This is a genomic window from Pseudomonas sp. AFG_SD02_1510_Pfu_092, from assembly GCF_003331055.1.
GTDB lineage: Bacteria > Pseudomonadota > Gammaproteobacteria > Pseudomonadales > Pseudomonadaceae > Aquipseudomonas.
The window spans coordinates 1-44,781 of the sequence record NZ_PUQD01000045.1 but is presented as its reverse complement, the minus strand read 5'-3'; the positions used below and the strand labels follow the sequence as shown (position 1 = coordinate 44,781).

Here is a 44,781-nt window from a genome sequence, read left to right as displayed (position 1 = left end):
CCTGTGGGAGCGGCCGTGGCCGCGAACACCGGCGCAGCCGGTGCCATCCACCGCGTCGCCTGCTTCGCGGGCTTGCCCGCTCCCACAGGTACAGCGCTGACTTCGCGTTCACACGGTACCTGTGGGAGCGGCTTTAGCCGCGAACACCGGCGCAGCCGGTGCCATCCACCGCGCCGCCTGCTTCGCGGGCTTGCCCGCTCCCACAGGGCCGGCGCAGGCTTCGGGCTTACGCGGCACCTGTGGGAGCGGCCGTGGCCGCGAACACCGGCGCAGCCGGTGCCATCCAGCGCGCCGCCTGCTTCGCGGGCTTGCCCACAACGACTGCGCGCTAATGCGCCATAGTCTACTGGCTGTCATACGCGTCCTACGGCATCATTGCAGCATTTGTCCGGCAGCCCCAAAGGACCGCCCATGAATCTGCCCCCCCGCCAACAACAAATCCTCGAACTGGTGCGCGAGCGCGGTTATGTCAGTATCGAAGAAATGGCGCAGCTGTTCGTCGTCACTCCGCAGACGATCCGCCGTGATATCAACCAGCTGGCCGAGCTCAACCTGTTGCGCCGCTACCACGGTGGCGCGGCCTATGACTCAAGCGTCGAAAACACCGCCTACGCCATGCGCGCCGACCAGATGCGCGACGAAAAGCAACGCATCGCCGACGCAGTGGCACGGCAGATCCCTGACCATGCCTCGCTGTTCATCAACATCGGCACCACCACCGAATCCATCGCCCGGGCGCTGCTCAACCACAACCACTTGAAAGTCATCACCAACAACCTGCACGTCGCTGCGATCCTCGCCGCCAAGGATGATTTCGAAGTGCTGGTGGCGGGTGGCACGGTGCGCCGCGATGGCGGCGTGGTCGGCCAGGCCAGTGTCGACTTCATCAACCAGTTCAAGGTCGATTTCGCCCTGGTGGGCATCAGCGGCATCGACGAAGACGGCAGCCTGCTCGATTTCGACTACCAGGAGGTGCGGGTGTCGCAGGCGATCATCGCCAACGCCCGGCAAGTGATCCTCGCCGCCGACTCCAGCAAGTTCGGGCGCAACGCCATGGTGCGCATGGGCTCGATCAGCCTGGTCGACTGCCTGGTGACCGACCAGGCACCGACGCCCGCCCTTACCCAGCTGCTCAACCAGTACAAGATTCGCCTCGAAGTGGTCTGAACCTCAGCGGGCTGCCAGCCAGCCCGCCATTTTCGTAAATGTTCATTTCATTGTCATCTGATCAGTTTTTTCTATAAAGACGGACTGGCGACCGGCTTTCTGTTGCGCTAGTATTTTCGAAAACGAACATCAATGTTCATATTCGATGTGAACAGCCTCAGGAGGCCTTGCCCGTGTCCCAGCCCGTTTCGTCTCAGCCACCAGTCGCCGACTGCTATGACCTCGCCGTGATCGGCGGTGGCATCAATGGCGTGGGCATCGCTGCCGACGCCGCCGGGCGTGGCCTGAAGGTATTGCTCTGCGAAAAGGACGACCTGGCCCAGCACACCTCGTCGGCCAGCAGCAAGCTGATCCACGGCGGCCTGCGCTACCTGGAGCACTATGAATTCCGCCTGGTGCGCGAAGCGCTGGCCGAACGCGAGGTACTGCTGGCCAAGGCCCCGCACATCGTCAAGCCGATGCGCTTCGTGCTGCCGCACCGCCCGCACCTGCGCCCGGCGTGGATGATCCGCGCAGGCCTGTTCCTGTACGACCACCTGGGCAAGCGCAAGCGCCTGGGCGCCTCGCGCAGCCTGCGCTTCGGCCCGGGCTACCCGCTGAAACCGATGATCACGCGTGGCTTCGAATACGCCGACTGCGCCGTGGACGATGCCCGCCTGGTGGTCCTCAACGCCATGGCCGCGCGCGAGCACGGCGCGCATATCCACACCCACACCCGCTGCCTGCGCGCCGAGCGCGTCGATGGGCTGTGGCAAGTGGAACTGCAGCATGCCGACGGCACCCTGCAGAGCATTCGTGCCCGCGCCCTGGTCAACGCTGCCGGCCCTTGGGTCGCCAGTTTCATCAAGAATGACCTCAAGCTCGATGCGCCCTACGGCATCCGCCTGATCCAGGGCAGCCACCTCATCGTGCCGCGCCTGTACGAAGGCGAACACGCCTACATCCTGCAGAACGAAGACCAGCGCATCGTTTTCTGCATCCCATATCTGGAACGCTTCACCCTGATCGGCACCACCGACCGCGAGTACAGCGGTGACCCGGGCAAGGTGGCAATCACCGAACAGGAGACCGACTACCTGCTGAAAGTGGTCAACGAGCACTTCAATCATCAGCTCGGTCGGAGCGACATCGTGCACACCTACTCCGGGGTTCGCCCGCTGTGCAACGACGAGTCCGACAACCCCTCGGCGGTCACCCGTGATTACACCCTGGCGTTGTCCGCCAGCGCAGGCCAGGCACCGCTGCTGTCGGTGTTTGGCGGCAAGCTGACCACCTACCGCAAGCTGGCCGAATCGGCCATGACCGAACTCAGGCCGTACTTCTCGCAGATGCGTGGCAGCTGGACGGCCAGTGCACCGCTGCCGGGCGGAGAAAACATGACCACCGTGCAGGCGCTGGTGGATGCAGTGCTGGCGCGCTGCGGCTGGTTGCCGGTGGATATCGCCAAACGCTGGGCAATTACCTACGGTTATCGCCTGTGGCAGTTGCTCGATGGCGTGCACGGGCCAGATGACCTGGGCCAGGCATTTGGCGCCGGGTTGTTCAGCCGCGAGGTGGATTACCTGTGCAGCCAGGAATGGGCGTGCGACGCCGAGGATATTCTCTGGCGCCGCACCAAGCTGGGCTTGTTCATGCGTGCAGGTGAACAGCAATTGCTGAAGGATTACCTACAACAGCGTGCGCAAGATCAGGCCCGCGAGCGGGCAGCCTGACACGGCACGCCGGGTGGTGTTCAGCCAGGAGGCTGCTGGTCATCGGTAGCCCGACGCGCCCAGGCCTCGGTGGTCAGGTTGCGCATCAAGGCCAGCTCGTCAGCCTCGTGCTCGTGCATCAACACTTGGGCACGTCTGGCGTAGTCCCTTTCCTGGCCGGTCCTGGCCTGCTGCTCAAGCGACTCCAGGCGCTCGTGAAAAGGCGCAGCCAGCGCCTCGAAACGCTCCGGATAGGCTTCGCGCAGGTAATTTTGCCAGTACGGGCGCCCAGCCAGAGCATCGAGCATGGCCACTGGTGTGCTTGCGGCCAGCACTTCAAGTTCTGCATGGCTCAGGTCAGCGATGCGCACGTTGGCAAACGAAGCGAAATGCATCGGATCAGGGGATACAGGCAGATCAAGGGCGCCTGCCAGGCGTGAACGGTAGTACAGCCGCGTTTCGATCTCGTCAACCTCGACGACGCCCTCCGCACGCATTCGTTGCACATGGCGTGCTGCGAGCTCATCGACCAGGTCCAGGCGGTGCAACTGCCGCCCCAGACGCAGCAAGCGGGCTTCCCGCGCAGCGACAGGGACACCTTCGATACCTTGGTAGGCAAGGATGCCCACTTCCATCTGGTTGAGCATCAACAGCAAGCGGTCATCACAACTGCGCGGCGCGTCAGCCTCACGGAACAATTGCTCACGCAACGCTTGGTTTTGCTCGCAGGCGTCGAGAATGTGCCAGACACGCCGACGATAATGCCGCGGGTGCTCGGCGAAATCCTCGCTTTCGGCAAAATCAGCGAGGAAACGAAACAACCCAGCCGAACCGGGCTCCTCCTGCAAGCGGTCCCACGCTGCTTCGCGACTGGCCCGCAGCGTTGCGTCCCGGCTGGCCACCCATTCGGCGCGCGTCTCGGCATCCACCGCCGCATGGCTGTACCCGCTCCCGCTGGCCCGGGAACCACTAGCCCCTCGGGCTTCGTCGAGCAACTGTACGCTGCGTTCATTCAGCGGGTTTTCATGCAGATCGAGCCGGCGCAGACGCAGACGCAAGCCGCGCATTTCCCGCTGCAGGTCACTTATCCGGTTGTCTCGAAGGTCAATGTGCGCACGCAACGCGACATGCTGATGGATCAGGCTCATGTCAACCTGGCCGGTCGCCCGCAGGCGCACATCACGCACGTGCGGCAGGGCCGAAAGGTCAGGTACGCCGTTGAGCGGGTTATAGCTGAGAATCAACGTATCGAGTCGCTGCAGCCGCCCCAGGCGGCGGCTGCCGGCATCATCCAGGGCAATCTGGTTACTGCCCAGGTCAACCCTTCTCAGCTGGGTAAGCCCCTCGATACCTTCCGGCACACGGGTCAGCCGATTGCCGCTGAGGTCGAGATCGACAACATTCGGAAATAGCCTGAGGAACGACGCATCAATGCTCTGCAACTGCATGTTGCGCAACGTCAACCTGCGGACATGGATGAAGTCGACACCCTCGGGCAGGCTGGGCAAGGTGTCGACAGACTCACCGTCTATCGCCAGCTCATACTGGTCGTTGCCGTCCACCAGCTTGCGCCGCCAGCTTCGGCGCAACGTTTCAGCGACACGGCGGCGGCGGATGGCGTCGATCGGGTTCTGCCAGTCGGCCTGCCATTGCCGCAGTACGTCCCGTAGCGCGGTGAGCTGGCGCTGGAGCATTTGGTAATGGTCCCACAGGTTTTCGCCACGCTGGCGGACTGCGTTCATATAGGCTTCAAGCTGCATTTCGCTCAGCGTCGGAAATATCTGGTGAATACCCCGCCGTATCGCCTGCTGGCTGCTTTCACCTCCCCCGCTAAGCCGGTACGCCAGGCGGCCGTCGCCAAAGCGCCTGGGTGGCCGTACGCCCGCCCCCACCGGGGCCAGGCCGATCAGCCTGGCGGCCTGTTCGCGCTCCTGTGCAGCGGTTTCGAGCAGCTTGTCCCGCAATTGGGCCACTTGCAGGTCGGCACTGCCCAACGCCACCTTCTGTTCATCGCCCAGGCACTGCAGCACAGCATGAAGCAACGAGCCAGCACCGCCATCAGGCGTGCCGTCCAGCGCATACCCCTGCGCCCCCTTGATGAGCGTACGGACCTCAACGGCGTCGCTACCCTGGCTGGCGAACAACACGCGGCCTTCCCGGTTGCCTGCACGCAGTTCGACACGCACCGATGCCGGCCAAGGTGCTATGCGTTCAACCAAGCCCATCAGCAACTGCTCGCCATCGGCATTGAGCAGTTCCGGCAGGCGAATTCCCAGGCACGCCACATCCATGCGGCTGTCACGCACGTACCAGCGAGCGCGCTCCGCCATGCCCAGCGGCACACGATCGCCCATCGTCAGCAATTGCTGCTGGGAGGAGTGGCTCTGCTCGATGATTTCCTGCGCCCCCCTGGACGATAACCCGCCGAAAGCAGTCATCAGTCTGGCCTGCCCGTCGCTAGCAGGCGGATGTAGCGCTTGCAACGCGTGCTCCAGCGCCGGACCACGCAGGCCAGGGTGCGCGGTGCAGAACTCCAGACGCTCCTGCAGATCGATCAGCCTGGCGGGGGGCGCGCCCCGCTCGAGGTGCAAACGTCGCAACTGGTCAGGGTGCAGGCCGGTCGCCTCAAGCAGCACGTTGGCCCTGGACGAAACAACGTTGGAAAAATGACCGCCCGGCAACCCCTGCAACAATACCAGCGGGTTGCTTTCCACAGCCGGGTAATGCTGGTTTCGCAGCAGCCTCACCCCGCCTGCTGGCACGACCCTCGGCTCCAGTGCGTCCACCCACGGCACCCGCTTCAGCAAATGCAGCGCTCCTGCGGTCGCCCCGGCCAGAACCACCGCCTGGGCAACGTTGAGCACGTGCTCCAACGCCCCTTGGCGATCGCCCAGTCGCCAGCTCTCATAGCCCTCGTACACCTCGTCCAGCAGCTGCGCAGCGCTCACCACCAACAGTAACTCGCCCAGAACAGGCACGACGAACGCGGCCAGGCTCAGCAGGTCCAGTCCGGCGTAGAGCATCCCCTGCAAGCGTTGGTGCCTACTCAGACGGTCCTCGTCATCGGTGGGAACAGCAATGAAGCGAGCATCATCATGAAACCTTGCCAGCAACTGAGTACGCACGTGGACGAACACCGCAGCCTCGATCGGCAGGTTGCGCCCATCCAGTTCCAGCGGCTGGCCAGCCGCTGCGGATGCCAGCAATCGGGAAAGGGCCTGCTCGAAGCGGCTGCGCTCTTCGGCCTTGACGAAACGACGCATGAAGCTACGAAACGCCTGGCTTTTGAGGCGTGTCCCCAGGTCGCGATACAGCTGGCCCCAGGAGTCGTAAAAACGCAGGCTTTTCTCGGGGTCGCCAGGTATCCAGACGATGACTTCATCGACTGCGGCATTCGCCGCTGGCCGCCATTCCAGCGCGATGATGCCGACCATGCACTTGCCCAGCAGGTACAGCTGGCGTGGCGTCAACGTACCGCCTGCATGAGCGGGCAGCGGCGGCCACTCGAGGATTGGCAGCAGGCGTTGCAGGTCACGCTCGTCCAGCGCGCCCTCGATCCGGCCTTGATACAGGTCGGCCTTCATCTGCGCGCGCAAACTCTCTTGAAACAGTTGCTCGATGGCCTGGCGCGCCTGGCCCTCAGGCTGGCCTCGGCCCGACCTGGGCTGCAGCACCGTCTTGAGCAGCGACTGGTACCGGCCGCCGATGTCCAGCGCGCGACACAGGCCGGCGAAGCGCTCGAACGTCATGGGCAGGCGCACGCCCGTGGCGTCTATCAGGTAGGCCTTGCGCAACAGCCAGGGCTCGGTTTCCTGCGCTTCGAAATTATGCAGGGCGGCAGCGAGCAAAGATTGCCGGGTGGTGTATGTAACCATCGGCTTGTGTAGCTTTGCTGCGGCCGAAGGCAGGACGAACTCCTCGCTGACCACCGCAAACGCCTGGCGAGGGTCGATGTGACCCAGCCCCGCCTCGGCCAAGGCCCTTTCCAGCAATGGCGTAGCGAAATCATCGATGGCCGGGATGCGGCTCAGCAGTTGCCGCAGTTGGTCGGCAATCCGTTGCTGAGCGATCAACGCCTTTTGATAAGGCTCGATATGTCGCGCATCGGTATTGCTCAGCCAAGCGGGCAGTTGCCGGGCGATCAGATGATCGACCGACGCGGACAGAGGTATATCGGCAGCGGGCATGATTGTGTCTCCTGGTCTGAAACGACGCAGGACACCACAGGCAATATCGACGGCGGCGGTACTTATAGCGGGGCTGGCTGCCTCAGCCATTCATTCGGGTTTCCGAACACGGGCAATGCACTCGTTCGGAATTCCGGTAATTTTCAGTTACCTCGAAACTGTCACGAAAGATTGATGCCGCGTATTTCCAAGGGGTTATGATCAGTATCAGAGCTTGGCACGACTCATGCTCTACACTTGGTAGCCGAATGCACTCGTTTCCTGTTGTATTCGTTGAACGAAGAGTCCGCCAACGGCTCCATAAAAAAAACAAACACGTCGAGGAAAATTTGATGCGTATCGTTCGTCATCTGTTGGGCGCCACCATCGCCGCCGCGATCATCGCTTCGCCAGCCATGGCCGAAGAACTGACCGGCACCCTGAAGAAGATCAAGGACTCGGGCACCATCACCCTGGGCCACCGCGACTCCTCCATCCCGTTTTCCTACCTGGCCGGCAAACCCGAGCCCGTGGGCTACTCGCATGACATCCAGCTGGCTGTCGTCGACGCCCTGAAGAAGCAACTGGGTACGGACATCAAGGTCCGTTACAACCTGGTCACCTCGCAGACCCGTATCCCGCTGGTGCAGAACGGCACCGTCGACCTCGAATGCGGCTCCACCACCAACAACGTCGAGCGCCAGCAGCAGGTCGGCTTCTCGGTCGGCATCTTCGAAGTCGGTACCCGCCTGCTGACCAAGGTCAAGGACGGTCAGCCGGCCTACAAGGACTTCCCGGACCTGGCCGGCAAGAACGTGGTGACCACCGCCGGTACCACCTCTGAGCGCATCCTCAAGGCGATGAACGCCGACAAGCAGATGAAGATGAACGTGATTTCCGCCAAGGACCACGGTGAAGCCTTCAACATGCTCGAAAGCGGCCGCGCCGTGGCCTTCATGATGGACGACGCCCTGCTCGCCGGTGAAATGGCCAAGGCCCGCAAACCAGCGGACTGGGTCATCACCGGTACCCCACAGTCGTACGAAATCTACGGCTGCATGGTGCGCAAGGATGACGCGGCGTTCAAGAAAGCGGTCGACGACGCGATTGTCGGCTACTTCAAGTCCGGCGAAGTCAACAAGAGCTACGACAAGTGGTTCCAGCAGCCGATTCCGCCAAAGGGCCTGAACCTGCAGTTCCCGATGAGCGAAGAGCTGAAAAAACTGATCGCCGAGCCGACCGACAAAGCGGCGGACGAGAAGAAGTCCTGATCCTCAGCCTGGGGCCTGCTGCGCTGCATAGCGCGAATTAAACCTGCAGGCCACCCGTTAGTGTCTAACCTTTCATCCGAGGGCCCTGTGCCCTCGGATGTTGGAAGGTGCCCGTGAAACAACCGTCTGAGGGGAAATCCCGATGAATTACAACTGGGACTGGGGCGTGTTCTTCAAGTCCACCGGCGTGGGCAGCGAGACCTATCTGGACTGGTACGTCACCGGTCTGGGCTGGACCATCGCCATCGCCATTTCCGCCTGGATCATCGCCTTGCTGCTGGGTTCGCTGCTGGGTGTCATGCGCACCGTGCCGAACCGTGTGGTATCCGGCATTGCCACCGCCTACGTGGAGCTGTTCCGCAACGTGCCGCTGCTGGTGCAGCTGTTCATCTGGTACTTCCTGGTACCGGACCTGTTGCCCGAAGGCCTGCAGGAATGGTTCAAGCAAGACCTCAACCCGACCACCTCGGCGCTGATCAGCGTGGTCGTGTGCCTTGGCCTGTTCACCGCCGCACGCGTCTGCGAGCAGGTGCGCACCGGTATCCAGGCGCTGCCCCGCGGCCAGGAAGCCGCCGCCCGGGCCATGGGCTTCAGCCTGCCGCAGATCTACAACAACGTGCTGCTGCCGCAAGCCTACCGGATCATCATTCCGCCGCTTACCTCGGAATTCCTGAACGTGTTCAAGAACTCCTCGGTAGCCTCGCTGATCGGCCTGATGGAACTGCTGGCGCAGACCAAGCAGACCGCCGAGTTCTCGGCCAACCTGTTCGAGGCCTTCACCCTGGCCACGCTGATCTACTTCACCCTGAACATGGGCCTGATGCTGCTGATGCGCATGGTCGAGAAAAAAGTCTCGGTGCCCGGCCTGATTTCCGTAGGGGGCAAATAAATGGAAATGGATTTCAGCGAAATCATCCCGGCCCTGCCCGCCCTGTGGGAAGGCATGGCCATGACCCTGCAGCTGATGATCATGGGCGTGGTCGGCGGCATCGTGCTGGGCACCCTCCTGGCGCTGATGCGCCTGTCGTCGAGCAAGTTGATGTCGAACCTGGCCGGTGCCTACGTCAACTACTTCCGCTCGATCCCGCTGCTGCTGGTGATCACCTGGTTCTACCTGGCGGTACCGTTCGTGCTGCGCTGGATCACCGGCGAGGACACCCCGGTGGGTGCCTTCACCTCCTGCGTGGTGGCGTTCATGATGTTCGAAGCGGCGTATTTCTGCGAAATCGTCCGCGCCGGCGTGCAGTCGATCTCCAAGGGCCAGATGGGCGCCGCACAGGCCCTGGGCATGACCTACGGGCAGACCATGCGCCTGATCATCCTGCCCCAGGCCTTCCGCAAGATGACCCCGCTGCTGCTGCAACAGAGCATCATCCTGTTCCAGGACACCTCGCTGGTGTACACCGTGGGCCTGGTCGACTTCCTCAACTCGGCACGTTCCAACGGCGACATCATCGGGCGCTCCCATGAGTTCCTGATCTTCGCCGGTGTCGTGTATTTCCTCATCAGCTTCTCCGCTTCGTGGCTGGTCAAGCGCCTGCAAAAAAGGATCACCGTATGATTTCCATCAAGAACGTCAACAAGTGGTACGGGGACTTCCAGGTACTGACCGACTGCAGCACCGAGGTCAAGAAGGGTGAAGTGGTGGTGGTGTGTGGCCCGTCGGGTTCGGGCAAGTCCACCCTGATCAAATGCGTCAACGCCCTGGAGCCGTTCCAGAAAGGTGACATCGTGGTCGACGGCACCTCGATCGCCGACCCCAAGACCAACCTGCCCAAGCTGCGTTCGCGCGTTGGCATGGTGTTCCAGCACTTCGAGCTGTTCCCGCACCTGACCATCACCGAAAACCTGACCATCGCCCAGCGCAAGGTGCTTGGCCGCAGCGAAGCGGAAGCGACCAAGAAGGGCCTGGCCCTGCTCGATCGCGTCGGCCTCGGTGCCCACGCCAAGAAGCACCCCGGCCAGCTGTCCGGTGGCCAGCAGCAGCGCGTGGCCATCGCCCGCGCGCTGTCGATGGACCCGATCGTCATGCTGTTCGACGAACCGACCTCGGCGCTGGACCCGGAAATGGTCAACGAAGTACTGGACGTGATGGTCGAGCTGGCCCACGAAGGCATGACCATGATGTGCGTGACCCACGAAATGGGCTTCGCCCGCAAAGTGGCGAACCGGGTGATCTTCATGGACAAGGGCAACATCATCGAGGACTGCCAGAAGGAAGACTTCTTCGGCAACCCGAGCGCCCGCCACGAGCGTACCCAGCACTTCCTCAGCAAGATCCTGCAACACTGATTTTGCTTCACTGAACCGGTCGGCGCCGCTGCCCTTTCCGGCAGCAGGCGCTGGTCGTGACAAGGCCACTGTGATGAAATGCGACCCTTCGCTTCTTCTTCCTGCCAAGCCTGCCGTGAAATCCCGCCTGCTCCGCCAATTGCTGTTGCCACCACTGATCATCCTGCTGATGGTCGGCCTGGGGACGGTTGGCTACCTGATCAGCGAGAGCAACGGCATCCGCACCCTCAGCGAAAACGGCGAGCGCCAGCTGGAGCTGCACGCGCGCACGGTCGAAAGCGAAATCAGCAAGTACACCTACCTGCCGAGCCTGCTCGAGCTGGAAGACAGCGTCTCGCAGCTGCTCACCGACCCTGACGGTGGCTCACGGCAAACCGTCAACGAATACCTCGAAGGCCTCAACCGGCGCAGCCGCAGCCGGGCCATCTTCGTGCTCGACACCAATGGCCGGGTCCAGGCCACCAGCAACTGGCGCGACGCCGACTCGTTCCTTGGTGAGGACCTGTCGTTCCGGGCCTACTTCCAGACCGCCGTGCGCGGCGAGCCCGGGCGTTTCTACGGCATCGGCAGCACCACCGGCGAGGCCGGCTACTACCTGGCCCATGGCCTGGAGGAGCACGGCAAGATCATTGGCGTAGCGGTGATCAAGGTGCGTCTGGATACCCTCGAAGAACGTTGGCAGCGGGCCCGCCTGGAGGCATTCGTCAGCGACGAGAACGGCATCATCATCCTTTCCAGCGACCCCGCCCGGCGCCTGAAGTCGGTGCGCCCGCTGACCCCGCAAACCAAGGAACGCCTGGCGCGCAGCCTGCAGTACTATTGGTGGCCGCTGAACGAGCTGCAGCCACTGGCCCGGGAAACCCTGGCCGATGGCGTAGAAAAACTGACCTTCCCGGCCAACAGCGAAACCGCGCAGGGCAAACCGCACGAAGTGGCCTACCTGGCCCAGACCCGCCGCCTGGTCGACACCCCCTGGCATTTCACCTTGCTGACGCCGCTGCAGGACCTGCGCCGCGAGTCCATGGTGCAGGGCATCCTGGTGGGGGTGGCATTCGCCTTGCTGGCAATCCTCGGGATCGCCTGGAACGAGCGGCGCAAGGTCATCGCCACCCGCCTGGCGGCCCGCGAGGCGCTGCAGCAGGCCAACAGCCAGCTGGAGCGACGGATTGCCGAACGCACGGCCGACCTGCGCGCCAGCAACGAACGCCTGAAAGGCCAGATTCGCGAGCGCCGGCATGCCGAGCAAACCTTGCGCCACGCCCAGGATGAGCTGGTACAGGCCGGCAAACTGGCCGCCATCGGGCAGATGTCGACCAGCATTGCCCACGAACTGAACCAGCCGCTGGCCGCGCTGCGCACCTTGTCCGGCAACACCGTGCGCTTCCTCGAACGGGGCGCGCTGGAAACCGCCAGCACCAATTTGCGCACCATGAACGACCTGATCGACCGCATGGGCCGCATCACCGCCAGCCTGCGCTCGTTCGCCCGGCGCGGCGACGACAGTGGCCAGGCCTCGCTGGCCAAGGCGGTGGACGCGACCCTGCAAGTGCTGGGCAACCGCATCAGTGCCTGCCAGCTGCAGGTGCATCACCAGTTCGAGGACCAGCAACTGGCCATTGACCAGACCCGCCTCGAACAGATTCTGGTCAACCTGATCGGTAATGCCCTGGATGCCATGGCGGCGCAGTCGCTGCCGCAATTGTGGCTGGAGGGCGAGCTGCAGGGCGACAAGTACCGTCTGCAGGTGCGCGACAATGGCCACGGCATCGACGCCGAGGCGCGCAAGCACCTGTTCGAACCTTTCTTCACCACCAAACCGGGCGAACACGGCCTGGGCCTGGGCCTGACCCTGTCGGCGAGCCTTGCAGCCGCCGCCAAGGGCAGCCTCAACGTCGAGCACCCCGCCAGCGGCGGCACGGCCTTCGTCCTGGCCCTGCCGCTGGTATCACCCCCTAGCGAATCGGCAGAGCACCCATGAACCAAGCGCCTCTTACTGTCCTGATCGTCGAAGACGACCCGCATGTGCTGCTCGGCTGCCAGCAGGCGCTGGCCCTGGAGGATATCGCCTGCGAGGGTGTGGGCAGCGCCGAGCAGGCGCTGGAACGCATCGGCGACGACTTCGCCGGCATCGTCGTCAGCGACATCCGCCTGCCGGGCATTGATGGCCTGGAGCTGCTCAACCGCCTCAAGGCGCGCGACCGCAGCCTGCCGGTGGTGCTGATCACCGGCCACGGCGATATCGACATGGCGGTCGGCGCCATGCGCAATGGCGCCTACGACTTCATGGAAAAGCCGTTCTCCCCCGAGCGCCTGGTCGATGTGGTACGCCGCGCCCTCGAACAGCGCGGGCTTTCCCGCGAAGTGGTGGCCCTGCGCCGGCAGTTGGCCGGGCAAAGCAGCCTGGAGGGCCGCATCATCGGGCGCTCGCCGGCCATGGAACACCTGCGCGAACTGATCGCCAACGTCGCCGACACCTCGGCCAACGTGCTGATCGAAGGCGAGACCGGTACCGGCAAGGAGCTGGTCGCCCGTTGCCTGCACGACTTCAGCCGCCGCCAGGGCCAACCCTTCGTCGCACTGAACTGCGGTGGCCTGCCGGAAAACCTGTTCGAAAGCGAGATTTTCGGCCATGAGGCAAACGCCTTCACCGGCGCGGGCAAACGGCGTATCGGCAAGATCGAACACGCCAACGGCGGCACGCTGTTCCTCGACGAAGTGGAGAGCATGCCGCTCAACCTGCAAATCAAGCTGCTGCGCGTACTGCAGGAGCGCACCCTGGAGCGGCTGGGTTCGAACCAGAGCATCCCGGTGGACTGCCGGGTGATCGCCGCGACCAAGTCGGACCTGGATGCCCTGGGCCAGAGCGGCCAGTTCCGCAGCGACCTGTATTACCGGCTGAACGTGGTCACCCTGGAGCTGCCAGCACTGCGCGAGCGCCGGGAAGACATCCTGCAATTGTTCGAGCACTTCCTGCAGCAATCGGCCCTGCGCTTCGACCGGGAAACACCGACGCTGGACAGCCAGACCCTGTCGCGCCTCATGGCGCACGACTGGCCGGGCAATGTGCGTGAACTGCGCAACGTGGCCGAACGCTATGCCCTCGGCCTGCCGGCGTTCAAGAAGGGCCCCAGCGGTGGTGCCAGCCAGGGCCTGGGCTTTGCCGAAGCGGTGGAGGCGTTCGAGCGCAACCTGCTCAGCGACGCCCTGCAACGCACGGGCGGCAACCTGAGCCAGGCCAGCCAGGAGCTGGGCATGGCCAAGACCACGCTGTTCGACAAAGTGAAGAAATACGGCCTCGGCTGACCTCAACCGCAACCTGGAAAGACACCGTGGACCTGGTATTCAAAGCTGCCCTGGGCGCCGGCGTAGTCGTGCTGCTGGCAGTGCTGTCGAAGACGCGCAACTACTACATCGCCGGGCTGGTGCCGCTGTTCCCTACCTTCGCCCTGATTGCCCACTATATCGTCGGCAAGGGGCGCAGCATCGCCGACCTGAAGACCACCATCCTGTTCGGCATGTGGTCGATCATTCCGTACTTCGTGTACCTGGCGACGTTGTATGTGCTGGTTGAACGCATGCGCCTGGAGGCATCGCTGGCATTGGCCACGGTGGCCTGGCTGGTGGCCGCGACCGTGCTGGTGAGCGTTTGGGTGCGGATGCACTGACCCAGGTTGGCTGACGCCGGTACTTGTGGGAGCGGGTTCACCCGCGAAGAATTCAACACGGTGTATGGCACCGGCATCGCCGGTGTTCGCGGCTAAAGCCGCTCCCACAGGTACCGCACAAGCCTGAAAACTGTACTGCACCTGTGGGATCAGGCGCCCCGAATCAAAGCCCTGCGATATGCGTGACATCCTGCCGATGTGCCTGCAAGTAAGGCAACACCGCCCCCAGCAACGGCGCCTTGAATTCTTCCTGAAAGCGGTGCGCCAACCCGGGGATCAGGCGCAACTGGCTGCCCTGGATATGCGCCGCCAGGTGCACGCCGTGCATCACCGGCAACAACGGGTCGGCCGTGCCATGCACCACCAGCGTCGGCACCCGCAACTGGTTGAGCAACTCGACCCTGCTCGGCTCGGCCAGTATCGCCATGATCTGGCGCTTGGCCCCGTCTGGCTTGAACGCCCGGTCATAGGCCTCGGCGGCCTGCCGCAGCAAAGCCGCACGGTCTTCCTGCAGCGCAGGGCTGCCCAGCGCCGCCAGCAGGTCAGCCTGTTGCTCGATGGCCACTTCGCGGTTCGGCGCACTGCGCCGCGCCAGCAGCTGGACCAGCGCCGGGTCCGGTGCTGGCAGCCCCGCCGCCCCGGAACTGGACATGACCAGCGTCAGGCTGCGCACGCGCTCGGGCGCCATGGCCGCCAGGTGCTGGGCAATCATGCCGCCCATGCTCACCCCCAGCACGTGAAACTGACGCACGCCCAGCGCATCCATCAGGCGCAAGCCATCGTCCGCCATGTCTGTCAACGTATAGGGTGCCGCTACCGGCAGCCCCAGCTTGTAGCGCAGCAATTCCAGCGTCAGGTTGGCCGACGGTGGCATCTGGTTCCAACGTGACAGGCCGACGTCGCGGTTGTCATAGCGGATCACCCGAAAACCCTGACGGCACAATGCCTCGACGACATCGTCCGGCCAGTGGATCAGTTGCCCGCCCAGGCCCATGACCAGCAGCAAGGCCGGGTCGCGCGGCGCGCCGACGCTCTGGTAAACCAGGCTGACCGCACCCAGTTCGGCACGCTGCACCGGCACGCGGGCGTCACAACGCTGTTCGGCGAAACTCGCAGGTACGCTGAATATAAAGAAAAGAAATAGCCAAAAAGCCCGCATGAAAGAAACACCAGAATGCAGATCCCCAGTAGAGCGCGAGTCTGATGAATTCTGTGCGGGCGCGCTGCCACAGTTCAGTGACAGTTTGATGACGCCCGCCAGACGGTGCGGCCGAACGCCCCGTCGACAGGCGCGACAACATGAGGGAAACTCAACTCATCGCCCATTTCCTCAAATCGCCACCCCGGAGTCAGCTGTGCTGGAGATCCGTCACCTGAAAACCCTTCATGCCCTGCGCGAGGCCGACAGCCTGGTCGAGGCCGCCGAGCGCCTGCACCTGACCCAGTCGGCGCTATCACACCAGTTCAAAGAGCTGGAAGAGCGCCTGGGCCTGCCGTTGTTCGCGCGCAAGACCAAGCCGATCCGCTTCACCAGCGCCGGGCTGCGCCTGTTGCAACTGGCCGATGCCACCCTGCCGCTGCTGCGCGGCGCCGAACGCGACATCGCGCGCCTGGCCGGCGGCACCGCCGGGCGCCTGCACATGGCCATCGAGTGCCACAGCTGCTTCCAGTGGCTGATGCCGACCATTGACCAGTTCCGCGATGCCTGGCCGGAAGTGGAGCTGGACCTGGCTTCCGGCTTTGCCTTCGCCCCGCTGCCGGCGCTGGCCCGTGGCGACCTCGACCTGGTGGTGACCTCCGACCCGCTGGACCTGGCCGGCATCACGTACGTACCGTTGTTCACCTACGAGGCGATGCTGGCGGTGGCCAACCAGCATCCGTTGGCCAGCAAGCCCTACATCGTGCCGCAGGACCTGCTCGACCAGACCCTGATCACCTACCCGGTGGAGCGCGACCGCCTGGATATCTTCACCCGCTTCCTGGAGCCCGCCGACATCGAGCCAGCCGCCGTGCGCACTTCAGAACTGACGGTGATGATGATGCAGTTGGTCGCCAGCGGCCGTGGCGTGTGCGGCATGCCGCACTGGGCGCTGCACGAGTACAGCTCGCGCGGGTATGTGAAGGGCAAGCGCCTGGGTGAAAAAGGCCTGTTCGCCACGCTTTATGCCGCCGTGCGCACCGACATGCTCGATGCGCCGTACATGCGCGACTTCCTGCTGACCGCCAAGGACACCTCGTTCGCCACCCTCGATGGTGTCAGCGCGGTGCGCTGACGGTCTGGCGGTACAACGGCAGGATCAGGTCGCGGGTCAGCGGCGCCAGCGCCAGCGCGGGCGACTGATCGGCGGCCAGCCACACGATCTCTTCGATTTCCGCCGCCGGGACCACGCTGGCAGCGCTATCGACGCGGAACAACTCGGCCTGCACCTGGAAGCCCGGCTCGTTGGCAGCCGGGGCACTGAACTGGCCCAGGGGCACGGCCTGGTCCGGGTCGATGCGCAGGCCCAGTTCCTCGTGCAGCTCACGCACCAGCGCCTGCACCGGGGTTTCACCGGCATCGATCTTGCCACCGGGCTGCATGAAGGCCTGGGTGCCGCGCTTGCGCACCAGCAGGGTGCGGCCCTGGGGGTCGATCAGCAGGGCGGCGGCGATGCGGATGGTGTTGGGCATGGGTTCGGCTCGCTTGATTCAATGGCCGCGAAGGATCCCATGGGGTCATTGGCCTGACAAGGCCAGTGCTTTCTGTGCCCGCTCCCACAGGTGCACCATAGGGCCAGAGGGCGGCGCTGTACCTGTGGGAGCGGGCAAGCCCGCGAAGCGGCCAGCACAGGTCACCGCTGATTTCACAGACGAACGGCCCCTTGCCAAAGCGCCCACTCCCCTCCATAACCAACCCATGAACCTGCCTGCCAAACAGCACCCGGTGCTCGAGCTGTTCCACCCTGCCGTGCGCGACTGGTTCCGTCGCCAGTTCGCCACGGTCACCGATGCCCAGGCCCGTGCCTGGCCGCTGATCCATGCCGGCCAGTCGATGCTGCTGGCGGCACCGACCGGCTCGGGCAAGACCCTCAGCGCATTCCTGGCGGTGCTCGACGAGCTGTTTCGCGAGGGCCTGGCGCGTGGCGGTGAGCTGCCTGCGCAAACCCGGGTCGTCTATGTCTCGCCGCTGAAGGCGCTGTCCAATGACATCCGCCTCAACCTGCAGGCCCCGCTCGACGGCATCAGCCAGGCCCTGCAAGCGCAGGGCCTGCAAGCGCCGCGCATTACCAGCGCCGTGCGTACCGGCGATACGCCGCAGAAAGAACGAGCGGCAATGCGCAAGCTGGCCCCGAACATTCTGGTGACCACACCCGAGTCGCTGTACGTGCTGATGGGTTCGGCCTCCGGCCGCGAAGGCCTGGCCAGCGTGCACACGGTAATCGTCGATGAAATTCACGCCCTGGCCGGCAACAAGCGCGGCGCCCACCTGGCATTGACCCTGGAACGCATGCAGGCATTGTGCGGCCGCCCGCTGCGGCGGATCGGCCTGTCCGCCACGCAGCGCCCGGTCGAACGAGTGGCGCAATTTCTGGTCGGGCATGGCCGGCCCTGCGCCATTGTCGACGTCGGCCATGTGCGCCAGCGCGACCTCGCCATCGAAGTGCCGCCCGTAGCGCTCGGCGCGGTAATGGCCACCGACGTCTGGGGCCTGGTCTACGACCGCCTGGCGGCCTTGGCCCGGGCCCACCGCACCACGCTGATATTCGTCAATACCCGGCGCCTTGCCGAACGCATCACCCGCCACCTGAGTGAGCGCCTGAGCAAGCAGGCGGTCGCCGCCCACCACGGCAGCCTGGCCAAGGAATTGCGCCTGGACGCCGAGCAACGCCTGAAAAACGGCCAGTTACAGGTCCTGGTGGCCACCGCCTCGCTGGAGCTGGGCATCGATATCGGCGATGTCGACCTGGTCTGCCAGATCGAATCGCCCGGCTCGATCGCGGCGTTCCTGCAACGCGTCGGGCGCTCCGGGCACCAGGTCGAAGGCATTCCGAAAGGCCGCCTGTTCCCGACTTCGCGGGATGACCTGATCGAATGCGTAGCCTTGCTCGACTGCGTGCGCGGGGGCGAACTCGATGAACTGCACATTCCCAAGGCGCCGCTGGATGTGTTGGCTCAGCAGATCGTCGCCGAAGCCAGCAACCAGGCCTGGCAGGAGCAGGCCTTGTTCGACTGCCTGCGCCAGGCCACGCCATATGCCCAGCTCGACGCCAGGCATTACCAGGCGCTACTGCGCATGCTCGCCGAAGGTTACAACGGCCGCCAAGGTGTCCGCAGCGCCTACCTGCATCGCGATGCCGTCAGCGGCACCCTGCGCGGCCGGCGGGGCAGCCAGCTGACGGCCCTGACCAGCGGCGGCACCATCCCTGAAACCGCCGACTACGCGGTACTGCTTGAGCCGCAGGCGCTGAACATCGGCAGCGTCAACGAAGACTTTGCCGTGGAAAGCATCGCCGGCGACATCTTCCAGCTGGGCAATGCCTCCTATCGCATCCTGCGCGTCGAGCCGGGTCGGGTGCGGGTGGAAGATGCCCATGGCCTGCCGCCGACCATACCCTTCTGGCTGGGCGAGGCACCGGGGCGCAGCGACGAGCTGTCGGCTGCGGTGGCCCGGCTGCAGGCGCAGATCGACCAGCAGCTGGCGCTGGCGGGCGCCGACCAGGGCAAGGTGCTGGCGTGGTTGCAGCACACCTTCGCACTGGACGAAGCCGCCGCCAGCCAGTTGCTCGACTACCTGGCCCGCACCCGCGAGGTGCTCGGCGCCCTGCCCTCGCAGCAGACGCTGGTGATGGAGCGGTTTTTCGATGAGTCCGGCGGTACCCAGCTGATCATCCATTCGCCCTACGGCAGCCGCATCAACCGCGCCTGGGGGCTGGCCCTCCGCAAACGCTTCTGCCGTACCTTCAACTTCGAGTTGCAGGCGGCGGCCAGCGAAGACGCCATCGTGCTGTCGCTGTCCACCAGCCACAGTTTCGAGCTGGACGAAGTATGGCGTTACCTGAATAGCCGCAGTGCCGAACCGATCCTCGTCCAGGCCTTGCTCGATGCGCCGCTGTTCGGCGTGCGCTGGCGCTGGAACGCCGGTGTGGCCATGGCCCTGCCGCGCGTGGTCGGCGGGCGCAAGGTAGCGCCACAAATCCAGCGAATGAAAAGCGAAGACCTGATTGCCGCAGTATTTCCGGACCAGATCGCCTGCCTGAAGAACATCGTCGGCGAGCGGCAGGTGCCCGATCACCCGCTGGTCGAACAAACCCTCGACGACTGCCTGCACGAGGCGCTGGACAGCGAAGGCTGGCTGGCGCTGCTACGGCGGATCGAAAGCGGCGCGGTGCGCCTGTTGTGCCGTGACCTGCCGGCGCCTTCGCCGCTGGCTGCTGCCATTCTCAATGCCCGGCCCTATGCTTTTCTGGATGATGCGCCGCTGGAAGAGCGACGCACCCAGGCCGTGCTCAACCGGCGCTGGAATGAAGTGCGCAGTGGCGACGACCTGGGCGCGCTGGACGCCGATGCCATTGCCGCCGTCGCTGCCGAAGCCTGGCCGCAGCCGGGCAATGCCGACGAAATGCATGAGGCACTGATGAGTCTGGGTGCCGTCAGCCAGGACGAAGTGCAGGGCAATGCCAGCTGGGGCCTGCTGCTGCAGGCGTTGGCCGAGGCCGGCCGGGCGTTGCGCCTGGTGGATGAAAACCTATGGCTGGCGCGCGAGCGGTTGAGCCTGCTGCAGGCGCTGTACCCCGGTGCGCGGCTGGACCCTGCATTGCCGCCACTGCCAGGCTTCGACCAGCGCATCGAGCCGGACCTGGCGCTGGTCGAACTGCTGCGTGCCCGCCTGAGTGGCCATGGCCCGTTGACCCGGGCACAGATCGCGGCCCCGCTCGGCAAGCCGCTGCCGGCCATCGAACAGGCCCTGGCCCGCCTGGAAGCGGAAGGCTATGTGCTACGCGGGCATTTCAGCCCCGGCGTCACCGAACTGCAGTGGTGCGAGCGGCATTTGCTGGCGCGCATCCACCGCTACACGGTCAAACGCCTGCGCCGTGAAATCGAGCCGGTCAGCCTGCAGGACTTCATGCGTTTTCTGTTCGACTGGCAGCACCTGGCACCCGAAGAACGCCTGCGCGGTCCGCAGGCGGTGGCCGAAGTGCTGGGCCAGTTGCAAGGTTTCCCCAGCGCCGCCGGCGCCTGGGAGGCCGAACTGCTGCCGGCGCGCATCAAGGATTACAGCCCGCAGTGGCTCGACGATGCCTGCCGCAGCGGGCAGTTCGCCTGGAGCCGAATGGCTGCGACAGTGTCGAGCAACACCTTGTCGAGCACACCGCTGGTGCTGCTGCCACGTGAACACCTGAGCCTGTGGCGCAGCCTGGCCCCTGTGCCCGCCCTGGAAAGCCTTGGTGCGCGGGCGCAACGTGTCCACGAAGTGCTGCAGATGCACGGCGCGCTGTTCTTTGACGAACTGAAGAACGATGCCCACCTGCTGCCCAGCGAACTGGAAACCGCCTTGCAGGAGCTGGTAGGTGCGGGGCTGGTGGGGGCCGACAGCTTCACCGGCCTGCGCAGCCTGATCACCCCGGCGGCGAAACGCACCTCACGCAACAGCCGACGCGGCCACCCGCCGCTGTCCAGCAGCATGTCGCAGGCCGGGCGCTGGGCCTTGTTGCGCAGGGGCACGGTGGACGACAGCGAGCGCCTGGAGCACATCGCGCGCACCCTGCTACGGCGCTATGGCGTGATCTGCTGGCGGCTGTTGGAACGCGAAAGCGATGTGCTACCGCCCTGGCGCGAGCTGCTGCGCTGCTATCACCGGCTGGAGGCGCGTGGCGAGATTCGCGGCGGGCGCTTCATTGCCGGGCTGGCCGGTGAACAGTTCGCCCTGCCGGAGGCGGTCGGGCTGTTACGGCAGGTGCGCCGCTGTGCCACGGACGGGACGCTGCTGGTGGTCAGTGCCAATGACCCGCTGAACCTCATCGGCTCGTTGCTACCGGGGGCGAAAGTGCCAGCGGTCAGCGGCAACCGCGTGCTGTATCGCGACGGTGTGCCGGTGGCGGTGCGCGTAGCCGGGCGCCACACGGTGCTGGTCGAGGCGCCTGCACAGGAACAGGAAAGCTGGCGGCAGAAGCTGCTGCGCGACACGCTCTGACAAGCACTTGCGCGCGCCCACAGAAGGCTGCGCAATGCCCACAAAACTTGCATCAGCTCGAGAATGATTTTCGCTACCGCGATTTAATTTTGCACAGCCGTGCAACTTGGCTATGGTCGGGGTTTGCCCAGGCCCTGAGCCTGACCGCGCCATCGCAAGGACCCTGTATGAGCCTGTCACTTCTCAGCCGTTATGCCTTCCTCGCCGCCTGTGTGCTGTTCAGCCTGGCGAGCCTGCCTTTCATCCACCACGAATGGTTGTGGCCGTTCACCCTGACCACCGCCACGCTCAGCCTGATCGGCCTGTTCGACCTGCTGCAGCAGCGCCACGCAGTGCGCCGCAACTACCCGATCCTCGGCAACATCCGCTATCTGGTCGAGGCCATTCGCCCGGAAATCCGCCAGTACCTGCTGGAGGCCGACAGCGACGCCCTGCCGTTCTCCCGCGCGCAGCGCTCGCTGGTGTATGCGCGGGCGAAGAACGAAGCCTCGGACAAACCCTTCGGCACCCTGATCGATGTGTACGAGTCCGGCTTCGAGTTCATCGGCCATTCCATGCGCCCGGCGCCACTGGCCGACCCGGCCAGCTTCCGGGTGATTGTCGGCGGGCCGCAGTGCAGCCAGCCGTATTCGGCGTCGATCTTCAACATTTCGGCGATGAGCTTCGGCTCGCTCAGCGCCAATGCCATCCGTGCCCTCAACCACGGCGCCAAGCTGGGCAATTTCCACCATGACACCGGCGAAGGCAGCATCAGCCCCTATCACCGCGAGCACGGTGGCGACCTGGTATGGGAACTGGGCAGCGGCTACTTCGGTTGCCGCACGCCAGATGGCCGCTTCGACCCCGAGCGCTTCGCGGCCCAGGCGCGCAGCCCGCAGGTGCGGATGATCGAGATCAAGATGAGCCAGGGCGCCAAGCCCGGCCACGGCGGTATCCTGCCCAAACACAAGGTGACCCGGGAAATCGCCGAAACCCGTGGCGTGCTGATGGGCGAGGACTGCATCTCGCCGTCGCGCCACAGTGCCTTCTCTACCCCGATCGAGATGATGCAGTTCATAGCCCAGCTGCGGGAACTGTCTGGCGGTAAACCGGTAGGCTTCAAGTTCTGCCTGGGCCACCCTTGGGAGTTCATGGGCATCGCCAAGGCCATGCTGGAAACCGGCATCCTGCCCGACTTCATCGTTGTCGACGGCAAGGAAGGCGGCACTGGCGCAGCGCCGGTGGAGTTCACCGACCATATCGGCGTGCCGCTACGCGAAGGCCTGCTGTTCGTGCACAACACCCTGGTCGGGCTGAACCTGCGCGACAAGATCAAGCTGGGGGCCAGCGGCAAGATCGTCAGCGCCTTCGACATCGCCAGCGTGCTGGCGATCGGGGCCGACTGGGCCAACTCGGCGCGCGGCTTCATGTTCGCCATTGGCTGCATCCAGTCGCAGAGCTGCCACACCAACAAGTGCCCGACCGGTGTGGCCACGCAAGACCCGCTGCGCCAGCGTGCGCTGGTGGTACCGGACAAAGCCCAACGGGTGCTGAACTTCCACCACAATACCCTGCGAGCCCTGGCCGAAATGCTGGCTGCTGCGGGGCTGGAACACCCGGCGCAGCTGGAAGCCAAGCACTTGGTGCGACGCATCTCGGCCACCGAGATCAAGCTGTTCTCGCAGATGCATGTGTTTCTCAAGCCGGGGGAGCTGCTGACCGGCGAGGTGAATGGCCAGTTCTATTCGCGCATGTGGCAACTGGCACGGGCCGACAGCTTCGAGCCGCACAGCGAGGTGGCAGCCTGATAGGACCTGGGGCTGCTCCCACAGGAGTACGCGATCTCTTATGGGAGCGGCCTTGTGTCGCGATGGGCCGCGCAGCGGCCCCGTCCATTTCAGATCAGGAAGCTGTACTGGCCACACCATGCGCGTCTTTCGGCGCCAGGCGGAACACGTGGTACAGCACCGTCAGCAGCACCAGGAACGCCGGGCCGATGTACAGCGCCACGCGGGTATCCTCGAAGTACGCCATCAGCCCGACCACCAGCACCAGGAACGCCAGTGCCAGGTACGAGCTGAGCGGCCACAGCCACATACGGTACTTCAGGCCCTTGCGCTCGGCGGTGCTGAGGCCGGCGCGGAACTTCAGCTGCGCCAGCAGGATCATCACCCAGGTCCAGATCGCGCCGAAGGTGGCGATCGAAGTCACCCAGACGAAGACCTTTTCCGGCACCAGGTAGTTGGCCAGCACGCCCAGCAGCAGCGCACCGATCGACAGCAGCAGCGCATTGCGCGGCACGCCGTTGTTCGAGGTACGGGCAAAGGCCGCCGGGGCCTGGCCGTTCTGCGCCAGGCTGTAGAGCATGCGCCCGGTGCTGAAGATGCCACCGTTGCACGAGGACAGCGCGGCCGTGATGACCACGAAGTTGATGATGCCGGCGGCAGTCTTGATGCCGAGGCGTTCGAAGGTCATGACGAACGGGCTGCCCTGGCTGCCGATCTCGTTCCACGGATAGATCGACAGGATCACGAACAGCGCGCCCACGTAGAACAGCAGAATGCGCCAGAACACCGAGCCGATGGCCTGCGGGATGGTCTTTTGCGGGTTGCGTGCTTCACCGGCGGTCAGGCCGATCATTTCCACGCCCAGGTAGGCGAACATCACCATCTGCAGCGACATCAGCACGCCAGTCACGCCGTTGGGCATGAAGCCGCCGTTGCTCCACAGGTTGGAAATACCCAGCGCCACACCGTCATTGCCGAAGCCAAAGGCAATGATGCCGATACCGCCGAGCACCATGGCGATGATGGTGACGATCTTGATCAGGGCGAACCAGAACTCGAATTCACCAAACGCCTTCACCGCCACCAGGTTGACCGCGCCCATGCTGCCCAGCGCCGCCAGGGCCCAGATCCAGCGTGGCACGTCGGGGAACCAGATGCCCATATAGATGGCCACTGCGGTAATCTCGGCAACGCAGGTCACCAGCCACAGGAACCAGTAGTTCCAGCCGGTAAGAAAGCCCGCCAGTGGGCCGAGGTAGTCTTGGGCATAGCGGCTGAACGAGCCGGCCACAGGGTTGTGCACGGCCATTTCGCCAAGGGCGCGCATGATCACCAGAATGGCCAGGCCGCCGATGATGTAGGAGAGCATGATGGCCGGGCCGGCCATTTCGATGGCCTTGGCCGAACCGAGGAACAGACCGACACCGATACAGGCGCCAAGCGCCATCAGGCGGATGTGTCGTTCGCCCAGTTCACGCTTGAGCGGGCCGCCTTCAGTGGCCTGGCCGTGGGCAGGGTGGTTGCCGACTGGCATAGCAATACAACCTCATTTTGTTATTGGATTGACCTTCGCGCAACACCCGCCAGGCCGATAGGCGTGACATTGGCTAGCCGGGCTGGCCTCGTGGGCCGGCCCGTGTGCCGGCGCTAGAGCGGCCGGCAGGGCAAAGGGGCCGAGCAGTATAGGAAGACCGTTGTAGGGGTTTTCACTATATATATGCAGAAATTTGGCGAGAACTCTTGGGCCTTTTCACCCGGTTACCCTAGCAATATCGCCTGAAGAAGAAACCCACACCAAAGCCGCATAGCCTTACGGCAGTTTTCTCCGGGTCTTACAAATTTTTCACCTGACCCGCTCAACGTCTAAGCTTCAGACAAGCAAGACGAAAATACCTGGCCGGATAGAAGATTATGGGCGCACTGTGGCAATCGGAACCAAGCAGAACGGAAGCACCCGAATTACCTCCGGCCGAGACGCCACAGCCCAAGTCCCCCCGTCAGCGCCGGCTATGGTGGCGGCTGATCATCCTCATCCTGCTGGTGGCGCTGGTCGCCATCGGCTTCGCCGCGTATGACGAATTCCGCACCTCCAACCTGCAATCGCGGGAATTCAGCAAGCTGGCGACCACCCTTACCTACTCGCTGCAAGCTGGCCCCAGCGATGCCATCGTCTACCCCGGTGAAGGGCCATTCGACAAACGCCTGGGCTACAGCGCCCTGGGCGAATTCCTGCCGCGCCTGCTCAAGCGCGACTACCTGATCAGCGAACAGGTGAAATTCTCGCCGGCGTTGATGAACTACGTCGATCATGGGCTGTTCGCCCCGTATATCGAGAAGATTCAGGCGGGCTTGTCGATCACCGACTGCCGCGGCGATGTGCTGTACCAGTACAAGTACCCGCAGCACCTGTACCCGAACTTTGCGGCGATCCCGCCGGTAATGGTCAACAGCTTGCTGTTCATCGAGAACCGCGACCTGCTCGACACCAAGGACCCGCGCAACAACCCGGCCGTGGACTGGCCGCGCTTCGCCAAAGCCGCCTACAGCCAGGTGGCCAAGTACCTGGCCCTGCCTGGCCAGTCCGCTGGCGGCAGTACCCTGGCTACGCAGCTGGAAAAATACCGCCATTCACCGGACGGCCTGACGGTGTCGGGCGCCGAAAAGATCCGCCAGATGATTTCTGCCAGCGTGCGCGCCTACCAGGGCGGCCCCGACACCACCGAGGCGCGCCAGCGCATCGTGCGTGACTACCTCAACAGCGTGCCGCTTTCGGCGGTGCCCGGGCACGGCGAAGTGCATGGCATGGCCGAAGGGCTGCGGGTGTGGTACGGCGCCGACTTCGACCAGGTCAACCAGGCCCTCACCGCTACCGCCAGCGACCCCGAGAGCATGGCCGCGCGCGGCCTGGCCCTGCGCCAGGTGCTGTCGCTGATGATTGCCCAGCGCCGGCCTTCGCACTACCTGTCCAAAGGCCGGATCGAGCTGGCCGAGCTGACCGATGCGCACATTCGCGTGCTGGCCGCCAACCAGGTCATCGACCAACCACTGGCCGACGCCGCGCTGGCCAGCAAGGCGGTGTACCGCGACTGGGTGGCGCAACCGACCATCGTGCCGATCGTCACCAACAAGGGCATCAGCCTGGCACGCAACCGCCTGGCGGCGATGCTCAACCGCCCGCTGTACGACCTCGACCGGCTTGACCTGTCGGCCACCAGCACCCTGCAGTCCGACCTGCAGCTGCAAGTCAGCCAGTACCTGAAGAACCTTGCCGACCCGGAGTTTGCCGCGCAGATCGGCCTGATCGGCGAACGCTTGCTTACTGCCAAGACCACCGACCAGGTGAGCTACAGCTTCACCTTGTTCGAGCGCACCGCCGACGGCTCGCGGGTACGGGTGCAGACCGACAGCACCGACCAGCCCTTCGACATCAACGAAGGTAGCAAGCTGGAGCTGGGCTCCACCGCCAAGCTGCGGGTACTCACCACCTACCTGGAGATCATCGCCGAACTGCACGACAAGTACGCCGGCAAGCCCGCCGCCGAGCTGAAGAAAGTCGAAGTCGCCGAACTCGACCGTATCAGCCAGTGGTCGCTGGAATGGCTGGCGCAGAACAGCAAGAACCAGAGCCTGGACGCCATGCTCGACGCTGCGCTTGAACGCAAGTATTCGGCCAACACCGGCGAAGCCTTCTTCACCGGCGGCGGCATGCACGTGTTCAACAACTTCCGTAAGGAAGACAACAGCCGCAACCCCACCCTCAAGGATGCGTTGCGCGAGTCGATCAACCTGCCGTTCATCCGCCTGATGCGTGACCTGGTGCGCTACGTGACCTACCAGCAGCCGTACAACCGGGTGCCGTTGCTCAAGGACGACGCCGACCCGCGTCGCCAGGAATACCTGGCCCGTTTCGCCGACAAGGAAGGCACCAACTACCTGATGCGTTTCTGGAAGAAATACCAGCGCAAGACTTCGCAACAGCGCCTGGATACCTTCCTCGATGGCATGCGCGTGACCCCGCAACGGTTGGCGGCGGTGCACCGCTATCTGTTCCCAGAGGCCGGCCAGGAAACCTTCAACGCCTTCGTCCGCGCCCATCTGAAGGGTGACAAGGTCGTGCTGGGCAAACTCACCGACGGCCGCCTGTCAGAAATGTACGACGCCTATGGCCCAGGCAAGTACGACCTGCCCGACCAAGGCTACATCGCCAAGGTCCACCCGCTGGACTTGTGGTTGCTCGGCTACTTGCTGAAGAACCCCGGTTCGACCCTTACCGAAATGGTCAATGCCAGCCGCTTCGAGCGCCAGGAGGTGTACGGCTGGTTGTTCAAGAGCCGCCATCAGGGAGCCCGTGACAGCCGCATACGCACCATGGTCGAGATCGAAGCGTTCCTCGACATTCACCAGCGCTGGAAGCGCGTGGGCTATCCATTCGACCACCTGGTGCCGTCGCTGGCCACCGCCATCGGCAGCTCGGGCGACCGCCCCGCCGCGCTCTCGGAACTGGTCGGCATCATTCAGAACGACGGCGTGCGCCTGCCGACCCTGCGCATCGACACCCTGCACTTCGCGGCCAACACGCCTTACGAAACCAAACTGGTCAGCGACCCGGACCGGGGTGTGCGGATCTTGCCGGTCGAGGTGGCACGCGCCCTCAAAGGTGCCATGTCGCAGGTGGTGGATGCGGGCACCGCGCGGCGCATTTCCGGCAGTTTCAAGCTGCAGGACGGCACGCCGCTGGTGATGGGCGGCAAGACCGGTACCGGTGACAACCGCATCGAGAGCTTTGGTGCTGGCGGCCGGCTGATCGGCTCACGCTCACTGAACCGTACCGCCACCTTCGTGTTCTTCCTCGGCGACAACCACTTCGGCACCTTGACCGCGTTCGTACCGGGGCGCTCGGCCGAGGCATTCAAGTTCACCTCGGCGCTGCCGGTGCAGGTGCTAAAAGGCATGGCCCCGATCCTCATGCCGTACCTTCAGCCGGGCAATCCGAATGCGTGCAAAGCGCCGCAGGTGGCAGCGCAGCAAGGGGACACATCGAGCAACTAGATGAGAATCATCTGCAATTAAAGGCTTGTCTTTAGATATATCTTGAGTAATATCTCACGATATATCGCAAACGACGGAGCCCTGTTCCCATGCGTGAACATACCCCCCATGATCCCTTCGAGCGGCGCCCTGGCCGTGGTGAACGCGGCCCCCGCGTGTTCGCCCCCGGCGACCTCAAGTTGCTGATGCTGGCCATGCTCGCCGAGCAGCCCGGCCACGGCTACGACCTGATCCGCCAGATCGAAAACCTGTTCGACGGCAGCTACAGCCCGAGCCCCGGGGTGGTCTACCCCACCCTCAACTTCCTCGAGGAGGCCGAGCTGATCAGCGGCCAGGTGCAGGGCAGCAAACGCCTGTATGCCATCACCGCAGCCGGCCGCACCGCGCTGGCCGAACAGGCCGTTGCGCTGGATGGCGTACGCATGCGCATCGAAGTCAGCAAGCGTGCGTTGCGCGGCCACGACCGCCCGCCAGAGATTCATGAGGCGGTCGGTAACCTGCGTCATGCACTGCACATGCACAGCGGCCGCTGGACGGCGGACGAAATCGAGCGGGTCCGTGACCTGCTCAACCATACCGCCAAGGCCATCGCCTCCGGGCCGGCCGAACCTGTCAGGGAGACACCCCATGAGTGACACCATTCACCGCGTCAACCACGAGATCCGCCAGCGCCGCCTGCAGGTGCTGCGGGTTACCCAGCTGACCCCACGCATGCGCCGCATCACCCTCGGGGGTGAAGAGCTGCAAGGCTTCACCAGCGTAGGCAGCGACGACCATATCAAGCTGCTGTTCGCTGAAACGCCGGAGCAGCAGCAGGCCATCGACGCCCGTAACCTGGGGCGGGACGCTGGTGTGCGACCGACCATGCGCGAATACACGCCACGGCGCATCGATCTGGCGGCCAACGAGCTGGATATCGACTTCGTTTTGCACGGCGACGGCCCTGCTTCTACCTGGGCTGCCCAGGCTGCGCCCGGGCAAACCCTGGACATCGCCGGGCCGCGAGCATCGACGGTGGTGCCGGATATTTTCGACAGTTACCTGCTGATTGGTGACGAGACGGCTATTCCCGCGATTGGCCGCCGGCTGGAGGAATTGCCCGCTGGCCGCCAGGTGTTGGCGGTGATCCAGATCGAGGACGAACAGGAGCGGCAGCCGCTGCCGAGCAAGGCACAGGTAGAAGTGATCTGGGTACGTCGTCAACGGGAAGACTTGTTGGCATGGGTGAAGAACCTGACCTTGCCGCAAGGCCGGGTGTACGGCTGGGTGGCGCTGGAAAAAGCCCTCTCCCGCCAGGCCAAGGCGCTGTTGCTGGAGAAAGGCGTGCCTGAGGATGCGCTGAAGGCCGTGGCCTACTGGCGTGCCGACGGAACTGCGGACGACGAATGATTGTTTTTGCTGCCCGGGGCCTCTTCGCGGGTAAACCCGCTCCCACAAGGACGGCGCTGTTCCTGAGGGCAGCGCAGTCCCTGCGGGAGCGGGCTTACCCGCGAATGAGGCGCCACCGATCCAGCCCCAGCAGCACCAGCCCGATTCCCCAGAACCCCGCCAGCACCCCCAGGGCATTGAGCAACACCTGTTCATACCCCAGGCTCGCCACATCAATGAACGGGTAGGCATACACGCCGATCTCGTTCCCCCGCCACAGCGCGTAGGCAAAGTACACCGCCGGGTACAACGCCCAGGCCAGCAAGTGCCGTAGCCGCAACCTGCCCTTGGGCACCTCGCACCACCAATACACGGCGAACAGCACGGGCATCACATCGTGCAGCAACTCGTCCGCCAGCCATTGCCAGCCCTGCGGTTGCCACAGGTGGCGCAGTAACACGCTGTAAGCCAGCGCCACCAGCACGATGCTGGTAGCCACCGCCGAGCTGACCGAGGGCGAAAGGAAAAAGCGTTTGCCAGCCCCGTCCCGACCAAACGCCGCATAACTCAGCACCGTCGCCACCAAGGTATTGGTCAGCACGGTGAAATAGCCGAATACGTTGATCAGGCCGCCGATCAGGCTGGCCTGTTCCTGCCAGCGCGCCAGCAGCACCAGGTACACCTGCACGGTCAGGCCGAACCAGCCCAGCACGGCCATGCCGGTCAGCCAGGGGCGGCGCGGCATGTCAGGCCTGGCGCTGCAATTTCACGTACAGCTGCTCGACTTTCTCCCGTGCCCACGGCGTCTTGCGCAGGAAGGTCAGGCTCGACTTGATGGTCGGGTTGCTTTTGAAGCAGCGCACATCGATGCGCTCGGCCAGGCCCTGCCATTGGTAGTGCGCCACCAGCTCGGTAAGGATCTGTTCGAGGGTCTTGCCGTGCAGCGCATTGTGTTGGGCCGTGCTCATGCCAGTGCTCCGTGGGAAAGATGCGCACCTTACACGAGTGTAGTGCCGGGTGGGATCAGGCGTGTCGACAGAAAAACCGCTGGCCAGGCGCAAAACCTCTGTGCTGAAATAGCGATGTTATATTGTAACAATACAAATGCCTCTGCCAAGGAACGCCCCACTCCCATGCTGTACGCACCGCTTCGCCTTTCTCCTCTCGCCGTCGCGCTCTGCCTGGCTGCCTCACCCAGCAACGCCGTGGAACTCGAACCCCAGGTCATCACCGCCAACCCTTTGGGCAGCCGCCAGCTGGCAACGCCCAGCAGCGTGCTCGAAGGCGATAACCTGTTGCACCAGCAGCATGGCAGCCTGGGTGAAACCCTGAACAAACAACCCGGCGTCGCCTCCACCTGGTTCGGCCCTGGCGCCAGCCGGCCGGTCATCCGGGGCCTGGACGGCGACCGCATTCGCATCCTGCGCAATGGCGTGGGCGCCCTCGACGCGTCGTCGCTGTCCTACGACCATGCCGTGCCGCTGGACCCGGTCACCGTCGAGCGCATCGAGATCGTCCGTGGCCCGGCGGCCCTGCTCTATGGTGGCAACGCCATTGGCGGCGTGGTCAATACGTTCGATAACCGCATCCCCGACGCCCCGATCGAGGGTATCCAGGGCGCCGGTGAACTGCGCTACGGCGGCGCCGACACCACCCGCAGCAGCGCTGGCAAACTGGAGGCCGGCAACGGTGCGTTCGCGCTGCACCTGGACGCCAACAGCCGCCAGTTCAATGACCTGCACATCCCCGGTTATGCCCGCAGCGCCAAGGTGCGTGATGCCGACGAACCCGGCAGCAAACATCGCCTGGAAAACAGCGACGGCCGTCAGGACGGTGGCGCGGTGGGCGCTGCCTACCATTGGGACCAGGGTTACGCCGGCCTTTCGTACAGCCGCTACGACAGCAACTATGGTTCGGTGGCCGAGCCCGGTGTGCGCCTGGACATGCAGCAGGACCACTACGCCTTCGCCTCCGAACTACGCGACCTGGACGGCCCGTTCAGCTCGGTCAAGGTCGATGCCGGCTACACCGACTATGAACACCGTGAAATCGAGGGAGGCGAGGTCCACACCACCTTCCGCAACAAAGGCTATGAGGCGCGCATCGAAGCCCGCCACCAACCGCTCGGGCCGCTGCAAGGGGTGATCGGCGCGCAGGTCAGTCGCAACGCGTTTTCTGCGCTGGGCGAGGAAGCCTTCGTGCCGCACACCAACAGCGACAGCCTGGCGCTGTTCATGCTGGAGCAGTGGCAGGCCACCGAGCGCCTGAACCTGAGCCTGGGCGCACGCCTGGAACACACCCGCGTCGACCCGGATGCCAAGGGCAACGAAAACTTCGCCGACGCCGACAGCGCCAGCAGCTTCAACGTCTTCAGTCTGTCGTCGGGGGCGGTGTACCAACTCGACCCGATCTGGTCGCTGGCCGCCAACCTCGGTTACACCGAGCGCGCGCCGACCTTCTACGAGCTGTACGCCAACGGCGCGCATGTGGCTACCGGGGCCTTTGAGGTCGGCGACGCCAGCCTGAACAAGGAAAAGGCGATTTCCACCGATTTGGCGCTGCGCTTCGACAACGGCACGCACAAAGGCAGTGTCGGGGTGTTTTACAGCCACTTTCGCAACTACATCGGCCTGATCGGCACGGGCAACGTGCGCGAGGGCGGGCATGATCACGGCCATGACGAGGATGACCACGAGCACGACCACGATCATGATCATGATCACGGCGGCCTGCCGGAGTACCAGTACCAGGGCGTGCGGGCGCGCTTCTATGGCATCGAGGCCCAGGACCGCTGGCAACTGGTCGAGAACCGCTACGGCAGCTTTGCGCTGGAACTGTCCGCCGACTACACTCGGGCGAAAAACCTCGACAGTGGCGAGCCGCTGCCACGCATCGCCCCGCTGCGCCTGAACAGCGGCCTGGTCTGGGAGCGCGACCGCTGGCAGGCGCGGGTCGATGTGCAGCACGCCGCATCGCAGCGGCGCACGCCGGCCAACGAGACCGGCACCGATGGCTACACCACCTTGGGGGCGAGCGTTGGCTACCGCTTCGACATCGGCCAGAGCCAGTGGCTGGCGTTCGTGCGAGGCGAGAACCTGACGGACCAGACGGTACGCTATGCCAGCTCGATCCTGCGCGATGTTGCACCGGCGCCAGGGCGAAGTGTGGAAGTGGGGCTGCGTACCACCTTCTGATCTGACGCGATCCCTGTGGGAGCGGGTTTACCCGCGAATGCGATGCTAGGGCCGACGCCCCATTCGCGGGTGAACCCGCTCCCACATTCCTCTTCTGTCCTCCCGATACCTGTACTGTTACCGGAAAAGCAACAATCCACTGCGACAATTTGTCTTTTTTTCTTACAACTTCCCCTATATCCTCCCCGCCGCAAGCTGAATCGCTTCACTGCAACCCTATCGTCGCCATATCCATTGAAGGCCCAGCCCTTCGATGCGCTTGCCGTTTATTCAACAATCAAAAGATAGCGCTATCTCATGTTCCAACTGCCCAAAACCTGTTACATCGGTCTTGCCCTCAGTGCCCTGGCGACTTCGGCCAGCGCCAGCGAAATGTTCGCCAGCGACTCCCCGTGGATGCTCGGCGACTGGGGTGGCACCCGCAGCGAACTGCTGGAAAAAGGCTACGACTTCACCTTCGGTTACACCGGCGAGATGGGCAGCAACCTGCACGGTGGCTACGACCACGACCGCACCGCGCGCTACAGCGACCAGTTCACCTTCGGCAGCCACCTGGATCTGCAGAAGATCCTCGGCTGGCACGACACCGAACTGCAACTGACCATTACCGAGCGCCACGGCGACAACATCAGCAACGACCGCATCAACGACCCGCGTGTCGGCGGCTTCACCTCAGCCCAGGAGGTGTGGGGCCGTGGCGAAACCTGGCGGCTGACCCAGCTGTGGATCAAACAGAAGTACTTCGACGGCGCGCTGGATGTGAAATTCGGCCGTTTCGGCGAAGGCGAGGACTTCAACAGCTTCCCCTGCGACTTCCAGAACCTGGCCTTCTGCGGCTCGCAGGTGGGTAACTGGGTGGGGGGCATCTGGTACAACTGGCCGGTCAGCCAGTGGGCCCTGCGCGTGCGCTACAACCTCAGCGACACGCTGTATGCCCAGGTCGGGGTGTTCGAGCAGAACCCCTCCAACCTGGAATCGGGCAATGGCTTCAAGCTCAGCGGCAGCGGTACCCAGGGCGCGGTAATGCCGATCGAACTGGTATGGAGCCCGCGCATCCAACAGCTGAAAGGGGAATATCGCCTCGGCTACTACTACAGTAATGCCAAAGCGCAGGATGTTCTCAAGGACAGCAACGGGCAGCCGGCAGCCCTCAGCGGCGCCGCCTACCGCAGTAGCTCGAGCAAGCACGGCATGTGGTTTGGCGCCCAGCAGCAGGTGACTTCGCTGGCCTCTGACCAGTCGCGTGGCCTGAGCCTGTTCGCCAACGCCACGGTGCACGACAAGAAGACCAATGCCATCGACAACTATGTGCAGGCAGGACTGGTATACAAGGGGCTCTTCGACGCCCGCGCCAAGGACGACATCGGTTTCGCCCTGGCCCGTGTGCACGTCAACCCTGGCTACCGCAAGAACGCCCGCCTGGCCAACCAGGCCGCCGGCCTCGACGACTATGACAACCCCGGTTTCCTGCCGGTGCAGGACACCGAATACAGCGCCGAGCTGTACTACGGCATCCACCTGGCCGACTGGCTCACGGTACGCCCCAACCTGCAGTACATCCGCCACCCGGGCGGGGTGTCGCAGGTCGATGGCGCCCTGATCGGCGGCCTGAAGATCCAGAGCAGTTTCTAAACCCCTTTTTGACCTGACGGAGAACCTACGATGAGCACTGAAGGTGCCAACAATGGAAGCCGCTGGCTACCGCGCCTGATCGGCGCGCTGCTGTTGCTGATGGGCCTGGCCCTGCTGGCTGGCGGCATCAAGCTGAGCCAGCTGGGCGGATCGCTGTACTACCTGATCGCCGGCATCGGCTTTGCCCTGTCGGGCATCCTGCTGCTGGCCCAGCGCCGCATCGCTCTGGGCCTGTACGGCCTGGTACTGCTGGGCAGCACCGTGTGGGCGCTGCTCGAAGTGGGCCTGGACTGGTGGCAACTGGTACCACGCCTGGCCATCTGGTTCGCCATCGGCGTGGTGCTGCTGCTGCCCTGGGCACGCCGCCCGCTGATTGGCCCGGCCAGCAAGGCCAACACTGCGCTGCTCGGCGTTGCAGTGGTCGCTTCCGGCGCCTGCGCCCTGGGCAGCCAGTTCACCCACCCCGGTGAAGTGTTCGGCGAACTGGGCCGCGAAAGCAGCGAAATGGCCAGTGCCGCGCCCGCCATGCCGGACGGCGAATGGCAGGCCTACGGCCGTACCGAGCATGGCGACCGCTATTCGCCGCTGCGCCAGATCACCCCGCAGAATGCCTACCGCCTGGAAGAGGCCTGGCGTATTCGCACCGGTGACCTGCCGACCGAAAACGACCCGGTGGAGCTGACCAACCAGAACACCCCGCTGAAGGTCAACGGCATGCTCTATGCCTGCACAGCGCACAGCCGCCTGCTGGCCCTGGACCCGGACACCGGCGCCGAAATCTGGCGCTTCGACCCGCAGGTCAAGAGCCCGGTCGGCACCTTCAAAGGCTTCGCCCACATGACCTGCCGTGGTGTTTCGTACTACGACGAAAACCGCTACGTCAGCCGCGACGGCAGCCCGGCGCCGAAAATCACCGACGCCGGCCAGGCCGTGGCCCAGGCGTGCCCACGTCGCCTTTACCTGCCCACCGCTGACGCCCGCCTGATCGCCATCAACGCCGACAACGGCAAGGTCTGCGAAGGCTTCGCCAACCAGGGCGTGATCGACCTGACCACCGGCATCGGCCCGTTCACCGCTGGCGGCTATTACTCCACCTCGCCTGCGGCGATCACCCGTGACCTGGTGATCATCGGCGGCCATGTCACCGACAACGAGTCGACCAACGAGCCATCCGGCGTGATCCGCGCCTATGACGTGCACGATGGCCACCTGGTGTGGAACTGGGACAGCAACAACCCGGACGACACCAAACCACTGGCCGCCGGCAAGCTGTACAGCCGCAATTCGGCCAACATGTGGTCGATCGCCAGCGTCGATGAAGACCTCGGCATGATCTACCTGCCACTGGGCAACCAGACCCCCGACCAGTGGGGCGCCGACCGCACCCCAGGCGCCGAGAAGTACAGCGCCGGCGTGGTCGCCCTGGACCTGGCTACCGGCAAGGCGCGCTGGAACTACCAGTTCACCCACCACGACCTGTGGGACATGGACGTTGGTAGCCAGCCGACCCTGGTCCACCTGAAGACCGACGACGGTGTGAAACCGGCGATCATCGTGCCGACCAAGCAAGGCAGCCTGTACGTGCTCGACCGCCGCGACGGTACGCCGATCGTGCCGATCCGCGAAATCCCCACCCCGCAAGGCGCAGTGAAGGGTGATCGCACCTCGCCGACCCAGGCTCGCTCCGACCTCAACCTGCTCGGCCCTGAACTGACCGAACAAGCCATGTGGGGCGCCACGCCGTTCGACCAGATGCTGTGCCGCATCCAGTTCCGCGAGCTGCGTTACGAAGGCCAGTACACCCCGCCGTCCGAGCAAGGCTCGCTGGTCTACCCGGGTAACGTCGGGGTGTTCAACTGGGGCAGCGTGTCGGTCGACCCGGTACGCCAGCTGCTGTTCACCTCGCCCAACTACATGGCCTTTGTGTCGAAGATGGTCCCGCGTGAACAGGTTGCCGAAGGCAGCAAGCGCGAAAGCGAGACCAGCGGTGTGCAGCCGAACACCGGTGCCCCGTATGCAGTGACCATGCACCCGTTCATGTCGCCGCTGGGCGTACCGTGCCAGGCGCCGGCCTGGGGTTATGTCGCGGCCATCGACCTATTCACCAACAAAGTGGTGTGGAAGCACAAGAACGGCACTACCCGCGACAGCACGCCGGTACCGATCGGCCTGCCGGTCGGCGTGCCGAGCATGGGCGGCTCGATCGTCACCGCCGGTGGCGTCGGCTTCCTCAGCGGCACTCTGGACCAGTACCTGCGCGCCTATGACGTGAACAACGGCAAGGAACTGTGGAAAGCCCGCCTGCCAGCGGGTGGCCAGGCCACGCCAATGACCTACACCGGCAAGGACGGCAAGCAGTACGTGCTGGTGACTGCTGGCGGGCATGGCTCGCTGGGTACCCGGATGGGTGACTACATCATCGCGTACAAGCTGGCTGAGTAAAGCTGCCGAGCCCCTTCAGCGGGGCTCATTTACCTGTACCGGCCTCATCGCCGGCAAGCCAGCTCCCACAGGTACTCCACTGGCCTTGAAGTCAGTGGGTTACTTGTGGGAGCTGGCTTGCCGGCGATAGGGCCGGTACAGGCAACCGAAGATAACCCCCTTCCCCTGCTGCCTTCATCTACCATTGAAACCCATCCCCCTCCGCCCCATCTAAGCACCATAGTCATTCACGCAGGTGCCCCATGAGCGACCAGCAGGATTTCCCGGAACATCCCGACGAACACAGCGAAGTCGAACACACCACCCCCCAGGCCGAAACCGGCCACGCCCTCGCCCTGCCCGGCCAGCAACTGCCGGACAAGGTCTATGTGATCCCGATTCACAACCGCCCGTTCTTCCCGGCCCAGGTACTGCCGGTGATCGTCAATGAAGAGCCCTGGGCAGAAACCCTCGACCTCGTAGCCAAGTCGCCGGACCACTGCCTGGCGCTGTTCTTCATGGACACCCCGCCTGAAGACCACCGCCACTTCGACACCACGGCGCTGCCGCAATACGGCACGCTGGTGAAGGTGCACCACGCCAGCCGCGAAAACGGCAAGCTGCAGTTCGTTGCCCAGGGCCTGACCCGGGTACGCATCCGCACCTGGCTCAAGCACCATCGCCCGCCATACCTGGTCGAAGTCGAATACCCGCGCCAGCCGGCCGAGCCGACCGACGAGGTCAAGGCCTACGGCATGGCCCTGATCAATGCGATCAAGGAGCTGTTGCCGCTCAACCCGCTGTACAGCGAAGAACTGAAGAACTACCTCAACCGCTTCAGCCCCAACGACCCGTCGCCGCTCACCGACTTCGCCGCCGCCCTCACCTCGGCCACCGGCAGCCAGTTGCAGGAAGTGCTGGACTGCGTGCCCATGCTCAAACGCATGGAGAAAGTTCTGCCGATGCTGCGCAAGGAAGTCGAGGTCGCGCGCCTGCAAAACGAGATCTCGGCCGAGGTCAACCGGCAGATCGGCGAACACCAGCGCGAGTTCTTCCTCAAGGAACAACTCAAGGTCATCCAGCAGGAGCTGGGCCTGACCAAGGACGACCGCAGCGCCGACCTCGAGCAGTTCGAACAGCGCCTCGAAGGCAAGACCCTGCCGGACCAGGCGCGCAAGCGCATCGACGAGGAAATGGGCAAACTCGCCATCCTCGAAACCGGTTCGCCCGAATACGCCGTCACCCGCAACTACCTGGACTGGGCCACCGCCCTGCCCTGGGGCGTGTACGGCAAGGACAAGCTCGACCTCAAGCATGCGCGCAAGGTGCTCGACCAGCACCACGCCGGCCTCGACGACATCAAGGAGCGCATCCTCGAGTTCCTCGCCGTGGGCGCCTGGAAAGGCGAGATCAGCGGCTCGATCGTGCTGCTGGTGGGCCCGCCCGGGGTCGGCAAGACCAGCATCGGCAAGTCCATCGCCGAATCGCTCGGCCGGCCGTTCTACCGCTTCAGCGTCGGCGGCATGCGTGACGAAGCCGAGATCAAGGGCCACCGCCGCACCTACATCGGCGCCCAGCCCGGCAAGCTGGTGCAGGCGCTGAAGGACGTCGAAGTGATGAACCCGGTGATCATGCTCGACGAGATCGACAAGATGGGCCAGAGCTACCAGGGTGACCCGGCTTCGGCGCTGCTGGAAACCCTCGACCCGGAGCAGAACGTCGACTTCCTCGACCACTACCTCGACCTGCGCCTGGACCTGTCCAAGGTGCTGTTCGTCTGCACCGCCAACACCCTCGACTCGATCCCCGGGCCGTTGCTCGACCGCATGGAAGTGATCCGCCTGTCCGGCTACATCACCGAAGAGAAACTGGCCATCGCCAAGCGCCACCTGTGGCCCAAGCAGCTGGAAAAAGCCGGCGTGGCCAAGGCCAGCCTCGGCATCAGCGACAGCGCCCTGCGCACGGTGATCGAAGGCTATGCCCGCGAGGCCGGGGTGCGCCAACTGGAGAAGCAGTTGGGCAAGCTGGTGCGCAAGGCCGTGGTCAAACTGCTGGAAAACCCCGATGCCAAACTGAAGATCGGGCCCCGCGACCTGGAGGCCGCGCTCGGCATGCCGGTGTTCCGCAGCGAGCAGGTGCTGTCTGGCAAAGGCGTAATCACCGGGCTGGCCTGGACCAGCATGGGCGGCGCCACGTTACCGATCGAAGCCACCCGCATCCACACCCTCAACCGCGGCTTCAAGCTGACCGGCAAGCTGGGCGATGTGATGAAGGAGTCGGCCGAGATCGCCTACAGCTACGTCAGCTCCAACCTCAAGCAGTTTGGCGGTGACCCGGGCTTCTTCAACGAAGCCTTCATCCACTTGCATGTGCCCGAAGGCGCCACGCCCAAGGACGGCCCGAGTGCCGGCATCACCATGGCCAGCGCCCTGCTGTCGCTGGCCCGTGACCAGGCGCCGAAGAAGGGCGTGGCCATGACCGGCGAGCTGACCCTGACCGGCCAGGTACTGCCGATTGGCGGTGTGCGCGAGAAGGTGATTGCGGCGCGCCGGCAGAAAATCTTCGAACTGATCTTGCCGGAGCCTAACCGTGGCGATTACGAAGAACTGCCGGACTACTTGCGCGAAGGCCTGACCGTGCACTTTGCCAAACGCTTTGCCGACGTGGCGAAAGTGCTGTTCTAGCCAGCACTGGCCTCTTCGCGGGTAAACCCGCTCCCACAGGGATAGCGCAGGGCTTGAGCCCGGTGAGGTCCCTGTGGGAGCGGGTTTACCCGCGAAAGGGCCGTTACAGACAACACAAATCTCCCCGATCATCGGTTATCCTCAGGCCATCGCCAGCCTACGGAGCCAACATGACCGCCCCTCGTCTGCTCGTTCCCCTGAGCTTCGCCCTGCTTTCTGCCTGCGCCCAGCAGCCCACCCAGCCGGTTGCACTCGATGCCGAAAGCGAATGCCCGACGCACCTGCAGGTTGGCCAGACGCTGACCCTGACCCTGCCCAGCAACCCGTCCACCGGTTACCGCTGGCGGGTCGAAAACCCAGCCGCGAACGTGCTGCAAAGCCTCGGCCCGGAGGTGTACAGCGCCCCGGAAGAAGAAGATATGGTCGGCAGCGCCGGTGTCTCGACCTGGCGCTACCAGGCCAGTAGCAGCGGCGCTGGCCAGTTGGTGCTGGTCTACCAGCAGCCGTGGGCTGCAGATGTCGCCCCGGTACAGACGTTCGATTGCAAGATCATCGTCCGCTGAGCGCAGCGGCTGCGCCATGAACGCCCTGAGGCTGAAGCGCTGCCATGGCAAGAATCGTGGCCATTGGCTAAAATGCGCCTCCGTTTCACCCCGTATCGAGCCCGCCGTGAGCAAACAACCCGACCGCCTCTTCGCCCAGCCCCTGGAGCAGGTGCCCGACTTCGTCTTCAACGAGGACGTGGTGCGTGTGTTCCCGGACATGATCAAGCGCTCGGTGCCGGGCTACCCGACCATTGTCGAGAACCTCGGCGTGCTGGCCGCACGCTTCGCCCAGCCGCACACCGCGCTCTACGACCTGGGCGCATCACTGGGTGCCGTCAGCCAGTCGCTGCGCCGGCATGTACGCCGCGACGGCTGCAAGGTGGTGGCCGTGGACAACTCGGCGGCCATGGTCGAGCGTTGCCGTCAGTACCTCACTGCCCAGGACTCGATGTTCGAGGAATTGCTGCCGGTCCAGGTGCTGGAAGCCGACATCCTCGCCCTGCCCTTCGAGCCCGCCTCGGTAGTGGCGATGAACTTCACCCTGCAGTTCATCGCCCCCGACCAGCGCCTGGAGCTGCTCGGCCGCATCCGTCAGGCACTGTTGCCCGGTGGTGCGCTGATCCTCTCGGAAAAACTGCGCTTCACCGATGAGCAACAGCAGGTCCTGCTCAATGAACTGCACCTGGACTTCAAGCGGGCCAATGGCTACAGCGAACTGGAAATCGCCCAGAAGCGCAGCGCCATCGAAAACGTCATGCGGCCCGACACCCTCGAAGCCCACCAGGCGCGCCTGCGCGCTGCCGGTTTCTCGAAGGTGGTGCCCTGGTTCCAATGCCTTAACTTCGCCTCGTTGATAGCCCTGCCATGATCGATCTGTCCCCCCTCGTCCGCCGCTTGGCGGGCACGCCCCTGGCTTCCTGGTCGCAAGGCCTGCAAGCACAACTGGAAGCCAAGCTGGAGAAGGGCCACGGAGACCTCGACCGCTGGCGCGGTGCGCTGGAGGCGTTGCCCGCCTTGCAGCCAAGCGAAGTCGACCTGGTCAACGGGCTGCGCCTGGACTGCGATTGCGACGACGCGGTCCGCGCGCAGATGCGCCAGGCGCTGATGGGCTTGTCGCCCTGGCGCAAAGGGCCGTTCGACCTGTTTGGCGTGCATGTGGACACCGAATGGCGTTCGGACTGGAAATGGTCCCGGGTCGCCCCGCACCTGGACCTCAAGGGCAAGCGCGTGCTCGACGTCGGCTGCGGCAATGGCTACTACCAGTGGCGCATGCTCGGTGCCGGCGCCGACATGGTCATTGGCGTGGACCCGAACTGGTTGTTCTTCTGCCAGTTCCAGGCCGTGCAGCAGTACCTGCCCGAGCTGCCCGCCTGGCACCTGCCGTTCGCCCTGGAGGAGCTGCCTGCCAACCTCGAAGGCTTCGACACGGTGTTTTCGATGGGGGTTTTCTACCATCGGCGCTCACCCATCGAGCACCTGCTGGCGCTCAAGGACTGCCTGGTCAAAGGCGGTGAACTGGTGCTGGAAACCCTGGTGATCGAGGGCGACGCAAACCAGGTGCTGGTACCGGAGGACCGCTACGCGCAAATGCGCAACGTCTGGTTCCTGCCGTCGGTGCCGGCGTTGGAGCGCTGGTTGCGGCGTGCCGGTTTCAGCGATGTGCGTTGCGTCGATGTCAGCGTGACCAGTGTCGAGGAACAGCGCAGCACCGAGTGGATGCGCTACCAGTCACTGGGCGACTTCCTCGACCCGAACGACCACAGCAAGACCGTCGAAGGCCTGCCAGCCCCGCGCCGCGCCACCCTGTTGGCGCGCAAATAAAAAAGGCGCCCGGCTGGGCGCCCGAATACACCGGCGGCGAGGAGCTGACGCGCCACCGGTGCTGTACCCGTCAATCCTTGGCCAGTTCGCGGGCCTTTTCCTGCGCTTTGCGCTCGCGCTCGGCTACAGCCTGTTGCTTGTGCTCCTGCAGGCGCTGCTGGTCTTCGCGAAATGCTTGCCAGAACTGCCGGGAGCGCTCCGCACCGCCCTCGGCGTAAACACTGGCGCTGCCCAGGGCAAGGCTTGCCAACAGCAGGTATTTGCTCAGGTTCATCGTGGTTGCCTCGTGATAGCCGATCAGATGGCGCCATCCTAACGAGGGCTGGCTAACGGCAAGGTGAGGCGCAGATTACAGTCTTGCAATGTGGCCTTGTTTGGCCTGTTCGGGCCCTATCGCCGGCAAGCCAGCTCCCACACTGCACAGCTTTCAAACCCTGTGGTGATCCTGTGGGAGCTGGCTTGCCGGCGATAGGGCCCGAACAGACAGCCAGATAACGCCAGCATTACAAATCCGTTATCTGCGCCGCGCGCCCTTACTCATGCCGTAACATCCCGCCCCTTGACCCTGATGTCACTACAGGGTCGAGAATCACCCCCTTTCATTACACGAGCCCTCCAATGCGCCTACTGATCATCGAGGACGAACTGCGGACTGCCGATTACCTGCAACAGGGCCTGCGCGAAAACGGCTACGTGGTCGACTGCGCCCACACCGGCACCGACGGCCTGCACCTGGCCCGGCAACAGCCCTACGACCTGGTCATCCTCGACGTCAACCTGCCCGAACTCGATGGCTGGGCCGTGCTGCAGCGACTACGCGCCGAATCCGCCACGCGCATCATGATGCTCACCGCCCACGGCCGCCTGGCGGACCGGGTCAAGGGGCTGGACCTGGGCGCTGACGATTACCTGCTCAAACCGTTCGAGTTCCCTGAACTGCTGGCGCGCATCCGCACCCTGTTGCGCCGCAACGACCAGCAACTGCAGCCCAGCACCCTGCGCGTGGCCGACCTTGAGCTGGACCCCGGCCGCCACCGCGCCTACCGCGCCGGGCAGCGTATCGACCTGACCGCCAAGGAATTCGCCTTGCTGCACCTGCTGATGCGCCAGACCGGCGAAGTGCTGTCACGCACACAGATCATCTCGCTGGTGTGGGACATGAACTTCGACTGCGACACCAACGTGGTCGAGGTCTCGATCCGCCGCTTGCGGGCGAAGATCGACGACCCGTTCGACAACAAGCTGATCCACACCCTGCGTGGCGTCGGCTATGTGCTCGAGGCACGCTTTTGAACAACGCCAGCCTGTCGCTACGCCTGGGCCTGAGCGTGACGCTGATGGGTGCGGCGCTGGTGCTGCTGCTGGCCTGCCTGGCCGTGTTCGCCCTTGATCACGAACTGGACAACCGCGCACGCAAGGACCTTGCTCGCAAGATGCTGCAGGTCGAGCACAACCTGCGCGTCGACCTGCGTAGCGAAGACCTGGGGAGCCGCGCCCATCCCTTGCTCGACCTGGTGATGGGGCACGACAACCTCAGCCTCAGCGTGCTGGCCCTCGAGGCCCGTCACCCGCACCTGCTGAGCCTGGGGCCAGCGCTGGATGCGAGCGTCGGCGCGCTGCGCAGCGACGCTCGCCTGGCCTTTCATGCCTGGCGCGATAGCAAAGGCAACCAGATCCTTACCGCGACCCGGTTGATGCGCCTGCGCGACGACACCCCGGTCAGGGTGATGATGTCGCTCAACCGCGCCGACGACAACGCCCTGCTACAGGCCTACCTGCACTCCACATTGCTGGCGTTACCGCTGCTGTTGCTGTTGATCGGCGCTGGCGCCAGGTGGCTGACGCGGCGCGGCCTGAAGCCGTTGCGCCACTTCCGGCGCATTGCCGGGCAGGTGTCGGCGCAAGACCTGCAACATCGCCTGCCGGCAAGCGGCCTGCCGCTGGAACTGGCAGAGCTGGCCAGCAGCATCAACGTGATGCTCGATCGGCTCGATCAAGGGGTCAGCCAGCTGTCGCAGTTTTCCGACGACCTCGCCCACGAGCTGCGCACGCCCTTGAGCAACCTGATGGGCAAGGCGCAAGTGACCCTGGCCCGTGAACGGGACAATGCCAATTACCGCGAAGTGCTGGAAGACAGTATCGAAGAGCTGACCCGGCTCAACCGCATCATCAACGACATGCTGTTTCTTGCCCAGGTCAGCCAGCCGCAGACCCAGATCACGCTCAAGCCCCTGGCACTGGCCGACGAAACGGCGCGGGTGGTGGAACTGTTCGCCTGCAGCGCCGAGTTGAAAGCGGTTGCGCTGTGCGTTCAGGGCTGGGGCACGGCGGCGGCAGACCGGCTGATGTTTCAGCGGGCGCTGTCGAACCTGTTGAGCAATGCCATTCGGCACTGCCCTGAAGGCAAAACGGTGAATTTGCGTATCGAGCGCGTGGGCAACGAAGTTCGGCTTGCGGTGGAAAACCCGGGGCCTGGCATCGGCAAAGAGCACCAGCCGTACCTGTTCGAGCGCTTTTACCGGGTAGGCTCAGGGCGCTCGCGGCTGGAGGGCGGGACCGGGTTGGGGCTGGCGATCGTCAAGTCGATCATGCAGCTGCATGGCGGGCGGGTCGAAGTCAGCAGCAGCCCGTTGGGGCCTACCCGGTTTACCTTGGTGTTTGTTGCCGAATGATCCTTCGCCTGTGCCGGGGGGGGGGGGGGGGGGGGGGGGGGGGGGGGGCCCGCCGGGGCGGGCCCGGGGGGGGGGGGGGGGGGGGGGGGGGGGCGCCGGGGGGGGGGAGCGGGGGGGGGGGGGGGGGGGGGGGGGGGGGGGGGGGGGGGGCGGCGGGGGGGGGGGGGGGGGGGGGGGGGGGGGGGGGGGGGGGGGGGGGGGGGGGG

Annotated in this window: 31 protein-coding genes; 24 read left to right on the top strand and 7 right to left on the bottom strand. The window is 64.5% G+C overall.

The genetic code is table 11. The features are described from left to right. The first annotated feature begins 411 nt into the window (after positions 1–411). A complete protein-coding gene (gene glpR, locus C6A77_RS18105) occupies positions 412–1,167 on the top strand; it encodes a DNA-binding transcriptional repressor GlpR (RefSeq protein WP_114170703.1) in 756 nt (251 codons plus the stop codon). A 173-nt stretch (positions 1,168–1,340) separates the two neighbouring features. Continuing rightward, the gene (glpD, locus tag C6A77_RS18100) at positions 1,341–2,879 is read left to right on the top strand and encodes a glycerol-3-phosphate dehydrogenase (protein ID WP_114170702.1); all 1,539 of its coding nucleotides are present in this window, start codon (positions 1,341–1,343) and stop codon (positions 2,877–2,879) included. 20 nt (positions 2,880–2,899) lie between these two features. Here the strand turns inward: glpD and C6A77_RS18095 are convergent, their stop codons facing one another. Then, positions 2,900–7,045, bottom strand: coding sequence for an NEL-type E3 ubiquitin ligase domain-containing protein (locus tag C6A77_RS18095; protein WP_114170701.1), 4,146 nt, complete (start codon positions 7,043–7,045; stop codon positions 2,900–2,902). Between the two features lie 332 nt (positions 7,046–7,377). On the opposite strand from C6A77_RS18095, the gene C6A77_RS18090 reads away from it, so the two are divergent. The 7 genes from C6A77_RS18090 (at position 7,378) to C6A77_RS18060 (ending at position 14,252) form a co-directional block, all read left to right on the top strand. Further along, a complete protein-coding gene (locus C6A77_RS18090; RefSeq protein WP_114170700.1) occupies positions 7,378–8,295 on the top strand; it encodes a glutamate/aspartate ABC transporter substrate-binding protein in 918 nt (305 codons plus the stop codon). 142 nt (positions 8,296–8,437) lie between these two features. Beyond that, positions 8,438–9,184 carry an amino acid ABC transporter permease gene (locus C6A77_RS18085; RefSeq protein ID WP_114170699.1) on the top strand — a complete coding sequence of 249 codons (747 nt, stop codon included), beginning with the start codon at positions 8,438–8,440 and terminating at the stop codon, positions 9,182–9,184. Next, positions 9,185–9,856 (top strand): ABC transporter permease subunit, encoded by a 672-nt coding sequence (locus C6A77_RS18080; protein ID WP_114170698.1) that lies wholly within the window; start codon positions 9,185–9,187, stop codon positions 9,854–9,856. It abuts the gene before it with no gap. After that, complete coding sequence (locus C6A77_RS18075) at positions 9,853–10,587, top strand: amino acid ABC transporter ATP-binding protein (RefSeq protein ID WP_015271575.1); 735 nt, start codon at positions 9,853–9,855, stop codon at positions 10,585–10,587. The genes C6A77_RS18080 and C6A77_RS18075 overlap by 4 nt, the downstream gene beginning before the upstream one ends. Positions 10,588–10,660: 73 nt before the next feature. Further along, a complete protein-coding gene (locus tag C6A77_RS18070; protein WP_114170697.1) occupies positions 10,661–12,565 on the top strand; it encodes an ATP-binding protein in 1,905 nt (634 codons plus the stop codon). Then, positions 12,562–13,890 carry a sigma-54 dependent transcriptional regulator gene (locus tag C6A77_RS18065; RefSeq protein WP_114170696.1) on the top strand — a complete coding sequence of 443 codons (1,329 nt, stop codon included), beginning with the start codon at positions 12,562–12,564 and terminating at the stop codon, positions 13,888–13,890. Before C6A77_RS18070 ends, C6A77_RS18065 begins: the two co-directional genes overlap by 4 nt. 26 nt (positions 13,891–13,916) lie before the next feature. Then, positions 13,917–14,252 (top strand): GlpM family protein, encoded by a 336-nt coding sequence (locus C6A77_RS18060; RefSeq protein WP_114170695.1) that lies wholly within the window; start codon positions 13,917–13,919, stop codon positions 14,250–14,252. Positions 14,253–14,415: 163 nt separating this feature from the next. Here the strand turns inward: C6A77_RS18060 and C6A77_RS18055 are convergent, their stop codons facing one another. Further along, positions 14,416–15,411 carry an alpha/beta hydrolase gene (locus tag C6A77_RS18055; protein WP_114170694.1) on the bottom strand — a complete coding sequence of 332 codons (996 nt, stop codon included), beginning with the start codon at positions 15,409–15,411 and terminating at the stop codon, positions 14,416–14,418. A 196-nt stretch (positions 15,412–15,607) separates the two neighbouring features. On the opposite strand from C6A77_RS18055, the gene metR reads away from it, so the two are divergent. Continuing rightward, positions 15,608–16,525: a transcriptional regulator MetR gene (gene metR / locus C6A77_RS18050; protein ID WP_114170693.1), complete on the top strand. Its 918-nt coding sequence runs from the start codon at positions 15,608–15,610 to the stop codon at positions 16,523–16,525. Here metR and C6A77_RS18045 read toward each other — a convergent pair. After that, positions 16,509–16,922 (bottom strand): NUDIX domain-containing protein, encoded by a 414-nt coding sequence (locus C6A77_RS18045; RefSeq protein WP_114170692.1) that lies wholly within the window; start codon positions 16,920–16,922, stop codon positions 16,509–16,511. The genes metR and C6A77_RS18045 overlap by 17 nt on opposite strands. A 226-nt stretch (positions 16,923–17,148) precedes the next feature. Between C6A77_RS18045 and C6A77_RS18040 the strand changes: the two genes are divergently transcribed. Together C6A77_RS18040 and C6A77_RS18035 are read left to right on the top strand one after the other, a co-directional pair. Further along, positions 17,149–21,423 (top strand): DEAD/DEAH box helicase, encoded by a 4,275-nt coding sequence (locus C6A77_RS18040; RefSeq protein WP_114170691.1) that lies wholly within the window; start codon positions 17,149–17,151, stop codon positions 21,421–21,423. A 167-nt stretch (positions 21,424–21,590) separates the two neighbouring features. Then, entirely contained in the window at positions 21,591–23,210 is a 1,620-nt protein-coding gene (locus tag C6A77_RS18035; RefSeq protein ID WP_114170690.1) for an FMN-binding glutamate synthase family protein, read from the top strand. Between the two features lie 94 nt (positions 23,211–23,304). On the opposite strand, the gene C6A77_RS18030 is transcribed toward C6A77_RS18035, so the two are convergent. Then, positions 23,305–24,723 (bottom strand): amino acid permease, encoded by a 1,419-nt coding sequence (locus C6A77_RS18030; RefSeq protein ID WP_114170689.1) that lies wholly within the window; start codon positions 24,721–24,723, stop codon positions 23,305–23,307. Between the two features lie 377 nt (positions 24,724–25,100). Between C6A77_RS18030 and C6A77_RS18025 the strand changes: the two genes are divergently transcribed. From C6A77_RS18025 to C6A77_RS18015, 3 genes are all read left to right on the top strand, one after another. After that, positions 25,101–28,238, top strand: coding sequence for a transglycosylase domain-containing protein (locus C6A77_RS18025; protein WP_114170688.1), 3,138 nt, complete (start codon positions 25,101–25,103; stop codon positions 28,236–28,238). Positions 28,239–28,327: 89 nt separating this feature from the next. Continuing rightward, a complete protein-coding gene (locus tag C6A77_RS18020; RefSeq protein WP_114170687.1) occupies positions 28,328–28,873 on the top strand; it encodes a PadR family transcriptional regulator in 546 nt (181 codons plus the stop codon). Next, positions 28,866–29,627, top strand: a complete 762-nt coding sequence (locus C6A77_RS18015) for a siderophore-interacting protein (RefSeq protein WP_114170686.1) — start codon at positions 28,866–28,868, stop codon at positions 29,625–29,627. Before C6A77_RS18020 ends, C6A77_RS18015 begins: the two co-directional genes overlap by 8 nt. A 94-nt stretch (positions 29,628–29,721) precedes the next feature. Here the strand turns inward: C6A77_RS18015 and C6A77_RS18010 are convergent, their stop codons facing one another. Together C6A77_RS18010 and C6A77_RS18005 are read right to left on the bottom strand one after the other, a co-directional pair. Next, positions 29,722–30,351 (bottom strand): Pr6Pr family membrane protein, encoded by a 630-nt coding sequence (locus C6A77_RS18010; RefSeq protein ID WP_114170685.1) that lies wholly within the window; start codon positions 30,349–30,351, stop codon positions 29,722–29,724. Position 30,352: 1 nt separating this feature from the next. After that, entirely contained in the window at positions 30,353–30,574 is a 222-nt protein-coding gene (locus tag C6A77_RS18005) for a VF530 family protein (RefSeq protein WP_003252112.1), read from the bottom strand. Positions 30,575–30,739: 165 nt separating this feature from the next. Between C6A77_RS18005 and C6A77_RS18000 the strand changes: the two genes are divergently transcribed. From C6A77_RS18000 to cmoB, 7 genes are all read left to right on the top strand, one after another. Beyond that, on the top strand, positions 30,740–32,800 hold the full coding sequence (locus C6A77_RS18000; RefSeq protein ID WP_114170684.1) for a TonB-dependent receptor: 2,061 nt from the start codon (positions 30,740–30,742) through the stop codon (positions 32,798–32,800). 297 nt (positions 32,801–33,097) lie between these two features. Further along, positions 33,098–34,432, top strand: coding sequence for a carbohydrate porin (locus C6A77_RS17995; RefSeq protein ID WP_114170683.1), 1,335 nt, complete (start codon positions 33,098–33,100; stop codon positions 34,430–34,432). Positions 34,433–34,462: 30 nt separating this feature from the next. Then, positions 34,463–36,874, top strand: a complete 2,412-nt coding sequence (locus C6A77_RS17990; RefSeq protein WP_114170682.1) for a glucose/quinate/shikimate family membrane-bound PQQ-dependent dehydrogenase — start codon at positions 34,463–34,465, stop codon at positions 36,872–36,874. 242 nt (positions 36,875–37,116) lie between these two features. Beyond that, positions 37,117–39,537, top strand: a complete 2,421-nt coding sequence (lon, locus tag C6A77_RS17985) for an endopeptidase La (protein WP_114170681.1) — start codon at positions 37,117–37,119, stop codon at positions 39,535–39,537. Between the two features lie 170 nt (positions 39,538–39,707). Then, complete coding sequence (locus C6A77_RS17980) at positions 39,708–40,100, top strand: protease inhibitor I42 family protein (RefSeq protein WP_114170680.1); 393 nt, start codon at positions 39,708–39,710, stop codon at positions 40,098–40,100. 106 nt (positions 40,101–40,206) lie between these two features. After that, a complete protein-coding gene (gene cmoA, locus C6A77_RS17975) occupies positions 40,207–40,950 on the top strand; it encodes a carboxy-S-adenosyl-L-methionine synthase CmoA (RefSeq protein WP_114170679.1) in 744 nt (247 codons plus the stop codon). Next, entirely contained in the window at positions 40,947–41,903 is a 957-nt protein-coding gene (gene cmoB / locus C6A77_RS17970; RefSeq protein WP_114170678.1) for a tRNA 5-methoxyuridine(34)/uridine 5-oxyacetic acid(34) synthase CmoB, read from the top strand. Before cmoA ends, cmoB begins: the two co-directional genes overlap by 4 nt. A gap of 70 nt (positions 41,904–41,973) precedes the next feature. Here cmoB and C6A77_RS17965 read toward each other — a convergent pair whose 3' ends face one another. After that, a complete protein-coding gene (locus C6A77_RS17965) occupies positions 41,974–42,177 on the bottom strand; it encodes a hypothetical protein (RefSeq protein ID WP_114170677.1) in 204 nt (67 codons plus the stop codon). A gap of 344 nt (positions 42,178–42,521) precedes the next feature. Between C6A77_RS17965 and C6A77_RS17960 the strand changes: the two genes are divergently transcribed. Together C6A77_RS17960 and C6A77_RS17955 are read left to right on the top strand one after the other, a co-directional pair. Further along, positions 42,522–43,196 carry a heavy metal response regulator transcription factor gene (locus tag C6A77_RS17960; protein WP_114170676.1) on the top strand — a complete coding sequence of 225 codons (675 nt, stop codon included), beginning with the start codon at positions 42,522–42,524 and terminating at the stop codon, positions 43,194–43,196. Beyond that, complete coding sequence (locus C6A77_RS17955) at positions 43,193–44,575, top strand: heavy metal sensor histidine kinase (protein WP_114170675.1); 1,383 nt, start codon at positions 43,193–43,195, stop codon at positions 44,573–44,575. The genes C6A77_RS17960 and C6A77_RS17955 overlap by 4 nt, the downstream gene beginning before the upstream one ends. Positions 44,576–44,781 lie beyond the last annotated feature (206 nt).

What these genes read in the sequence shown, in the direction of transcription:
- glpR (WP_114170703.1), top strand. Translation starts at nt 412, where the DNA reads ATGAATCTGCCCCCCCGCCAACAACAAATCCTCGAACTGGTGCGCGAG.
- C6A77_RS18095 (WP_114170701.1), bottom strand. Translation starts at nt 7,045, where the DNA reads ATGCCCGCTGCCGATATACCTCTGTCCGCGTCGGTCGATCATCTGATC.
- C6A77_RS18090 (WP_114170700.1), top strand. Translation starts at nt 7,378, where the DNA reads ATGCGTATCGTTCGTCATCTGTTGGGCGCCACCATCGCCGCCGCGATC.
- C6A77_RS18085 (WP_114170699.1), top strand. Translation starts at nt 8,438, where the DNA reads ATGAATTACAACTGGGACTGGGGCGTGTTCTTCAAGTCCACCGGCGTG.
- C6A77_RS18080 (WP_114170698.1), top strand. Translation starts at nt 9,185, where the DNA reads ATGGAAATGGATTTCAGCGAAATCATCCCGGCCCTGCCCGCCCTGTGG.
- C6A77_RS18075 (WP_015271575.1), top strand. Translation starts at nt 9,853, where the DNA reads ATGATTTCCATCAAGAACGTCAACAAGTGGTACGGGGACTTCCAGGTA.
- C6A77_RS18070 (WP_114170697.1), top strand. Translation starts at nt 10,661, where the DNA reads ATGAAATGCGACCCTTCGCTTCTTCTTCCTGCCAAGCCTGCCGTGAAA.
- C6A77_RS18065 (WP_114170696.1), top strand. Translation starts at nt 12,562, where the DNA reads ATGAACCAAGCGCCTCTTACTGTCCTGATCGTCGAAGACGACCCGCAT.
- C6A77_RS18055 (WP_114170694.1), bottom strand. Translation starts at nt 15,411, where the DNA reads ATGCGGGCTTTTTGGCTATTTCTTTTCTTTATATTCAGCGTACCTGCG.
- C6A77_RS18045 (WP_114170692.1), bottom strand. Translation starts at nt 16,922, where the DNA reads ATGCCCAACACCATCCGCATCGCCGCCGCCCTGCTGATCGACCCCCAG.
- C6A77_RS18040 (WP_114170691.1), top strand. Translation starts at nt 17,149, where the DNA reads ATGAACCTGCCTGCCAAACAGCACCCGGTGCTCGAGCTGTTCCACCCT.
- C6A77_RS18035 (WP_114170690.1), top strand. Translation starts at nt 21,591, where the DNA reads ATGAGCCTGTCACTTCTCAGCCGTTATGCCTTCCTCGCCGCCTGTGTG.
- C6A77_RS18030 (WP_114170689.1), bottom strand. Translation starts at nt 24,723, where the DNA reads ATGCCAGTCGGCAACCACCCTGCCCACGGCCAGGCCACTGAAGGCGGC.
- C6A77_RS18025 (WP_114170688.1), top strand. Translation starts at nt 25,101, where the DNA reads ATGGGCGCACTGTGGCAATCGGAACCAAGCAGAACGGAAGCACCCGAA.
- C6A77_RS18020 (WP_114170687.1), top strand. Translation starts at nt 28,328, where the DNA reads ATGCGTGAACATACCCCCCATGATCCCTTCGAGCGGCGCCCTGGCCGT.
- C6A77_RS18015 (WP_114170686.1), top strand. Translation starts at nt 28,866, where the DNA reads ATGAGTGACACCATTCACCGCGTCAACCACGAGATCCGCCAGCGCCGC.
- C6A77_RS18010 (WP_114170685.1), bottom strand. Translation starts at nt 30,351, where the DNA reads ATGCCGCGCCGCCCCTGGCTGACCGGCATGGCCGTGCTGGGCTGGTTC.
- C6A77_RS18005 (WP_003252112.1), bottom strand. Translation starts at nt 30,574, where the DNA reads ATGAGCACGGCCCAACACAATGCGCTGCACGGCAAGACCCTCGAACAG.
- C6A77_RS18000 (WP_114170684.1), top strand. Translation starts at nt 30,740, where the DNA reads ATGCTGTACGCACCGCTTCGCCTTTCTCCTCTCGCCGTCGCGCTCTGC.
- C6A77_RS17995 (WP_114170683.1), top strand. Translation starts at nt 33,098, where the DNA reads ATGTTCCAACTGCCCAAAACCTGTTACATCGGTCTTGCCCTCAGTGCC.
- C6A77_RS17990 (WP_114170682.1), top strand. Translation starts at nt 34,463, where the DNA reads ATGAGCACTGAAGGTGCCAACAATGGAAGCCGCTGGCTACCGCGCCTG.
- lon (WP_114170681.1), top strand. Translation starts at nt 37,117, where the DNA reads ATGAGCGACCAGCAGGATTTCCCGGAACATCCCGACGAACACAGCGAA.
- C6A77_RS17980 (WP_114170680.1), top strand. Translation starts at nt 39,708, where the DNA reads ATGACCGCCCCTCGTCTGCTCGTTCCCCTGAGCTTCGCCCTGCTTTCT.
- cmoB (WP_114170678.1), top strand. Translation starts at nt 40,947, where the DNA reads ATGATCGATCTGTCCCCCCTCGTCCGCCGCTTGGCGGGCACGCCCCTG.
- C6A77_RS17965 (WP_114170677.1), bottom strand. Translation starts at nt 42,177, where the DNA reads ATGAACCTGAGCAAATACCTGCTGTTGGCAAGCCTTGCCCTGGGCAGC.
- C6A77_RS17960 (WP_114170676.1), top strand. Translation starts at nt 42,522, where the DNA reads ATGCGCCTACTGATCATCGAGGACGAACTGCGGACTGCCGATTACCTG.